This window comes from Arthrobacter sp. GMC3 (assembly GCF_002929305.1).
GTDB lineage: Bacteria > Actinomycetota > Actinomycetes > Actinomycetales > Micrococcaceae > Specibacter.
On sequence record NZ_PJIO01000011.1, the window covers coordinates 1 to 57188 of the forward strand.

General features: G+C 61.8%; 56 protein-coding genes (1 of these 56 running past the window's edge). 27 read left to right on the plus strand and 29 right to left on the minus strand.

What is annotated here, in order from left to right:
* Window positions 1–243 (plus strand): helix-turn-helix domain-containing protein (locus CXQ94_RS16335; protein ID WP_146070333.1); only part of this gene is annotated, 243 nt, incomplete at its 5' end.
* Window positions 244–578: 335 nt separating this feature from the next.
* Here the strand turns inward: CXQ94_RS16335 and CXQ94_RS16340 are convergent.
* A complete protein-coding gene (locus tag CXQ94_RS16340) occupies window positions 579–2237 on the minus strand; it encodes a CdaR family transcriptional regulator (RefSeq protein ID WP_104091652.1) in 1659 nt (552 codons plus the stop codon).
* A gap of 126 nt (window positions 2238–2363) precedes the next feature.
* Between CXQ94_RS16340 and CXQ94_RS16345 the strand changes: the two genes are divergently transcribed.
* The 6 genes from CXQ94_RS16345 (at window position 2364) to CXQ94_RS16370 (ending at window position 7280) form a co-directional block, all read left to right on the plus strand.
* On the plus strand, window positions 2364–3659 hold the full coding sequence (locus CXQ94_RS16345) for an alpha-hydroxy acid oxidase (RefSeq protein ID WP_181034258.1): 1296 nt from the start codon (window positions 2364–2366) through the stop codon (window positions 3657–3659).
* Window positions 3659–4591 carry an ABC transporter substrate-binding protein gene (locus CXQ94_RS16350; RefSeq protein ID WP_104091653.1) on the plus strand — a complete coding sequence of 311 codons (933 nt, stop codon included), beginning with the start codon at window positions 3659–3661 and terminating at the stop codon, window positions 4589–4591. The genes CXQ94_RS16345 and CXQ94_RS16350 overlap by 1 nt, the downstream gene beginning before the upstream one ends.
* Window positions 4592–4603: 12 nt before the next feature.
* Window positions 4604–5530, plus strand: a complete 927-nt coding sequence (locus CXQ94_RS16355; protein ID WP_104091654.1) for an amino acid ABC transporter permease — start codon at window positions 4604–4606, stop codon at window positions 5528–5530.
* A complete protein-coding gene (locus CXQ94_RS16360) occupies window positions 5530–6297 on the plus strand; it encodes an amino acid ABC transporter ATP-binding protein (protein ID WP_104091655.1) in 768 nt (255 codons plus the stop codon). The genes CXQ94_RS16355 and CXQ94_RS16360 overlap by 1 nt, the downstream gene beginning before the upstream one ends.
* Before the next feature lie 10 nt (window positions 6298–6307).
* A complete protein-coding gene (locus tag CXQ94_RS16365) occupies window positions 6308–6688 on the plus strand; it encodes a RidA family protein (RefSeq protein WP_104091656.1) in 381 nt (126 codons plus the stop codon).
* Between the two features lie 97 nt (window positions 6689–6785).
* A complete protein-coding gene (locus tag CXQ94_RS16370; protein WP_181034259.1) occupies window positions 6786–7280 on the plus strand; it encodes an AAA family ATPase in 495 nt (164 codons plus the stop codon).
* A gap of 89 nt (window positions 7281–7369) precedes the next feature.
* Here the strand turns inward: CXQ94_RS16370 and CXQ94_RS16375 are convergent, their stop codons facing one another.
* Window positions 7370–8074, minus strand: coding sequence for a ferritin-like fold-containing protein (locus CXQ94_RS16375; RefSeq protein ID WP_104091658.1), 705 nt, complete (start codon window positions 8072–8074; stop codon window positions 7370–7372).
* Between the two features lie 65 nt (window positions 8075–8139).
* On the opposite strand from CXQ94_RS16375, the gene CXQ94_RS16380 reads away from it, so the two are divergent.
* The 3 genes from CXQ94_RS16380 (at window position 8140) to CXQ94_RS16390 (ending at window position 12518) form a co-directional block, all read left to right on the plus strand.
* The gene (locus CXQ94_RS16380) at window positions 8140–9636 is read left to right on the plus strand and encodes an RNB domain-containing ribonuclease (RefSeq protein ID WP_104091741.1); all 1497 of its coding nucleotides are present in this window, start codon (window positions 8140–8142) and stop codon (window positions 9634–9636) included.
* A 249-nt stretch (window positions 9637–9885) separates the two neighbouring features.
* The gene (locus tag CXQ94_RS16385) at window positions 9886–11619 is read left to right on the plus strand and encodes a DEAD/DEAH box helicase (RefSeq protein ID WP_104091659.1); all 1734 of its coding nucleotides are present in this window, start codon (window positions 9886–9888) and stop codon (window positions 11617–11619) included.
* Between the two features lie 14 nt (window positions 11620–11633).
* A complete protein-coding gene (locus CXQ94_RS16390) occupies window positions 11634–12518 on the plus strand; it encodes a site-specific DNA-methyltransferase (protein ID WP_104091660.1) in 885 nt (294 codons plus the stop codon).
* 96 nt (window positions 12519–12614) lie between these two features.
* Here CXQ94_RS16390 and CXQ94_RS16395 read toward each other — a convergent pair whose 3' ends face one another.
* The gene (locus CXQ94_RS16395) at window positions 12615–13463 is read right to left on the minus strand and encodes a PHP domain-containing protein (RefSeq protein WP_104091661.1); all 849 of its coding nucleotides are present in this window, start codon (window positions 13461–13463) and stop codon (window positions 12615–12617) included.
* Between the two features lie 92 nt (window positions 13464–13555).
* On the opposite strand from CXQ94_RS16395, the gene CXQ94_RS16400 reads away from it, so the two are divergent.
* Complete coding sequence (locus CXQ94_RS16400) at window positions 13556–15130, plus strand: aminopeptidase P family protein (RefSeq protein ID WP_104091662.1); 1575 nt, start codon at window positions 13556–13558, stop codon at window positions 15128–15130.
* Between the two features lie 65 nt (window positions 15131–15195).
* Here CXQ94_RS16400 and CXQ94_RS16405 read toward each other — a convergent pair whose 3' ends face one another.
* From CXQ94_RS16405 to CXQ94_RS16415, 3 genes are all read right to left on the minus strand, one after another.
* Window positions 15196–15519 carry a transcriptional regulator gene (locus CXQ94_RS16405; protein ID WP_104091663.1) on the minus strand — a complete coding sequence of 108 codons (324 nt, stop codon included), beginning with the start codon at window positions 15517–15519 and terminating at the stop codon, window positions 15196–15198.
* Complete coding sequence (locus CXQ94_RS16410) at window positions 15516–15971, minus strand: hypothetical protein (protein WP_104091664.1); 456 nt, start codon at window positions 15969–15971, stop codon at window positions 15516–15518. The genes CXQ94_RS16405 and CXQ94_RS16410 overlap by 4 nt, the downstream gene beginning before the upstream one ends.
* Window positions 15972–16105: 134 nt before the next feature.
* Complete coding sequence (locus CXQ94_RS16415; protein ID WP_181034261.1) at window positions 16106–16945, minus strand: general stress protein; 840 nt, start codon at window positions 16943–16945, stop codon at window positions 16106–16108.
* 177 nt (window positions 16946–17122) lie between these two features.
* Here CXQ94_RS16415 and CXQ94_RS16420 point away from each other — a divergent pair, with 177 nt between their 5' ends.
* Genes CXQ94_RS16420 through CXQ94_RS16430 form a run of 3 tightly spaced genes read left to right on the plus strand, consistent with a single transcriptional unit; the run spans window position 17123 to window position 20127 of the window.
* On the plus strand, window positions 17123–18406 hold the full coding sequence (locus tag CXQ94_RS16420) for a CBS domain-containing protein (RefSeq protein WP_104091665.1): 1284 nt from the start codon (window positions 17123–17125) through the stop codon (window positions 18404–18406).
* A 37-nt stretch (window positions 18407–18443) separates the two neighbouring features.
* The gene (locus CXQ94_RS16425; RefSeq protein WP_104091742.1) at window positions 18444–18989 is read left to right on the plus strand and encodes a DUF1003 domain-containing protein; all 546 of its coding nucleotides are present in this window, start codon (window positions 18444–18446) and stop codon (window positions 18987–18989) included.
* A gap of 10 nt (window positions 18990–18999) precedes the next feature.
* The gene (locus CXQ94_RS16430) at window positions 19000–20127 is read left to right on the plus strand and encodes an Mrp/NBP35 family ATP-binding protein (protein WP_104091666.1); all 1128 of its coding nucleotides are present in this window, start codon (window positions 19000–19002) and stop codon (window positions 20125–20127) included.
* 133 nt (window positions 20128–20260) lie between these two features.
* Here CXQ94_RS16430 and CXQ94_RS16435 read toward each other — a convergent pair whose 3' ends face one another.
* On the minus strand, window positions 20261–20683 hold the full coding sequence (locus CXQ94_RS16435) for a Sec-independent protein translocase TatB (protein ID WP_104091667.1): 423 nt from the start codon (window positions 20681–20683) through the stop codon (window positions 20261–20263).
* Between the two features lie 110 nt (window positions 20684–20793).
* On the minus strand, window positions 20794–21420 hold the full coding sequence (gene sigE, locus CXQ94_RS16440; RefSeq protein ID WP_104091668.1) for an RNA polymerase sigma factor SigE: 627 nt from the start codon (window positions 21418–21420) through the stop codon (window positions 20794–20796).
* A gap of 186 nt (window positions 21421–21606) precedes the next feature.
* Between sigE and CXQ94_RS16445 the strand changes: the two genes are divergently transcribed.
* Window positions 21607–22239 carry an O-methyltransferase gene (locus CXQ94_RS16445; protein ID WP_104091669.1) on the plus strand — a complete coding sequence of 211 codons (633 nt, stop codon included), beginning with the start codon at window positions 21607–21609 and terminating at the stop codon, window positions 22237–22239.
* 85 nt (window positions 22240–22324) lie between these two features.
* Here the strand turns inward: CXQ94_RS16445 and CXQ94_RS16450 are convergent, their stop codons facing one another.
* The 5 genes from CXQ94_RS16450 to CXQ94_RS16470 form a co-directional block, all read right to left on the minus strand.
* Window positions 22325–22492: a DUF3117 domain-containing protein gene (locus tag CXQ94_RS16450; protein WP_104091670.1), complete on the minus strand. Its 168-nt coding sequence runs from the start codon at window positions 22490–22492 to the stop codon at window positions 22325–22327.
* 155 nt (window positions 22493–22647) lie between these two features.
* Window positions 22648–23886 (minus strand): hypothetical protein, encoded by a 1239-nt coding sequence (locus CXQ94_RS16455; protein WP_258067135.1) that lies wholly within the window; start codon window positions 23884–23886, stop codon window positions 22648–22650.
* Window positions 23883–24488, minus strand: a complete 606-nt coding sequence (locus tag CXQ94_RS16460) for a DNA-3-methyladenine glycosylase I (protein ID WP_104091744.1) — start codon at window positions 24486–24488, stop codon at window positions 23883–23885. The genes CXQ94_RS16455 and CXQ94_RS16460 overlap by 4 nt, the downstream gene beginning before the upstream one ends.
* A gap of 2 nt (window positions 24489–24490) precedes the next feature.
* Window positions 24491–24889, minus strand: a complete 399-nt coding sequence (locus CXQ94_RS16465) for a DivIVA domain-containing protein (protein ID WP_258067136.1) — start codon at window positions 24887–24889, stop codon at window positions 24491–24493.
* 48 nt (window positions 24890–24937) lie between these two features.
* Window positions 24938–25708 (minus strand): TIGR00730 family Rossman fold protein, encoded by a 771-nt coding sequence (locus CXQ94_RS16470; protein WP_104091671.1) that lies wholly within the window; start codon window positions 25706–25708, stop codon window positions 24938–24940.
* 121 nt (window positions 25709–25829) lie between these two features.
* Here CXQ94_RS16470 and CXQ94_RS16475 point away from each other — a divergent pair, with 121 nt between their 5' ends.
* From CXQ94_RS16475 to CXQ94_RS16490, 4 genes are all read left to right on the plus strand, one after another.
* Entirely contained in the window at window positions 25830–26585 is a 756-nt protein-coding gene (locus tag CXQ94_RS16475) for an amino acid ABC transporter ATP-binding protein (protein WP_104091672.1), read from the plus strand.
* 139 nt (window positions 26586–26724) lie between these two features.
* A complete protein-coding gene (locus CXQ94_RS16480; protein WP_104091746.1) occupies window positions 26725–27564 on the plus strand; it encodes a glutamate ABC transporter substrate-binding protein in 840 nt (279 codons plus the stop codon).
* 86 nt (window positions 27565–27650) lie between these two features.
* Window positions 27651–28301, plus strand: coding sequence for an amino acid ABC transporter permease (locus CXQ94_RS16485; protein ID WP_104091673.1), 651 nt, complete (start codon window positions 27651–27653; stop codon window positions 28299–28301).
* A complete protein-coding gene (locus CXQ94_RS16490) occupies window positions 28298–29140 on the plus strand; it encodes an amino acid ABC transporter permease (protein ID WP_104091674.1) in 843 nt (280 codons plus the stop codon). The genes CXQ94_RS16485 and CXQ94_RS16490 overlap by 4 nt, the downstream gene beginning before the upstream one ends.
* A gap of 146 nt (window positions 29141–29286) precedes the next feature.
* Here CXQ94_RS16490 and dapE read toward each other — a convergent pair whose 3' ends face one another.
* Entirely contained in the window at window positions 29287–30369 is a 1083-nt protein-coding gene (gene dapE / locus CXQ94_RS16495) for a succinyl-diaminopimelate desuccinylase (RefSeq protein WP_181034267.1), read from the minus strand.
* A 223-nt stretch (window positions 30370–30592) separates the two neighbouring features.
* Here dapE and CXQ94_RS16500 point away from each other — a divergent pair, with 223 nt between their 5' ends.
* From CXQ94_RS16500 to CXQ94_RS16525, 6 genes are all read left to right on the plus strand, one after another.
* The gene (locus CXQ94_RS16500) at window positions 30593–31270 is read left to right on the plus strand and encodes a fasciclin domain-containing protein (protein ID WP_104091675.1); all 678 of its coding nucleotides are present in this window, start codon (window positions 30593–30595) and stop codon (window positions 31268–31270) included.
* Window positions 31271–31352: 82 nt separating this feature from the next.
* On the plus strand, window positions 31353–31934 hold the full coding sequence (gene sigK / locus CXQ94_RS16505) for an ECF RNA polymerase sigma factor SigK (RefSeq protein WP_104091748.1): 582 nt from the start codon (window positions 31353–31355) through the stop codon (window positions 31932–31934).
* Window positions 31934–32731, plus strand: a complete 798-nt coding sequence (locus CXQ94_RS16510; RefSeq protein ID WP_104091676.1) for an anti-sigma factor — start codon at window positions 31934–31936, stop codon at window positions 32729–32731. The genes sigK and CXQ94_RS16510 overlap by 1 nt, the downstream gene beginning before the upstream one ends.
* Window positions 32732–32884: 153 nt before the next feature.
* Window positions 32885–34459, plus strand: coding sequence for a molybdopterin-dependent oxidoreductase (locus tag CXQ94_RS16515; protein WP_104091677.1), 1575 nt, complete (start codon window positions 32885–32887; stop codon window positions 34457–34459).
* A 68-nt stretch (window positions 34460–34527) separates the two neighbouring features.
* A complete protein-coding gene (dapD, locus tag CXQ94_RS16520) occupies window positions 34528–35535 on the plus strand; it encodes a 2,3,4,5-tetrahydropyridine-2,6-dicarboxylate N-succinyltransferase (RefSeq protein WP_104091678.1) in 1008 nt (335 codons plus the stop codon).
* Between the two features lie 35 nt (window positions 35536–35570).
* Window positions 35571–36455 carry a hypothetical protein gene (locus CXQ94_RS16525; protein WP_258067137.1) on the plus strand — a complete coding sequence of 295 codons (885 nt, stop codon included), beginning with the start codon at window positions 35571–35573 and terminating at the stop codon, window positions 36453–36455.
* Here the strand turns inward: CXQ94_RS16525 and CXQ94_RS16530 are convergent.
* The 7 genes from CXQ94_RS16530 to fdxA form a co-directional block, all read right to left on the minus strand.
* Window positions 36452–37063, minus strand: a complete 612-nt coding sequence (locus CXQ94_RS16530) for a hypothetical protein (protein WP_104091679.1) — start codon at window positions 37061–37063, stop codon at window positions 36452–36454. The two genes, CXQ94_RS16525 and CXQ94_RS16530, sit on opposite strands and share 4 nt — an antisense overlap.
* A 53-nt stretch (window positions 37064–37116) precedes the next feature.
* A complete protein-coding gene (locus CXQ94_RS16535) occupies window positions 37117–39414 on the minus strand; it encodes an HNH endonuclease signature motif containing protein (RefSeq protein ID WP_104091680.1) in 2298 nt (765 codons plus the stop codon).
* Between the two features lie 104 nt (window positions 39415–39518).
* Entirely contained in the window at window positions 39519–40139 is a 621-nt protein-coding gene (locus CXQ94_RS16540) for a TetR/AcrR family transcriptional regulator (RefSeq protein WP_104091681.1), read from the minus strand.
* 117 nt (window positions 40140–40256) lie between these two features.
* Window positions 40257–40442 carry a hypothetical protein gene (locus CXQ94_RS16545; RefSeq protein ID WP_104091682.1) on the minus strand — a complete coding sequence of 62 codons (186 nt, stop codon included), beginning with the start codon at window positions 40440–40442 and terminating at the stop codon, window positions 40257–40259.
* A gap of 194 nt (window positions 40443–40636) precedes the next feature.
* Window positions 40637–41920 carry a citrate synthase gene (locus tag CXQ94_RS16550; protein WP_104091683.1) on the minus strand — a complete coding sequence of 428 codons (1284 nt, stop codon included), beginning with the start codon at window positions 41918–41920 and terminating at the stop codon, window positions 40637–40639.
* Between the two features lie 233 nt (window positions 41921–42153).
* Window positions 42154–43287 (minus strand): succinyldiaminopimelate transaminase, encoded by a 1134-nt coding sequence (gene dapC, locus CXQ94_RS16555; protein ID WP_104091750.1) that lies wholly within the window; start codon window positions 43285–43287, stop codon window positions 42154–42156.
* A gap of 30 nt (window positions 43288–43317) precedes the next feature.
* Window positions 43318–43641, minus strand: a complete 324-nt coding sequence (fdxA, locus tag CXQ94_RS16560; protein ID WP_054012064.1) for a ferredoxin — start codon at window positions 43639–43641, stop codon at window positions 43318–43320.
* Between the two features lie 112 nt (window positions 43642–43753).
* Here fdxA and CXQ94_RS16565 point away from each other — a divergent pair, with 112 nt between their 5' ends.
* Both CXQ94_RS16565 and CXQ94_RS16570 read left to right on the plus strand, forming a co-directional pair.
* Complete coding sequence (locus CXQ94_RS16565; protein ID WP_258067138.1) at window positions 43754–43987, plus strand: hypothetical protein; 234 nt, start codon at window positions 43754–43756, stop codon at window positions 43985–43987.
* A 240-nt stretch (window positions 43988–44227) separates the two neighbouring features.
* Window positions 44228–46654, plus strand: a complete 2427-nt coding sequence (locus tag CXQ94_RS16570; protein ID WP_181034262.1) for an immunoglobulin-like domain-containing protein — start codon at window positions 44228–44230, stop codon at window positions 46652–46654.
* 44 nt (window positions 46655–46698) lie between these two features.
* On the opposite strand, the gene CXQ94_RS16575 is transcribed toward CXQ94_RS16570, so the two are convergent.
* The 8 genes from CXQ94_RS16575 to CXQ94_RS16610 all read right to left on the minus strand — a co-directional run.
* On the minus strand, window positions 46699–47103 hold the full coding sequence (locus CXQ94_RS16575) for a hypothetical protein (protein ID WP_104091685.1): 405 nt from the start codon (window positions 47101–47103) through the stop codon (window positions 46699–46701).
* The gene (locus CXQ94_RS16580) at window positions 47100–47981 is read right to left on the minus strand and encodes a PIG-L family deacetylase (RefSeq protein WP_146070334.1); all 882 of its coding nucleotides are present in this window, start codon (window positions 47979–47981) and stop codon (window positions 47100–47102) included. The genes CXQ94_RS16575 and CXQ94_RS16580 overlap by 4 nt, the downstream gene beginning before the upstream one ends.
* Before the next feature lie 128 nt (window positions 47982–48109).
* Entirely contained in the window at window positions 48110–49849 is a 1740-nt protein-coding gene (locus CXQ94_RS16585) for an ABC transporter ATP-binding protein (RefSeq protein WP_104091687.1), read from the minus strand.
* Window positions 49850–49853: 4 nt separating this feature from the next.
* Window positions 49854–50867, minus strand: coding sequence for an ABC transporter permease (locus CXQ94_RS16590; protein WP_104091688.1), 1014 nt, complete (start codon window positions 50865–50867; stop codon window positions 49854–49856).
* Entirely contained in the window at window positions 50860–51786 is a 927-nt protein-coding gene (locus tag CXQ94_RS16595; protein WP_104091689.1) for an ABC transporter permease, read from the minus strand. The genes CXQ94_RS16590 and CXQ94_RS16595 overlap by 8 nt, the downstream gene beginning before the upstream one ends.
* A gap of 217 nt (window positions 51787–52003) precedes the next feature.
* Window positions 52004–53638 (minus strand): ABC transporter substrate-binding protein, encoded by a 1635-nt coding sequence (locus CXQ94_RS16600; protein WP_104091690.1) that lies wholly within the window; start codon window positions 53636–53638, stop codon window positions 52004–52006.
* A gap of 240 nt (window positions 53639–53878) precedes the next feature.
* On the minus strand, window positions 53879–55795 hold the full coding sequence (gene typA, locus CXQ94_RS16605; protein WP_104091691.1) for a translational GTPase TypA: 1917 nt from the start codon (window positions 55793–55795) through the stop codon (window positions 53879–53881).
* Between the two features lie 320 nt (window positions 55796–56115).
* Window positions 56116–57188, minus strand: the 3' portion of a protein-coding gene (locus CXQ94_RS16610) for an ABC transporter substrate-binding protein (RefSeq protein ID WP_104091692.1). 712 nt of this gene lie beyond the right edge of the window; 1073 of the gene's 1785 nt are visible here — the last part of the coding sequence; its start codon lies off the right edge, out of view; its stop codon occupies window positions 56116–56118.

Consider the following 57188-nt stretch of genomic DNA (forward strand, 5'->3'; position numbering starts at 1 on the left):
GAGTTCGAAGCCGACCTCATCAGCATGCGCACCCGCGAAGGAATGAAAGTCGCCAAGGCCAACGGCCGACTCCGGGGGAAACAGCCAAAACTCACCGTGAAACAGGAAGCTCACCTCCTCGAACTGCACGACGCCGGCAAACACACCATGGCCGAAATGGCCAAACTCTTCTCCATCAGCCGATCCACCATCTACCGGGCCGTTGAACGCGGCCAACGCAGCGGCAACGGCGAGAAGCAATAGTTACCCAAGAACGGTCATACAGGAAATTCGTCAAGATTTCGCGCTCAATACTGACCTGCACAAGTACGCGAATAAGCCGGATGGCGCCGAGGAACATCAAACAGACCAAGGCCTGCCAATTGGCAGATCGCGAATCGTTTTCATCTCTTGAGGACGCGACTTTAAGAACCTGACGTGCGCCAATACAGCGTCCCCTATTTAAGGCTACAGATAAGAAGGAGAAGGAAAGCCGCGCGGATCGGTGTCCGGGGCCAGCGGTGCCGCCAGATCCATACCAAACATGCAACCACCGCCTAGAACAAGTATTCGAATTCAAAGCTTAGCACCACCCGCGCTTAGCGGCCGGGCTTTGGCCCCAAATCCATCATGGTAAGCCGCAACCACAACCAGAGGCGCAGCTGCGGATCGTCAAGGTCCACACCAAAGTCCTTGATCAGGCGCGCCAGCCGGTAGCGAACGGTGTTGTTGTGTACATGGAGACTGCCGGCCATGGAGGAGATGCTGCCATTGCTGGCAAAGTATGCCCGCAAGGTGTCCAGGTATTCGCTCTCCTGTTCGGCGTCGTGGCTTTGAATCCTGGCGATGACGTCGTGTTCAGCCATGCCATGTTCGTCAATAAACGCCCCGATTTTCAAAAGATCCAGGGGAATCTTGTGGTCCTCATAGAGCGCCACCGCCGGTGTCGCCTTGCCACTGCGGACCCCAACGGCAGACTGCTGGTTGAGCAGAAATTGCAGCGTTTCCAACGCTTCCGCCCTGGAACCCGGCAGCGACTCCACGGTGGGCGCAACCCCACCCACGGCGGCAATCAGGGGAAAACCGCTGATGGTGTGCGCGTAGGCACCAATTTCGGCAATCACCCTCCTATGGGAAACCCTGGGCGTATTTCCTTCGCAGGGCAGGAGTGCGTAGACAACAGAGTCGATGAGAGCGCAGTGGCTGTTGTTGAACTGCACATTGCAAACAGTTGTAACGAGGTAGAGGAGCTTCTGAATCTCCTGAATCGCTTCCAGGCTCCCGGTTTTGGGCCGGACGATCGAAAAGGCCGCCACAGCCAATCCATGAGCGGCATCAAGGCCCAACTGGGCTGCCGCAAACGACGCGTGGGCCGTGTCGTCCAGTAGTGTCCTGATCAAGTCCCCATTCCGGCGCTCCCCATAGTCAATGGCGGAGCGCGCGTGAAGCATGTGCAATCCCGCCAATGGCGCCATCTTGTCAAGGGCCCGGAGGGCGGCATCACGCATTTCCTCACCTGGATCAATGATCCAGATGGATCCAAGGAGCTCATCCCCCGCCCGAACGGCGAGCGCCAGCCTTGCCATCTCATCGCGAACAGCGGGAATGAGAATGGCGCCCGGGGAGTCATAGGCAGCCTTGAAATCGGGATCGAACGCCGGCGCTTTGGTTTCCTCCAGCGACAAGGTGGTGACCCTGCGAAGTTCGTCAATGGCTTGACCCGGAAGCGTCGAATAGCCAAGCACCCGGCCCAGCGGATCCACGATACTCACTGCACCGTTGGTGATGGCGGCCGCCGCATTGGCGAAGGCGTACAGGTCCCCGAGCCGGACTCCGGAAACAGCATCCGCACCAGCACCCACCACCGACGCCCTGGCCAGGGCCACCAACCGCGTCCAATCGGCACCATCCGGAGCCACCAGCAGAGCCACCCCATGCCGCGCGGCCGTGGCGTGTATCCGTTCCACGGGAACGCCGTGGGCTTTGGTAATGACGGCCGCTGCGCTACCGCTTGATGCCCGCTCCAAGAGGTCTTCAAATTCCACCGAATCGCAGCTGAGCCCGACAGCCAAAATGATGCGATCCTCAACCCCCGCCCATTCGCCAAGGGGGTCGTACATCACGATGTCGGATACCCGGTGAGCGAGCTTGTCGGGGTCGGGACTGGCGACCACAAGATCTGCTTGCATCAGCTGGATGCAATCGGCGAGGCGGACAATGACCGGCTGAACACCAACATTCTTACTCTCGTTCTCCATGCCTGGACGTTATCACAGTAAGACTTGAGAAGTTTTGGAAGAATTCACATGTAGTTCAAAAGAGATCCACGTCACTATTGAGGTAAGGAAGTAAGAAGTTCTCCAGCAGAAGTTAGAAGGCACCGCATGAAATTCAAGGACATCACGGCCCTGGCCTCGATTCAGGGACCGGCCCGCTCGGTGGCAGAACGCCTGGACCGACGTTGCTACAGCGTCGGTGACATGCGGAAGATGGCGGCCAAGCGCCTGCCCAAGAGCATCTTCGACTACATCGAGGGCGGCGGAGAGGACGAGGCGTCCATGCGGCGCAACATCGCCTCCTACGGCGACTGGTCCTTCATGCCGAAGTGGGGTTCGGTGGAAAACCTGAGCCTGGCCACCACCATCTTGGGCGGCCCGTCCTCCATGCCGCTGATGCTCTCCCCCACCGGAGGCACCCGGCTTTTCCACCCGCAGGGTGAGATTGCCGCGGCCCGTGCCGCGCTGGCCGCGGGCGTTCCCTACGGCCTGGCCCACCTGAGCACCACGCCCATGGAACACGTGGCCGAGGCAACCCCCGGCCTGCGCCGCTGGTTCAACCTCGAACCCACCAATGACAAGGTCATGTTGCAGGCAGTCCTGGACCGCGTGTCCAACGCCGGCTACGAAGCCCTCATCGTCAACATCGACTGCCGCGACATCGGGCACCGGGAACGCGACTACCACAACGGCTTCACCGCCCCGCCGTCCATCAAGCCCAAAACGGTCATCGAAGGCGCCCTGCACCCGCGCTGGGCCCTGGGCTTCCTGGCCAATGACGCCATCGCCTTCCCCAACCTCGACGCCGAGGTCCCCGACGGCCCACTGTCCAGCACCCCGGACATGTGGCGAACCCTGCTGGCCGGCGCCTACGAGCCCACCGACTGGAGCGACCTTGAGGAAATCCGCACCCGCTGGAACGGCCCCATCATCCTCAAGGGCTGCGTGAACCCGAAGGACGCCGCCATTGCGGCAAGCATGGGCTTCGACGCCATCCAGGTCAGCAACCACGGCGGGCGCCAGCTGGACCACATGGCCTCCCCCATGGACGTGCTCCCCGACATGGTTGAGGCCCTGGACGGACGCATGGAAATCATTGTCGACGGCGGCATCCGGCGCGGCTCCGACGTCATCAAGGCCCTGGCCCTGGGCGCCGATGCCTGCGCCATTGGCCGACCGTACCTTTACGGCCTCGCCGCCGCCGGTGAGGCCGGTGTGGCCCACGTCCTGAAGATGTTCTCTCAGGAGATGACCCGCACCATGGCTCTGTTGGGCGTCACCTCCATTGCGGAATTGCGCCAGGGTGGCCGTGAGCTGATCCGCCACCACAGCGAATCCTTCGTGCGGCCCCGCCCGACTCAGGCCCAGGCCGAGCTCAACTTCGCAGAATTGGCAGCCCCCTGATGAAGACCCGGATCCTAACAATTACCAAGGCTAAGGCCGGTTTCAAGATTCCGGCGGCCGCGGTCGCTGCGGCCCTCCTCCTTTCCGTGACGGCCTGCGGGGGAACGACGGCGACCAACGGCGTTGCCGAACTGGGCTCTACTGTCCCCACCATGGCCCTGAACAAGGCGGCCGCCGCGGATCTGCCGGAGTCCATCAAGGCCTCCAAGATCCTGATCGTGGCCATCCCCACCAATGAACCGCCCACCCAGTTCTACAAGCCAGGAACCCAGGAGATGACCGGGACCAATCCGGACATCGCCCGCCTGGTGGGGCAGGCGTTGGGTGTCAACGTGGAAATCAAGGTCTCGAACTTCGACTCCATCATCCCCGGCATCGCAGCGGGCCGCTACGACATGACGGTCTCTTCCATGACACCCACCACCCAGCGCATGCAGGTCCTGGACTTTGTTGACTACATGCAAATGGGCAACTCGATCGCCGTCCCCACCGGAAACCCGCTGGGCATCAAAAACCAGGACGACCTCTGCGGCAAGAAGGTTGGCCTGTTGACAGGTTCCTACCAGCTCACCGCCAACGTCCCCGACGCCAACGCGACGTGCGTGAAGGAGGGCAAACCGCAGCTGGCCACCAGCGAGTTCCAGGACACGCGCCAGGCCATCTCCGCGCTCACCAGCGGCCGGCTCGATGCAGTGCTGGCCGACTCCCCCATCATGGACTTTGCCGCCAAGTCCAACCCGACCATCGAGATCTCCTCAAAGTATGAGTTCACCCCCGTCGGGATCGGCATGCCGAAGGATTCGGGACTCATCAAGGCCGTCTCCGCCGTCATGGTCGACATCGTCAAGAGCGATTCCTACAAAGCAGTACTGAAGAAATACGGCCTTGAAAGCAGTGCCATCACCGATCCCCGCGTCAACTTCGCCCAATAGGAGGTGAACACCATGCAGCAGCAACAACCCACAGCGGTCCCCCTCATAGAGACTCCCGCACCCGCATCCGGTGATTCTGTTCCGGTGGTGCCCCTGCGGCATCCGGTCCGAAACGCCATCGCCGTCGTCATCGTCATCCTGGCGGCCAGCGCCGCCTGGAATGTGGCAACAAACCAGCGTTACCACTGGGACGTCGTGGTCTCCTTCTTGTTCTCACCGCAGATCCTCACCGGTGCGGCGCTGACGCTGATGCTCACGGTGGTCTCCATGACCGTCGGCATCGGTCTTGGCACGGTCCTGGCCATCATGCGCCTTTCGACCAACCCGATCCTGCACACCCTCAGCCGGGCCTACATTTGGTTCTTCCGCGGCACCCCGCTGCTGGTCCAGCTGATCTTTTGGTACAACATCGCCGCCCTTTACCCGGTGATCGCCCTGGGACTCCCGTTCGGCGGCCCGTCCCTGGTGATCGGTTCGGCCAACGTACTGATTTCCCCGCTCGGGGCAGCCCTGCTGGGCCTGGCCCTCAATGAGGCCGCGTACATGGCCGAGATCATCCGCAGCGGCATCAACTCCGTGGACAAGGGCCAGTACGACGCCGCCCGGGCCCTGGGCATGAACCGCGCCAAACTGATGACCCGGGTGGTACTGCCCCAAGCCATGCGCGTGGTCCTGCCGCCCACCGGCAACCAGGTCATCTCGATGCTCAAGGGCACGTCCCTGGTCAGCGTGCTGGCCATCTCCGATCTGCTGTACTCGGCCCAGATCATCTACTCCAACAACTACCAGACCATCCCGCTACTCATTGTGGCCAGCCTCTGGTACCTGCTCATGACAACGGTCCTGAGCTACTTCCAAACCAAACTCGAGCGACGCTACGGACGCGGCTTTGACACGGCAACCCGTCGAGTCCTCCGGCCCAAGAGAAGGAAAGCATAATGTCAACGGTGATGGTGGAAGCCCAAGGGGTCCGCAAAAACTACGGTGCCATTGAAATTCTCAAGGGCATCGACATGAGAATCGAACAAGGCACGGTGACCTGCCTGATCGGTCCGTCCGGTTCCGGCAAGACCACGTTCCTGCGCTGCATCAACCACCTGGAAAAGATCAACGCTGGCCGGTTGTATGTGGACCAGCAGCTGGTGGGATACACCGAACGCAACGGCAAGCTGTATGAGAAGAAGGAAAGCCAGACCGCCAAGTCCCGCCTGACGGCCGGCATGGTGTTCCAGCGTTTCAACCTGTTCCCACACATGACGGTCATGGAAAACGTCATTGAGGCACCCGTCCACGTGCTGGGCCGCCCCAAGAAGGACGTCATCGCCGAAGCCCAGGTCCTGTTGGACCGGGTGGGGCTGGGCGATCGCGGCCACTCCTACCCTCAGGACCTCTCCGGTGGCCAGCAGCAGCGCATCGCCATTGCCCGCGCCTTGGCTATGAAGCCCAAGCTGATGCTCTTCGATGAGCCCACTTCCGCACTTGACCCCGAGAACGTGGGCGAAGTACTCGAGGTCATGAAGGATCTGGCTGCCGAAGGCATGACCATGGTGGTTGTCACGCACGAGCTGGCCTTCGCCAAGCAGGTCGCCGACCAGGTGGTCTTCATGGACTTGGGCGTCGTGGTTGAAACTGGCCCGCCCTCCGAGGTCCTGGACGCCCCCCAGCATGAGCGCACCAAGGCGTTCCTGTCCAAAGTTCTTACGTAAAAGGAAAAACATGCTCAAGACGCAAATCATCACCGACAAGGCCCCTGTTCCCGCAGGCCCGTATTCCCAGGCAATCGCCGCCAACGGTTTCCTCTACACGGCCGGCCAGACGCCCCACCATCCCGTCACCGACGACACCGTGGGCGAGACGATCGGCGAGCAGACCAGGCAGGCCATGGAAAACCTGGCGGCCGTTTTGGCCGCACACGGTTTGGACTTCTCCCACGTAGTCAAGGCCACCGTTCACCTGCAGGAGCCCGGCCGGGACTTTGACGGCTTCAACGCCGTCTACAAGGAGTTCGTGAGCACCCCCTACCCGGCACGCACCACAGTGGGCTCATTCCTCGGGGACTTCCTAGTCGAGATCGACGCCGTGGCGGTCATTCCCTAGTCAGAACAAGTTAGTTGCTGCCCTGCATGACGCGTCCTCACGCGCTATGCAGGGCAGAGCTGTTTCCGCCTCAGCGCAGGAGTGCTTGGATGGAGATATGTCCATCCTCATTGTCCTGCGCGGAAATTCCGGTTCGGGAAAGAGCGCCGTGGCGAGGGCGCTCCAACAGGAACTGGATGCTGCCTGGATCGAGCAGGACTACTTTCGCCGGGTGGTCCTCGGGGAAACCGGTAACTATTCGCCGCTGAGCATTGAGCTCATTGAACACGCCGCATCGCTGACGCTGAGCCGTGGGCGCACGGTCATCCTGGACGGCATGTTCAACGCCTCAACGTACAGCGAACCGCTTGTGCGGCTCCGCGACGGGCACCCCGGACCCAGCCTGTTTTACGCCTACGACCTCACACTCGAGGAAACCCTGCTCCGCCACCAAAGCCGCCCGCACAAGGCCGCCGACTTCGGCGAAAAAGAGATGCGCGGCTGGTACCGCGGCTGGAACCCGCTGCTCGGGATTGCGGAGGTGCGGATCCTGGCCACGGAATCCCTTCAGGCAACAGTCCTGCGGGTGCTCGCCGACGTCGGACTTCCCTAGTTCCGGCGCGAGAACGGCGCCAACGCGCACCGACGGCGTATCTTCTCAGGCGTTTGGCGAGTTGACGCCGTTTTCAGGAGGAAAGAAGGCTAGGCGGTGAGGCCCAGCTGGCTCATGCGCCGGGAGTGGCTGCGTGTCAGGGATGAAAGAATCGCCGAAACCTCGGCCTCAGCACTCTCCTGTGTCCCGTCGGGGCTCAGGCCCACCAGGAAACTGTGCTGGGCGCCAATCCTTTGCGCCTGAGCCAGGGCCTCACCCACCAGGCGCCGCCCCCACAGTGCCAGCCGGGAGGAAAGCCGGGGGTCCTCCCCCAGCATGGCCTTCAAGCGTTCCTGCAACAGCGCCCGCTGGTGGTCACTGGTGCGGACCTGCGCAATGATCTCGCGCGTTTCCAGGTCCAAATGTTCACAGATGGCGGCATAGAAGTCCTCCGTGATGGCGTCAACCACATACGCCTTCATCAGGGACTCATGCCAATCCGCCGGCCGCGTACGCTCATGGAACGCATCCACGATCCGCTGGAACGGCAACATGGCCAATTCCGGGTCCATCCCCATTGCTTCCAAACGTGCACAGATGACCTCAAAGTGGCCAAATTCTGCCACCGCCATTTTGCCCACCACGGCACGGTCGCGCAGCGTGGGCGAATAGCGGGCATCGGAGGAAAGCCGCTCAAATGCGGACAACTCCCCATAGGCAATACTGCCCAGCAGGTCAACAACAAACTTGTCATAGCGGGCGCTGAACTCGCCGGCCGAAACTGAATCGTCGGGCTCGGAAGAGGGAATACTCATACGCTCAAGGGTAATGCGTGCCGCGCCGCCCTTGCTCCGTTCAGGGAATCGTTTACGCTGAATCCGTGCCGTACTCTCACATTGGCGTCAGAAGTAGCGCCGCGCAGCAGAAACTCGCCCATGCCCTCGCCGCGCTTAGTGTCGAGTTCAAACTTCCGGGTGACTTTGACGAGCAGGTCCTGGCGGAAGTGGACGCAGTCATCGCCAACCACCAACTCCCTGCACCGGATCTAACCGCTCTACCGTTCATCACCATTGACCCGCCCACCTCCCAGGATCTGGATCAGGCGATGTTCCTGGAACGCGAAGGCACCGGCTATGTGGTTCACTACGCCATCGCCGATGTCCCCTCCTTTGTGCCAGCGGGCGGCCCGTTAGACACCGAAACACGCCGCCGCGGCCAGACCATCTACACCCCCGGAAACCGCATCCCGCTGCACCCCATGCCGCTCAGTGAGGGCGCAGCCAGCCTGTTTGCCAACGATCCCCGCTCGGCCTTTGTCTGGGAAATCCACTTGGACGCCGACGGCGAGCAGACCTCCGCGCGGGTTCGCCGAGCCACAGTCCAAAGCGTTGCCAAGCTGGGGTATGAGCAGGCTCAGCAGATGTACGACGCCGGAAACGCGCCGTCCGCTTTTGCCGAAACGTTGGCGTTGCTGGCTGAGATCGGGACCAAACGGATCTCGCTGGAACGAACACGGGGCGGTGCGAGCCTGAACGTGCCCCAGCAGGAAGTCGAATTCATCGACGGCCACTATGTCCTGGAGTTCCGTCCCGGCCTGCCCATTGAGGACTGGAACGCCCAGATTTCCCTGCTCACCGGGATGGCCGCCGCGCAGGTCATGATCGAGGGCAAGGTGGGCATCCTGCGCACCATGCCTGCCCCCGACCCCGAGGCGGTGGAGGCCTACCGTCTGCAAACCGTGGCGCTCGGCAAGCCCTGGGCACCCGAGATGGCCTACGGCGAATACCTGCGCAGCCTTGACACCGCCGACCCCAAACAGCTGGCCCTGATGCATGCGGCCACCACCTTGTTCCGGGGCGCCGGTTACACCCCCTTTAACGGCACCGTCCCGGCAGAGGTGTTGCAGGCCGCCGTCGCGGCCCCTTATGCCCACGCCACGGCTCCCCTGCGCCGGCTCGTGGACAGATTTGTGCTGACCATTTGCGCCGCCTTGTGTTCCGGGGCCGACGTGCCCGAATGGACTGTGGCCGCGCTTGCCGAACTCCCGGAGATCATGTCAGCCTCCAACCAACTGGCCAGCAAGGTGGACAAGGCCGCCATCGACACTGTCGAGGCAGCGCTCCTGAGCCATCGTGTGGGATCAGAATTCGACGCCGTCGTACTGGCCGGCCCAAAAAGGAACGGGCACTCCTCAAAGTCCGCTGCCCGCAGCTCCATCCAGATCGCCGAACCCGCGGTGAGCGGCTACTGTGAGGGCGATCTGGAGCCCGGCACCGTTGTCCGGGTCAAGTTGATCGCAGCGGACATCGACACACGGACGGTGAAGTTTGTGCCCGCGAGCGTGATTGAACAAGGAAATGTGGGGGTGAGCGGCTAGACTGTGAGGGTAGACATGGATGCCCGGTCGTTGATAGATGTTTTGAATTCAACAAACCCGCCCCTACGCGCGTCTTGATGCTCCTCCCGCACACCGCCTTGTTCTTGGCGGCGGGAGGGCAAGTTTTTGTTAGCCCGCGATCGGCTTCCCCAAGAACGTGCTGTTCACCATGGCTCCGTTTGGCCTTCTCAAAGTGCCCGCGTTGAGCCTAAATGCAGCACCTGTATAGACGAATTGAACGGTAAGCATTTGAGCATTGATACAGATTCCATCCTGCACGCAGAAGACAGCAACGAGGCCATTGAAGTTGACGGATCACTCGTCAGCACAGAGGCACCGCACCACGAAGAGAAGGAAACGTTTGCCAGCTTCGGCGTGCACGCAGACATCGTCTCCTCACTGCACGAGGCCGGCATCACCCACCCCTTCCCGATCCAGGCCATGACGCTGCCCATCGCGTTGGCCGGCCACGACATCATCGGCCAGGCCAAGACCGGAACCGGCAAGACCCTGGGCTTCGGCGTCCCCGCACTGCAGCGCGTCGTCGGCCCCAAAGACGAGGGCTACGAGAAGCTGGCTGTCCCGGGCGCACCCCAGGCCATGGTCATTGTGCCGACCCGCGAACTGGCCGTTCAGGTTGCCAGCGACCTCACCGTTGCCTCCAAGCACCGCGGCGTGCGCATCGCCACCATCTACGGTGGCCGCGCCTACGAGCCACAGGTTGAAGCCTTGCAAAAGGGTGTCGAACTCATTGTCGGCACACCCGGGCGTTTGATCGACCTGTACAAGCAAAAGCACCTGAATCTGAAGAACGTGCGCATCGTGATCCTCGATGAGGCCGATGAAATGCTTGACCTGGGCTTCCTGCCCGATGTTGAAACCCTGATTGCCGGCACCCCTGCCGTTCGCCAGACGTTGCTGTTCTCCGCAACCATGCCCGGCCCGGTGGTGGCCATGGCCCGCCGCTACATGACACAGCCCACCCACATCCGTGCGGCCGACCCCGAGGATGAGGGCCTGACCAAGCGCGACATCCGCCAGCTGATCTACCGTGCCCACAACCTGGACAAGATCGAGGTCCTGGCCCGGATCCTGCAGGCCAAGGGCCGCGGCCGCTCCATCATCTTCACCAAGACCAAGCGCACCGCCGCGAAGGTTGCCGAGGAACTGGTTGACCGCGGCTTTGCAGCGGCCGCCATCCACGGCGACCTCGGCCAGGGTGCCCGCGAGCAGGCACTGCGTGCCTTCCGCAACAACAAGGTTGACGTGCTGGTTGCCACCGACGTTGCCGCCCGCGGCATCGACGTCGACGACGTCACGCACGTGGTCAACTACCAGTGCGTGGAAGACGAGAAAATCTACCTGCACCGCGTAGGTCGTACGGGCCGCGCCGGTAACAAGGGCACGGCCGTCACGTTCGTCGACTGGGATGACATGCCCCGATGGGCGCTCATCAACAAGGCTTTGGGACTCAGCGTTCCCGAGCCGATCGAAACCTACTCCTCCTCCCCGCACCTGTACACGGACCTTGACATCCCCGAGGGCACCAAGGGCCGCCTGCCCCGCAACATGCGCACGCACGCCGGCATTGATGCCGAGGTCATGGAGGACCTGGGCGAGACGGGCAAGCGCAACTCGCCCAAATCCGGTGGCCGTGAAGGCTCCCGCGATGGCAACCGTGGCACCACCCGCGGCGGCAACACCTCCGGCGCCCGCCGTGGCGAGAAGCGTCGCGAGGATTCCGGCAGCGGTTCCACCAGCACTTCCAGCAGCGCCGGTGAGAAGCGCGACGGCGGCAGGTCCCGCCGTCGTCCGTCATCCGCATCCGTTCCTTTCACCCCTGCCGACGGCTCGGCACAAGGTGAGAGCAGTGCCCCGTCTGCAAGCACCGGCGAGGCGTCACCTCGCCAGCGCAGCCGGAGCCGTACCCGCCGCCGCAACGGCGAGGTCGTGGGCAATCAGGAAACCGCGGCCGGCGAATAACAGCCAAAACGCATATGACGACGACTGCATGGCAGCCGGAGGAGACCGGGCCCAACCTGGTGGTTCACGCGGATAATTCCACGTATTTACCCACGCTCCCCGACGGCGCCTTCACGATGATTTACGTGGACCCGCCCTTCAATACGGGGCGGGTGCAGAGTCGTCGGCAAACCACCATGGTGCGCAATGCCGACGGAGAAGGGGACCGGACCGGTTTTGGCGGGCGCAGCTACGACACCATCAAAGGTGCCCTGCACAGCTACGACGACGCCTTCACCGACTACTGGTCGTTCCTGGAGCCGCGTCTACTGGAGGCGTGGCGTTTGCTGGCCGAGGACGGCACCTTGTACCTGCACCTTGACTACCGCGAGGTGCACTACGCCAAGGTCATGCTCGATTCGATCTTCGGCCGAGAGTGCTTCCTGAACGAGATCATTTGGGCTTACGACTACGGCGCGCGGGCCAAGAACCGCTGGCCAACGAAGCACGACAATATTCTGGTGTACGTCAAGAACCCGAAAAAGTACCACTTCGACAATGCCGAGGTGGACAGGGAACCGTACATGGCTCCCGGGCTGGTGACACCCGAGAAGCGTGAACTCGGGAAGCTGCCGACGGACGTTTGGTGGCACACCATCGTCTCCCCCACGGGCAAGGAAAAGACCGGCTACCCCACGCAGAAGCCCGAAGGCCTGCTGCGGCGTGCGGTGACGGCGTCCTCCCGCGAGGGCGACTGGGTGCTGGACTTCTTTGCCGGCTCCGGCACCTTGGGGGCGGTGGCCGCCAAATTGGGCCGCCGCTTTGTCTGCGTTGACCAGAACCCGCAGGCCATCGAGGTCATGGCCGCACGGCTGGGCCACGTGGCCACCGTGGTTGAGCTAGAGACCGACGTCGCCTGACCCTGTCCTGTTATGCGCCACCGTTGGTGCGAGCGATGCGCATGGCAGTGTTATGCGCCTGCCTCACCTCGACGGTGGCGCATAACAGAACCGGTTTTAGGGCAGATACGGTTTCGAGCCGCTCGCTTGGGACACAAGCTGGACCAGCGCCTCAGGCGTGGTGAGGTTCTCCCCCAGCAGGTTCGGTTTTCCCGTCCCGTGATAGTCCGAGGAACCCGTGGTGAACAGCCCCTTGTCATAGGCCAGCTTGCGCAGCCACGCACGGCCCTCGGCTGGATTGTCCCGGTGGTCCACTTCCAAGCCCAGGAGGCCGGCGTCGATCATGTCGTGGAAAGTTTCCGGCGTGGCAATCCGCCCGCGCGCTGATGCCACGGGGTGGGCAAAAACCGGCACACCCCCGGCCGCGCGAACCAGTTCCACCGCCAAGACAGGGTCCGGGGCATAGTGGCTGACAAAGTAGCGTGAGTGCGAGGTGAGTATGTTGGCAAAGGCCTCGTTGCGGTCCGAGACTATCCCCGCCGCCACCAAGGCGTCGGCAATGTGCGGGCGGCCAATGGTGGCTCCGGGCGCCACGTGGGCGCTGACATCATCCCAATTCAGCGGGTAGTCTTCAGCCAGCCGCTCCACCATGCGCTCGGCCCGGGTGAGCCGGGCATCCTTCGCTTTGGTGATTTCCTCCAGTAACTCCGCGTTGAACGGGTCGTGCAGGTAGCAGAGCAGGTGGACGCTGACGCCCCGCGCCGTCTTGCAGGAGATCTCCATCCCGGGAATCAACCCCACGCCGTGATCCCGCGCGGCAACCAGCGCCTCTGCCCAGCCGTCGGTGGAGTCGTGGTCGGTCAGCGCCAGCACGTCCAGCCGCGCAGCCGCGGCTGCAGCCAGCAACGTGGCGGGGGTCTGGGTGCCGTCGGAGACGTTGGAATGTGCATGCAGATCGATCCTCACGCTTCCAGCCTACGTCCGTTCGACCGCCAACACCCGCCTGCGCGAACATCGCCGCGCTTTGTCCCCCGCGGCACCGGTGAGAGACTTAAGGGGTGAACCAGACTGAGCAATCCTCCGCGCACCCCGATCCCGCCAACCAGCAGCCGCTCGAGGAGCGCGTGAACAACCGTTCGCACCGCCCCGACTCGGATGCTTTCCGTGCCTTCATGGCCTCCAGCTGGGCCCCGTCCGCTACCGAGCTTCCCGCCCGGGCCGAGGTGGCCGACCATGCTGCGCGCCGCCGTCGTGCCATCTCCGAACAGTTCAAGGGCGAGCGCCTGGTCATTCCCGCAGGCCCCCTGAAGGTTCGCTCCAACGACTGCGACTACCGATTCCGTCCGCACTCGACCTTCGCCCACCTCACAGGTTTGGGCGTTGACCACGAGCCCGACGCCGTGCTGATCCTCGATCCCACCGATGAGGGTAAGGGCGACGACGGCGGACACCACCGCGCGTCCCTCTACTTCCGCCCGTTGGCCGGCCGGGACACCAAGGAGTTCTACGCCGACTCCCGCAGCGGCGAATTCTGGATTGGCCCGCGCCCCACCCTGGAAGAGTTCAAGGCCCTGCTCGGCCTGGACACCGTGGATATTTCCCAGCTGGAAGTTGGCATCACCAAGAATGTGGGCGAGCCTTCCGTCGGAGGCATTTCCATCCGCCTGGTCCGCAAGGTCGATGAGAACATTGACGCCCTGGTGGACACCGCCCGTTACAACACGGCCAAGAACCCCGACGCCATGGACTTTGAGGCACTTGACGCATTGGACGCCAAGCTGGCCGAGGCCCTTTCGGAGCTGCGCCTGCTCAAGGACGCTTGGGAAGTGGAGCAGATGAAGATCGCCGTGGCCGCCACGGCCGCCGGCTTCGAGGAAATCGTCAAGTCGCTGCCCCGCGCGGTGGCCCACCAGCGCGGTGAGCGTGTTGTGGAGGGCGCATTCTTTGCCCGGGCCCGCGAGGAAGGCAACGAGCTCGGTTACGACACCATCGCTGCCGGCGGCAACAACGCCACCATCTTGCATTGGACCCGCAACACGGGGACGGTCAACGACGGCGAACTGATTCTTGTGGACGCCGGTGTTGAGGCCGACTCCCTGTACACGGCCGACATCACCCGCACCATCCCGGTCAACGGAAGCTACTCTCCGGTGCAGCGCAAGATCTACCAGGCCGTCCTTGACGCCGCCGACGCCGCCTTCGCCGTGGCGGTGCCGGGACGCAAGTTCCGCGATGTCCACAACGCTGCCATGGAGGTGTTGGCCGACCGCTTGGAAGAGTGGGGCATGCTGCCTGTTGCCGCCGCCGCAGCCCTTTCCCCCGCGGGCCAGCAGCACCGCCGCTGGATGCCGCACGGCACCAGCCACCACCTGGGTCTGGACGTGCACGACTGCGCCCAGGCACGCGCCGAACTGTACCTGGACGGCGTCATCACCGAGGGCATGGTCTTCACCATTGAGCCCGGCCTGTACTTCAAGAACGAGGACCTGGCCATCCCGGCCGAGTTCCGCGGCAACGGCGTGCGCATCGAGGACGACATCCTGATCACGGCCAACGGCCCGGTCAACCTCAGCGCGGCACTCCCCCGCACCCCGGACGACGTCGAGGCTTGGATGGCGCGCCTCTCCGGCTAGGTCTTACTTGTGGCGCGGTAGTTGCTGAGGATTCATTATTTCGGCAACTACCGCGCCGCAGCTTTTTAAGGCATCTCCCTCTCAGGCACGACGGCGTTAATTACCTGCGCTTCGATCAGGGCCTTGAGTGCCGCGACGTGTTCGGCGTAGGCCCGGGTTCCCTCCCGTGTGAGCGCCGCCCAGGTCTTCACTCTGCCGCGACCCGTGGGCTTGCTGAGCTTCACGTAGCCGGCCTCTTCGAGCACCTTCAGATGTTTGCTGGCCACGGAATCGGCCACCCCCAGCATGTCCCGGATGGTGCCAAATTCGGCCTGATCCACTGTGCTCAGGAACGCGCAGATTCGCAAGCGGTTCGTGGCGTGAACGACCTCGTTCAGCCCGGGTGTCACGGTTTGCCCCGCAGCTGCGCGCGCAGAGCATTGTCAAAGCGCCTGCCAAAAACGTTCACGGCAACAAAAACGACAATCCCAGCCACCCAGGCTGGCCAATCAAGACCCTTCTCGGCATGAAAATAGTAAGCCGCGCCAGCGCACAGGATCAGGATTAGCACCAAAGGAACCGTCCACCAGCTGGCCTTTCCCGCTTTGAGGCCGTTGACCCACAGGCCAGTTTTCTCCTTGTAGGCCGCCATGAGGAGTCCCAAGCCAAGGAAATACGCCACTGCCACACTGATCATGATCACTGTGCCGCCGGTGGTGTAGGCAACAACAAATACGGCGGCCAGCAACCCCAACACCGGGTGGTACCACCCCGGAGTCACCAGACGGTCTGCTGCATTGGAGCGGGCATCGTCAATGGCGGCCAGGGCTTCGCTCGCATCTGAGAAAGATCGGTTTTCCATAGTGGAAAGTCAATCACTTTCCATGACGGAAAGTCAATACCGCGCCGTCAAACGGAAAATGCCGCCGTCTCCGCAAATTGGCGCAGGTGCATGAGCGTCAATTTGCGGGGACGGCGGCATTTCTGGCCCGTGAACTACTTGTCCGGGTTCTCCACTGCAGCCGGAGTGTTTGGTTCGGCCGGGGCCGCCGGTGCGGGCGGGGTGTCCACGCGGATTCCGTACTGCGGGCGACCATCGGGCAGGTCAGGGAATTCGCCGCGGCGAGGACCGCTCAGGGGAGCCTGCCCGGGGCGGGTGGTGTCGCCGTCGTCCGTCTCCGGTGCGGGCGTAACCACGGGCTGCTGGGCGCCGTAGGGATCATGCCAGCCCTCGGGCCGGTGCGGCGTTTGAGTGGGCGGCTGCTGCCCGTAGTTCTGGCCGTGGCCCTGACCCTGGCTGTGTCCTTGGCCCTGGAAAGGCCGGGGCGCGGTGGAGTTCATGGGCAGCTGGGCCAGAAGCCGGCGGGCCTCCATGGCCACGTCGGGGGTGACGATGACGTCGTAGCTGCTAGCCAAGACCTGGTTGGTGGAGGTGAAGTCGCGCTTGCCGCGCTGGGCAGCGTAGCCAATAATCGCAAAAAGCATCCAAAACGCGGCGCCCATCAAGACGGCGGTGAACACGTTCAGGTAGGCGCCAGCGGCCTGGCTCGCACCATCGAAGAAGGAGAGCATGACGCCAATGAACAAACCGAACCATGCACCTGTCATGGCGCCAGACAGGGCCACACGGGGGTAACTGAGCTTGCCAGTGACCCGCTCAACCATTTTCAGGTCATTGCCAACAATGGAAACGTGCTGGACGGGAAACTTCTCATCAGCTAAGTAGTCAACCGCCTTTTGGGCATCCAAATAGGAGGTGTAAGAACCGATCGTCTCACCCGTGGGGACAGCGCGTGCCTGGTCCATGGGTCGGGTACGTCCAAAAAGGTTTGCCATGCCCCTATTGTTCACCATTTCCCTGCATGTTGGCTGGAGTATCGCTGGCAGTGAAATGGCAAGGGGGTGACCGCTTGGTGACAACGCGGTGACAGGGCCCTGCGCCAGGGGGACAAAACGCGGCTGCGGCCCGGACGAGGTTACGTTAATGTCCGGCGGGGGAAGTAGCCTGTACGTGTGAGTACACAACCGACGCGCATCTTTGTGGCGCGACTTTTAGGCCTGGACGTCTTTGACCCTTTGGGTGACCGTCTGGGTAAGTTGCGTGACGTTGTAGTGCTGGGCAGCGGCCTCACCACCGCCCCGCATGCCGTCGGTATTGTGGTTGAGGTTCCGGGCAAGAAACGCGTATTTGTGCCCATGACGCGACTGACCTCCATGGACCAGTCGCAAATCATCTGCACCGGTTTGGTGAACCTTCGCCGCTTTGAACAGCGTGGCGCCGAGCAGCTGGTGGTGGGCGGCCTCTTTGACCGCAAGGTGACACTGGTGGACGGCTCCGGGTTCGCCGTCATTGAAGACATCGCCATGGATCAGCAGCGCAACGGCGACTGGCTGATCACCAAACTCTTCGTCCGCCGCGGAACCTCCACCTCGCGTCTGCGCGGGCTGCGACGCGGCCACACACTCCTTATTGACTGGGCCGACGCCCACCCGGACGACGACGCCGACCCCCAGGGCGCCACCCACTTCGTGGCCGCCCATGAGGACCTCAAGCCCGCCGACTTTGCCGATGCGCTTCAGGAAATGAGCGACAAACGCCGGGTGGAAGTCGCCAGTGAACTCCAGGATGAGCGGCTTGCTGACATCATGTCCGAGCTCCCTGAGGAGGACCAGGTTCATCTGCTCTCCGCCCTGGACAATGAGCGCGCCGCCGACGTCCTAGAAGAAATGGACCCCGACGACGCCGCCGACCTCCTCGCCGACCTGCCCCAGGCGAAGGCCGAGGAACTGCTGCTGCTGATGGAGCCCGACGAAGCCAAGGATGTGCGTCGCCTCCTCCAATATGCCGAGGGCACGGCCGGCGCCTTGATGACGCCCGTGCCGGTGATCCTGCCACCGGAGGCCACCGTTGCGGAGGCCCTGGCCCACGTGCGCAGCGAGGACCTCTCCCCCGCACTAGCCTCCGCCATCTTCATCTGCCGCCCGCCACTAGAGACCCCCACCGGGCGTTTCCTAGGCGTGGTGCACATACAGCAGCTACTGCGCAGTGCCCCTCCCGAGCAGCTGGGCACCCTGGTGGATAAGAACCTGGAGCCTGTCTCGGACCAGGACGACCTCGCCGTCGTCAGCCACATCATGGCCTCCTACAACCTCAACTCCCTGCCGGTAGTGAGTAAGGAAGGACGGCTGGTGGGCGCGGTGACCGTCGATGACCTCTTGGATCACCTGCTCCCCGAAGACTGGCGGAACCACGAAGACGGGGCACCCCGGCGCAAACTAGGAGGCCGCATTGGCTGAACGGCACCACGCCAAGGGCGGCGGCCTTGATACGCCCATGGAGCTGCGGTCGCGGCTCCTGCCCAACCTGACCAGCGATCCGGACTTTTTTGGCCGATTCGCCGAACGCTTTGCCCGCTACATGGGTACGGCCAACTTCCTGCTGTACATGACGGTCTTTGTGGTGGTCTGGATCGCGATCAACGTGGTGGGGCTCTTTGGCCTGCACTGGGATCCGTACCCGTTCATTCTCCTGAACCTGTTCTTCTCCACTCAGGCCTCCTACGCGGCCCCGCTGATTTTGTTGGCCCAGAACCGCCAGGATGACCGTGACCGGGTGCAGATTGAACAGGATCGTTCCCGCAATGAGCGCAACCTGGCCGACACCGAGTACTTGACCCGCGAGGTTGCCGCCCTGCGGATCACCTTGCGTGAGGTTGCCACCAGGGACTTTGTCCGATCCGAGCTGCGCGGCCTCCTTGAGGACCTGATCGCCATGCAGGACGACGACGCCGAGCCCGCCTCGCGGGACTCCCGCCAGTCACGCTCCCCCGCCACCAGCACCATGAAGACTGTTGCGCCAAAACGCATCACCAACCCCTAAGGCTTGTCCCATGAACGCCCCCACACCAGCATCGTTGAACGCCGCCCTTGCCACGGTCATCGACCCTGAGCTGCGCCGGCCCATCACGGAGCTGGGCATGGTGGAGGCCGTGGAGGCCGATGACGCCGGCCGGGCACGCGCCGTCGTCCGCCTCACGGTGGCTGGCTGCCCCTTACGCGGCACCATCACCAAGGACGTCACCGACGCCCTGCTCAAGCTCGACGGCGTCACCAGCGTCGACGTGGACCTTACGGTCATGACGGCGCAGCAGCGGGCGGAATTGAAGGAGCAGCTCAAGGGCACGGGGCCAGAGCGCGGAATCCCCTTCAATGCAGAGTCGTCCCTCACCCGGGTCTATGCCGTGGCCAGTGGCAAGGGCGGCGTGGGCAAATCATCCGTCACCGTGAACCTGGCGTGCGCACTGGCAGCCAAGGGCTTGCGCGTGGGCATTGTCGACGCGGACATTTACGGATTTTCGGTGCCGGCACTCATGGGCATCACGCAGACACCCACGCGCGTGGATGAGATGATTCTGCCGCCGGTGGCCCACGGGGTGAAGGTCATCTCCATCGGCATGTTTGTCACCGGCAACCAGCCCGTGGCCTGGCGGGGCCCCATGCTGCACCGGGCCTTGGAACAATTTTTGACGGACGTCTACTTCGGCGACCTGGACGTGCTGTTCCTGGATCTGCCCCCCGGCACCGGGGATGTGGCGATTTCCGTGGCCCAGCTATTGCCCAAGGCCGAGATCCTGGTGGTGACCACCCCGCAGGCTGCGGCTGCCGATGTGGCGGAGCGGGCCGGTGCGATTGCCGTGCAGACGGGGCAGAAAGTGGCTGGCGTCATTGAGAACATGTCATTCCTGACGCTCCCCGACGGCACCACCATGGAACTATTTGGCTCCGGGGGCGGGCAAGTTCTTACCCAGCGGCTGAGTCAGACTGTCAACGCACCCGTGGAACTTCTCGGGCAGATCCCTCTGGATGTGGCCTTGCGTGAGGGCGGGGACATTGGAGCGCCCATTGTGCTGGCCAACCCGGCATCCCCGGGTGCTGCGGCACTGCTGGATATCGCCGAGAAACTCGCAGTGCGCCCGCGGGGCTTGGCCGGCATGAGCTTGGGCGTCTCCCCCAAGTAGCCGCCGCACCCTCTCGGCGCTCCAAAAAACGTCACCAGGAATGGGATAGCGTCGGGCAGAAAGCAAGCAAAAGTGATACGGCGTCGGGAAAAAAGCGAGCACAAGTGATACCGCGTCGGTAGGACCGGGCGGTTTAGGTGGCTTCGACGTCGTACGGGGCCAGCTGGCCTTCGGCTAGGCGCTCAATCTCGGGTGCGGCCGGTGCTGGCGTGGTTTCCAGGGCTTTGTCGTCGTTCTTGCCCATCATGGTGGCTATCGCATCACCGGGAGCGGTCTTCAGCGATTTGAGCTTGTCATAGTCTTCGTCGTCGATGAGGGCTTCGCGGATGATGCGGCGTGGATCGTACTGGCGCGGGTCCAGCTTCTTCCAGTCGATGTCATCAATGTCCAGCCCGGACTCTTCCTTGATGGTTTCGCGCGCGCCAGTAGCCATCCGGCGCACCTCGCGGATGAGATTCTTCAACTTCTCCACATAGCCGGGAAGGCGTGTGGGGCCAATCACCATGACTGCCACAATGACAATCACGATCAGCTCAGGGGTATTGATACCAAACACGTTAGGAAGATTACCCTCTCAACACTCAAAGCAACGATTCCGCAGCGGTATCGGTCCAGTTATTGGTCGTCGACTTGCTCTTACATTACGAAACGGATGAAAACCGATGGCTAATGGATGCCAACAATGCGAGGCAGGGAAAGCCTGGGCTTCTTCGCCGGAACCGCTGTACCTGCCCGCACGGGTGACCTGTCCGCCAGCGACTCACGCAGCATGGCCCGCCCACGGTGTATCCGCGAACGTACTGTCCCCAGCTTGATGTTCAAGGTGTGGGCCACTTCGTCGTAGGAGAGCCCTTCCATGTCGCAAAGGACCACGGCGGCGCGAAAGTCCGGCGGCAGGGCCTCCAACGCGGCGGCGATGTCAACGTCGAGGTTGTTGAACTCGAAGGTGCGCTCGGGGCCGGGATCGGATCCGGCCAGCCGGGACTCGGCATCCTCGGACAAGGCATCAAAGCGGATGCGTTGTTTCCGGCGCGCCTGGTCCAGGAACAAGTTGGTGGTGATGCGGTGCAGCCAGCCGTCAAGGGTTCCTGGTTTGAAGTTGTCCAGTGAGCGGAAAGCCCTGACAAACACTTCCTGAGTGAGATCTTCGGCGTCGTACCTGTTGCCTGTCAGACGGTAGGCCAGGCGGAAGACTTTCGCCGAGTGGTTGGTCACCACCTCATCCCATGACGGCACACTCCACACCGGTTCGGAAACTGCGGGGAGAGCGGCGGAGCTGTTGGTAATACTCATGGCTACACCTCATTTCTTCGCAGCGTGCGGGTCTACTGTGCGTAAAAGCCTGCGCATTCGACCTCGGATGGTCTGAACAGTGTGGCAAACAAAGCTGACATTTTGCTGGGGGAAAAAGAAATTCAGCCCACGGCGCAGGCAGTAGGCTAGAGGAAATCACCGCAACAGTTTAGGAACATACCACCCATGAGCGCCGACAAATCCACCAGCTGGTCCTACGCAGAGGGCCTTCCGGTGGAAGATGACGTCCTGCGTCGCGCACGCGAACGCTCCCACGAGCTGGGTTTGTTCCCCGTGAGCCACGGGGTAGCCGCCGCATTGACCGTTCTGGCAGCATCATCCAAGGCGCAGACTGTGGTGGAAGTTGGCACAGGCGCCGGCGTCTCCGGGGTGGCCTTGTTGCGTGGCCTGAGCCCCAGGGCCGTCCTGACGACCATTGATCCCGACGTGGACCATCTCAAGGCCGCCCGTGAGGCTTTCCTTGAGTCGGGCTCCCCCGCCAACCGTATCCGCACCATCTCCGGCCGGGGCCAAGACGTGTTGCCGCGCCTGACCGATGCCGCCTATGACTTGGTGTTCATCGACGCGGACAAGGCCAGCTTCCCCGAATATGTGGATCAGGGCATCCGGTTGCTGAAATCCGGAGGGCTGTTGATCGTCAACGACGCCATGGACAAGGACAGGGTTTCCGATCCTGCCATCCGGGAAGCCAGTACCGTGGTGCTGCGCCGCGTGGGCAAGGCCATCCGGGACAACGAGAACCTGATTTCGGCCATGCTGCCCACCGGTGACGGGCTCCTTCTGGCCGTCAAACGCTAGCCACCCACCAAACGCAACGCAGTTCTTAAACGCCGAACGGGACAGCCTTGGCTGTCCCGTTCGTTACTACGTTGGTGTTGCGAAACTACTCGGTCACGCCGACCAGGCACTCTTTCAGACTGGTCGCCTCAGCGGCGTTCATTTCCACAACAAGTCGTCCGCCGCCTTCTAGTGGTAGTCGCAAGATCAGGCTCCGCCCTTCCTTGGTCACTTCCATTGGACCGTCGCCGGTTCTGGGTTTCATGGCCGCCATCAGGACTTCCCCTTTTCATAGTACGAACCAACATCTTTGATGAGCCTTACTCACCAGCCGGTTCGTGTTGTATCCCTCACAGTCCATTATTCAGTACTTCGGGCACCGGGCGCTAATCGAGGCACTCTCTCGTCATAGAAGAAACCTCGGCAATGTTACGGTGGCCAATCTCCCCCACCGGGCAATTCGGTCCACTGCCACAGCCATGCGACCCACACAAGCTGCAAAACGGTGAACATAATAAGCACTGTCCACCGGTAAGCGCGGGAGCTCGAAATGAAGGCCGCCGCCAGGGCCAGCGGGAAGAACGGCAGCATCATTCGGAACGTGCTGGTCTGCGGGTGCAGCACCGCCAGCAGGTAGAACAGATACATGGCACACCACAGGCGAAGGTCCACGCCAATCTTGCGCACCGATCGGGAGTTCAAGTAAAGAGCGGCCAGCGCCACCAGCAGAAGCGGCAGCAGCGGACCCCACAGTGGACCCACCAACGCGGCACCGGCGTCGAACCAGGGCTTGAAAAGCACCAAGGGACTGCCACGCCAGGCCGTTTCCGTGTCGGTGTAGGCGCTCGCCTCCCCCGTCACGGCCCACGCAATGAGCATCCAGGCGAACGCCATGACGGCGCTGACCACCAGCAGCACTGCCCCGCTAAGCATCTCCCGCCCCGGGAACGGGTCTTGACGACGATGCCACCACCGCAAGATCAGGTGCAGGCCGACGACGGCGGCAAACGGCACCCCTGCGGGCCGTGAAAGGCACAGCAGGATCACCGCGGGCACGGCGAACCAATACTGGCGTTTGATCAGGAAGTACAGTGCGGCAGCTAGGAGCAAAGTGCTCAGTGACTCGGCATAAGGGATCTGCAGAATCACAGAAATCGGGAAAGTGGCAAAGAATGCCACACCCCACATGGCTGTGCCGTGTGGGGCAAATAGCCGGAAGAGTTTGTAGATCACCAGGGCGGCACCGAGTCCGGCAAGTGCTGCCACCGCAGGGGCCAACACCACCCAGCCAAGTCCCGTCAGCGCGTGCAGTCCCTTGACGATTAGCGGAAAGAGCGGATAAAACGCCCAGGCGTTGGTCTGGGCTGTGCCGTTGGCATTTCTGGGGATGGTGGTGGGATAGCCGTCAGTGAAGATCCGCTGGTACCACTCGCTGTCCCAGATATTGATGAAGCTCAGGTAGTCGGGCTGGGCGGCTCCCCACGGGCTGGCGCCCTGGTGCCAGGCAACGCCCATAAGAATCCCCACAGAGACAATGCGGGCGGCCACATAGATCAAGGTGACCTGCAGCCACCAAGACACACCCTTCAAGGGAGTGAGGCCGCGTTGCACCAGCCCATAAAGGCGATCGTTGATAGTGGGGTGCTCCATGGCGGAAGTGCCAATCACGCAATCTCACCCACCGTGGCGCCGGGCATCGAATTCGCCACCCAGCAGCCAGGGAAATGGTCGTTGGCCAGGCCGATTGCCTGCATCATGGCGTAGGCGGTGGTGGGCCCCACAAAGGCGAAGCCCTTCTTCTTCAGTTCCTTGGCCAGAGCCGTGGACTCCGACGTCGACGATGGGATGGGTGCGTGGAGGGGCCTTGGTTCGGCAGGGGCATGGGCGTACACCACGGAGGTCAAGGTGGTGCCTTCGGGAAGCGCCAGGAGTGCCTTGGCGTTGCCGATAGTTGCCTTGATCTTCATCAGGTTCCGGACAATCCCGGCATCGGCCATGAGCCTGTCAATCTCGCTCTGCCCGAACTCTGCCACCACTGCTGGTTCAAAGTTGGCAAAAGCTGCCCGGAAGGCCTCGCGCTTGCGCAAAATGGTGATCCAGCTCAGTCCCGACTGGAAGGCTTCCAGGCTGAGCCGCTCAAAAAGGTCACGTTCACCGGTGACGGGGCGGCCCCACTCCTTGTCGTGATAGCGCTGGTACTGCTCATCCTTGCCCAGGCCAGCCCACGGGCACCGGGCTTTCCCGTCGTCCCCGACAATCACCTCATCCATGTTCATGCGCTCGCCTGAGCGGAGTCTGGTCCGGGGAGTTCAGCATCCTCGGACAGGTCCACAACAACAGGCGCCCCGAGAGCCTCAGGGGCCGCCGCGCCGTCGGACGCCTCTAGAGCCGTAATCCGGGCGTCCTTGGCTGCGAGCTCGTCGCGGAGTCTGTCTAGCGCCTCATCGACTTGGTCCATGCGGTAGCCACGCAGGCCCAGGGAGAACCGCAGCTTATCGACGTCGGCGGGTGCCGGGCGCTCCGGCAACAGCACGGGAGGGAGCCCGGAGACGGGCTCACTGAGCCCGTCTTGGTAGATGGCGGCGCCAGTATCCGGCTTTTTGAGGCCGACCACGTACACGGCCACCGCGGCAGCCAGCATGACTGCTAGGAAGATCAGGAAGTAGCTCACAGTACCAATGGTGCCAGATCAACTCGACGGGTTCGGGTTAATCTTGTCTTAGCCTTGGGCAACCTTCAGGCCAGCTTCCCCCGCCATGACCAGGGCCACAGCTTCCTCCGGGGTGTCGGCCAATTGGATAATGTTCAGATCGCCCGGAGACACTAGGCCTTCGGCCACCATGGTGTCGGTAATCCAGGTCAGTAGCGGCGACCAAAACGCCCGGTCCACCAGCACGATCGGGAACTGGGTCACCTTGCTTGTCTGAACCAACACCATGGCTTCAAACAGTTCATCAAGGGTGCCCAATCCGCCAGGCAGCACCACAAACCCTTGCGCGTACTTCACGAACATGGTTTTGCGGGCAAAGAAGTAGCGGAAGTCAACGCCCAGGCCCACCCACTGGTTCATGCCTTGTTCAAAGGGCAGCTCGATCCCCAGCCCAATGGAAAGCCCACCCGCTTCACTGGCACCACGATTGGCGGCCTCCATGGAGCCAGGCCCGCCGCCGGTAATGACGGCAACCCCGGCCTCCACCAGCAACCTGCCAACATCCATGCCTGTCTGGTAGTGGTGGTTCTCCGGTTTGGTGCGGGCGGAGCCGAAGACGCTGATGGCCGGGCCAATGTCGGAGAGCGCATCAAAGCCCTGGACGAACTCGCTCTGGATGCGCATGACCCGCCACGGATCGGTGTGCGTAAAGTCGCTGCTGGGCGGGGTGTCCAGGAGTCGGGCATCGGCCGTTGATCCCCCGGGCGTGCCTTTTTTCCAACTGCCATAGGGCTGTTTCGTGAGACGACGGGGGGCGTTGGAACCTGTTGGTGCACTCATGGAACTAAGGCTACGTGAAAGCACCGGACTCCGATGCCCGCAATATCTCGTTCCTGTCACGATCCACACCGAATGGCGAAATTGTGTAACTTGGATCACTTTTGTTGGGTAGGTTCAATTTATGACTAATCCCGTACCGTCACCTGTCCTTGTGGAAATGAAGGCCGTCAACAAGCACTATGGCGCCCTCCATGTTCTGCAAGACATCAATTTGCAGGTCGCCAAGGGCGAGGTGGTGGTGGTGATTGGGCCGTCCGGTTCAGGAAAATCAACCCTCTGCCGAACCATCAACAGGCTTGAAACCATTGACGACGGTTCCATCACCATCGAAGGCAAGGAACTTCCCAAGGAAGGGAAGGAACTGGCCAATCTGCGCGCCGACGTCGGCATGGTCTTCCAGTCGTTTAACTTGTTTGCGCACAAAACCATCCTCGAAAACGTGACCCTTGGCCCCATCAAGGTCAAGGGTGTTTCCAAGTCCGACGCCGAGAAGCAGGCTTTAGCGCTTCTGGAACGTGTGGGCGTGGGGCATCAGGCGGCTAAGCTGCCTGCCCAGCTTTCCGGTGGCCAGCAGCAACGCGTCGCAATTGCACGTGCCTTGGCAATGAAGCCAAAGGTGATGCTCTTTGACGAACCCACCAGTGCACTGGATCCGGAAATGATCAATGAAGTTTTGGACGTCATGGTGGAACTCGCCAAGGAAGGCATGACCATGGTGGTGGTCACCCACGAGATGGGCTTTGCCCGCAAGGCTGCGGACAGGGTTGTTTTCATGGCCGATGGCCAGATCGTGGAAGAGTCCACTCCGAACGAGTTCTTCACCAACCCACAAAGCGTCCGTGCCAAAGACTTCCTCTCCAAAATCCTCACCAATTAGTCCCGCACTTTTCCACAAATTTTCCATGTACTTACAAACGGCCCTCACTCGCGCCGTCTTTGAAAGGAACCCCTTGAAGAAATTTCTCAGCCGAAAGAGCCTCGGCTTTGCGGCGATTGTCACTGCAGCAGCTCTTACCATGACCGCCTGCGGCGCCGGCACCGAAAATAGTGCCGATCCTGGCGCCGGCGCCTCCTCCCCTGCTTTTGAAGTAGCCAAGGATGTTGCCCTGACAGGCAGCCCCACCTTTGACAAGATCAAGTCCTCCGGGACCATCCGCATCGGTGTCAAGGAAGATCAGCCCGGTCTGGGCTTCCTTGACGCCGCCACGGGTGTGCGCAGCGGCTTCGACGTCGAGATCGCCAACTGGATGGCGGCGTCCTTGGGTGTTCCCGCGAACAAGATCGAATTCAAGCCCATCCCGTCCGCAAACCGTGAGTCGGCACTTGCCAATGGCGATGTCGACCTCTATGTGGGCACCTATTCCATCACCGACAAGCGCAAGAAGCTTGTCGACTTCGCCGGACCGTACTTCATCACAGGTCAGGGCCTGCTGGTGCAGAAGTCGAATGACACCATCAAGAGCGAGAAGGACTTGGACGGCAAGAAAGTTTGCTCCGCCACGGGTTCAACGCCCTTTCAGAACATCGTAGATAATTTCCCGAAGGCCGACCCGGTGTCGTTCGACATTTACTCCAAGTGTGTCGATCAGCTCAAGACTGGAAGTGTTGATGCGGTGACCACCGATCAGGCCATCCTGCTCGGCTATGCCTCTCAGGACCCCGACAACCTGAAGGTTGTTGGCGAGCCGTTCACGGTGGAGAAGTACGGAATCGGCCTGCCACTGGGTGACACGGCACTGCGTACCTTCCTGAACAAGACTTTGACGGATGGCAACGCCACCTGGACCAAGATCTTCGATTCCACACTGGGTAAGTCCGGTACCAAGGTTGAGCAGCCCAAGGTCGACCAGTACTAACAGTCCCTAACGGGTGGTGTTGCCCCGCTTGACGGGGCAACACCACCCGTTCGCCCTCTCCAATTCACTGAAAGCGACACTGCCTTGTGAATGTACTTATTGACAACCGCGAGGTGTTTCTCTCGGGGTTCAAGAACACCGGAATCTTGTTTGTCTTTTCCGCGTTCTTCGCCCTAATCCTGGGAACCATCGTCGCTGGCATGCGAGTCTCTCCCGCACCGGCCATGCGCGCTGCCGGAACCATTTACGTCAACGCCGTCCGCAACACCCCATTGACCCTTATCCTGGCGTTTTTTGCCTTGGGCTACCCGCGGCTCGGGCTGCCCCACCTCGACTATATGTTTGCCGCCATTGTGGGCCTTTCGCTCTACACGGCAACGTATGTTTCCGAGGCAATCCGCTCCGGCATCAACACCGTCTCCGTCGGCCAGTCCGAGGCCGCACGTGCCATCGGGCTGACGTTCATGCAGACACTGTCCCTGATCGTTTTGCCGCAGGCGTTCCGCTCCGTGGTGCCCCCGCTGTTCAGCGTCTTCATCGCTCTATTGAAGAACACCACGGTAGCTGCCGGCTTTGGCGTGGTGGAGGCCGGTGGCATCCGTGCCACCCTCAGCGACCTCGGCGAACCCCTGCTGCCCGGCCTGCTCTGGGTGGCCTTGATCTTTGTTGTACTGGTGCTGGGCATCCTGACGCCGCTGCAACGCTACCTAGAGAAGAAGTGGAGGGTGGCGCGATGAGCTCAGTACTTTTTGACGTTCCCGGCCCCAAAACCCGCACTCGCAACGTATACCTCAACATCATCACGGTCATAGTGGCGGTCGGCATCATTGCCTTCATCCTGTACAGGTTCTACGAATCCGGCCAGTTCACCGCCAAGAAGTGGGAGATCTTTACCTTCCCGCGCGTCCAGCAAATGTTTCTGACGGTCATCGGTGCCACGCTTAAGGCATTCGCCGTCGCGGCAGTCGGCAGCTTGATTCTGGGCGTTCTGCTCGCTTTTGGCCGTTTGTCGGACAACAAGTGGGTGCGGGTGCCGTGTTACTGGTTCACCGAACTATTCCGCGCAGTGCCGCTGCTGATCCTGATGATGATCATGTACTACGGGCTTCCCTCGGTAGGGGTCAAGGGCATCACACCCTTCCTTGCCGTGGTGGTGGGCCTGATCCTGTACAACGGTTCTGTTTTGGCCGAGGCATTCCGAGCGGGAATCGAGTCCCTGCCCAAGGGCCAGCGTGAAGCCGGGCTGGCCATGGGACTGTCCAAGGGCCAGGTGCTGCGCATCATCTTGCTGCCACAGGCTGTCCGTTCCATGCTTCCGGTCATCATTGCCCAGCTTGTTGTCATCTTGAAGGACACCGCCCTTGGCTTCCTGATCACGTACAACGAGATCATCTACTACGCGAATTATCTTGGCTCGCAGGGCCAGTACGGCTCTCCCGTGGTTCCGGCCTTCATGGTCGCCGCCGTCCTTTACGTGGGCATGTGCCTGATCCTCTCGGGCATAGCCAAGCTGGTGGAATCCAAGATGTCCTCCCGCGTCAAGATCGTCAAGGTCAAGGTAGGCACGGCCGGCTAACCCGCTGGCGGTGCCGTGACCATGACGAGCTAGGCGGTTTCCGGGCCGGCGTTTTTTGTAGGCGACGTAAAGGAGACACCAAAGGCCGCTCGCGGCCGACGTGTCGGATAGTCGCCGGAAAAATGCCGGCCCGGAAACCGCCTCTGCTATGCCAGCCAGCGGGTCAACGCGTCCAGGCAAGCCCGGATATCGGCAGCCGGAACGTGCTCGTTATCGCTGTGAGCCAGCAACGGGTCGCCGGGGCCAAAGTTGACGGCAGGGATGCCCATCTCGGACAGGCGGGCCACATCCGTCCACCCGTACTTGGGCAGCGGTTCCCGGCCAGCCGCGGCCACGAAGGACGCGGCAGCAGGGGCGTTCAGGCCCGGGCGGGCTCCCGCCGAGGAGTCGGTGCACACCATCTCAAAGCCTGCCAATAGCTCACGCACATGGGCCTCTGCCTGATCCGGGGTCTTATCCGGGGCAAAACGGTAGTTGACCTCCACCACGCACAAGTCGGGAATCACGTTCCCTGCCGTGCCGCCATGGATCTTCACGGCGTTCAGGGATTCCCTGTAGTCGAGGCCGTCGACGTTGATGGTGGCGGGTTCGTAGGCGGCAAGCCGGGAGAGGATGGGTGCGGCTGCGTGAATGGCGTTCTGGCCCATCCAGGCCCTAGCCGAGTGCGCTGCCAAGCCGCGGGTGGTGACATCAAAACGGATGGTGCCGTTGCAGCCACCTTCCACCGTGCCGTTGGTCGGTTCGAGCAGAATGCCGAAATCGGCGTCCAAGAGTTCCCGGTTCTCCCTGACCAAGCGCCCCAGTCCGCTCTTGACCGCTGCAACTTCCTCGTGGTCGTAAAAGATGAAGGTGATGTCCTTGCTCGGCTCGGGCACCGTGGCCGCAATGGCGAGCTGAACAGCCACGCCCCCCTTCATGTCCGTGGCACCGCGCCCATAAAGCACCTCACCGTCCCAGGAACTGGGCACCGTGCCTCGCGAACCGGCCACCGTGGGCAGTGGCACGGTGTCCAGGTGGCCGGCCAAAATGATCCGCTCCGCCCGTCCCAGGGACGTCCGGGCCACTATTGAATCCCCGTTGCGGGTGACCTCTAGGTGCGGCAGTGCGCGTAGGGCGTCCTCCACGGCGTCGGCGAGCGCTGCTTCGTTGCCGGAGACGCTCTCAATGTCCATGACAGCCGCCGTCAGCGCGGCCACGTCCTGGGTCAGGTCGAGGCGCTTTCGCTCCACCCCGCCCGTGGTGATGGTGGGTGAAAGGGCGGAGGAGGATTCGTCGTCGTAAGTCACAGGCCCAGTTTACCGGGGCGACCCGTCGGGAAAAAAGTTCTCCCAATCTCATCCAATCCGGGATTGCACTGGCTCCGAAGTACTCCTTGACAGCCCACACCACAACGAATGAAAGCGGTGCGGGAAGCAAGTGGAAGTATCCGCTCTCAAGGTATGGAGAATCATCATGAACACCACCAAGAAGCTTGGAACCCGCAAGAACCTCAGCCTGGGCCTTGGCATCCTCGCCATCGCTGCCATGAGCATGACGGCCTGCAGCGGAGGCACCACCGCATCACCGTCGACCTCCTCGGCACCCATGAGTTCCTCAGCTGCTCCAGCAACCACGGCCCCCATGGCCGGCGCCAGCGACTTGGTGGGGCCAGGCTGTGCAGCCTACGCCGCAGCAGTTCCCAGCGGCGCCGGTTCAGTGGCAGGCATGGCAGCCGATCCGGTAGCCACGGCAGCCTCCAACAACCCGTTGTTGAAGACCCTGACGGCCGCAGTCTCCGGGCAACTGAACCCGAACGTCAACCTGGTTGACACCCTCAACTCCGGCCAGTTCACCGTCTTCGCACCGGTGGATGACGCGTTTGCCAAGATCCCGGCAGCAACCATTGACGGTTTGAAGACAGATTCCGCCACGCTGACCTCGATCCTGACCTACCACGTGGTCCCCGGCCAGCTCTCACCGAGCCAGATCGACGGCACTCACGCAACCGCCGAAGGCGGCACCCTGGATGTGACAGGCAGCGGCGACAACATGATGGTCAACGGAGCCAAGGTGATCTGTGGAGGGGTCAAGACGGCCAACGCAACCGTCTACCTCATCGACACCGTGCTGATGCCGCCGGCCAAGCAGTAATCTCCCGTAACAACGAATCCCAGCAGCAACACGAAGCGTAAGGACAGAGCTCATGAGCGGTGATCGTGACAAGGTAGACACCATGCGTTTACCTTGGTTGCGGGCAGTGAAGCCGCTGGAACCTCCGACTCATGAGGACCTTATCCGCCTCGTCGCCCTCGGCGACGAGGCGGCCTTCGAGGAACTTTACGACGCCGTAGCCCCCAGAGTGTTTGGCTTGGTGCGCCGTGTGGTGCGGGACCCGTCCCAAAGCCAGGAAGTGACACAGGAAGTCTTTGTTGACATCTGGCAGCAGGCGGCACGTTTTGATGCTGACAGGGGGCGGGCGATGTCCTGGATTTTGGTCATCGCCCACCGCCGGGCCGTTGACCGTGTGCGGGCCAGCCAGGCCAGTACTGACCGGGACATGCGCCAAGGAATCAAGGAGTACCAGGAAAGTTACGACGACGTGGCGGACACCGTGGAGACCGCCATGGAGTCGGCGAGGGTCCACAAGGCCATGGAAACGTTGACTGAGCCGCAACGGGAAGCCATCAGCTTGGCCTACTACGGTGGATACACACACCAGGAAGTGGCTGAACTGCTCAAAATCCCGGTGGGTACGGTTAAAACGAGAATACGTGATGGCATGATCAGGCTCAGAGACAGGTTAGGGGTGGCGTGATGGAAAAACAATTGCATTTACTCACCGGGGCTTATGCCCTCAATGCCCTGTCAGATACTGATCGTGCAGAGTTTGAACGATACGCCCTGGGCAACCCCGACGCGTTAGAAGAAGTCCGCGGCCTCAGCGAAACAGCTGCCCTTCTGGCTTTTGCCTCTCCTGCCGAAGTTCCGCCGCCGGAGATGAAAGCCCATGTCATGGCCGCCATCCGCAACACCCGCCAACTGCCAGCCTCCTCAGTTGTCAGGGACATCTCTTCCGGCCGAAAAGCGGCCAGCCGCAGACGCCCCTCCACCCAGGAGCGCAGCCGATGGGTGCCACTAGTCAGCGTTGCCGCGGCTCTGGCTCTCTTTGCCGGAGTGGGTGTAGGTGGTTGGGTGATTGGCCAGAGCTCCTCACAAAGCGATTTGCACCAGCAGCTCTCGGCGGCACAGGCGCAGCAACAGGCCATGCTTGCCATCATGGCTTCCCCTGATGCAAAGATAGCCACCACAGTGGTCCCCACGGGCGGGACGGTCACCGTTGCCTCATCGGCGACTGCCAACCAGGCTGCGGTCATGGTCAAGGACCTGCCTACCCCGCCTGCCGGGAAGACCTACGAGCTGTGGTTCATCTCCGCTGCCGGGGCCGTGCCGGCCGGGCTCATGGGCGATCAAGACCCTGCCGCCCCCAGCATGCAAGTGCTCAAGGGCCCCATGGGCGGGGCCACCCACGTTGGCATCACGGTGGAACCCGAAGGTGGCTCACCCTCACCTACTACAACGCCGATCCTGGTGCAGGCGATCCAGTCGGTCTAAGCGCCAAAAAACTGAACAACAACGGACACTATGGTGGATCCTCCTTGCGAGGGTCCACCATTTCCAATCCGCCCGGTGCCCGGCTCCGAAGTACAGACAAGCATTGCTGCCAGTTCCCTCCGTGCAGCCACCCATTGTTCAAAGGAGTTAGTCATGGCAAACCGCAAAAAAGGCCTGCTGGGAAGGAATTGGCGCTGGGTTCTGCGCGGCGCAGCCACAGGCATCATCGCCGCCGGCATCTTGTTTGCCGTGGCAGAACTACTCGCAGCATTCTTTGCCACCGTGGCCTCCCCGCTGACCTCCGTCGGATCCACCTTCATCGACTTCACCCCGGCATGGATGAAGAACTTTGCCATCGCCACCTTTGGCACCAACGACAAAACCGTCCTGCTGCTCTCACTGGCCGCAGGTGCAATCATCCTCGCGGCCGTCGCAGGAATTGTGGCCAGGAAGAAGTTCATGGCAGGAGCCACCCTGGTGGTGGCATTCGCCGTCGTCATGGGCATCTGCATCATCACCCGCTCAGGCGCTAGCATCGCGGACTTGATTCCGCTTCTGGTAGGCACCGCGGCGGGCTTGGTGGCGCTGAGATACCTGACCCCCGCGGTCAAAATGGAGTCAGCACCGGCATCCGACGCCGTGGTATCCCCCACCCTGCAAAGCCGCCGCACGTTTCTGGTGAGGTCTGCGGTCTTGGCGGGCGCCGCCGTCGTCATTGGAGTCAGCGCCAATATACTTTCCACGGCCCGCAACACGGCCCGACAAGTGAGGGACGCACTGAAACTGCCAGCAGCCAAAAAATTGGCAACACCGCTGCCGGCGGGGGTTCAGGCTCCCGCTGAAGGGGTCACCCCGTTTGTCACACCCAATTCAGACTTCTACCGGATCGACACCGCCCTGATTGTGCCGGAGATCGATCCGAGCCAGTGGAAGCTGCGCGTACACGGCATGGTGGAGGAGGAATTCACCATGACCTTCGACGAACTACTAGCCGCCGACCTCGTGGAAACGTACCTGACCCTGACCTGCGTCTCCAATGTGGTGGGCGGCAATCTGGCAGGTAACGCCAAATGGCTCGGATACCCGCTGCGCGAGGTCATGGCGCGGGCCAAACCCAAGGCCGGAGCCGACATGGTGCTCTCCACGAGCTCGGACGGTTTCAGCGCCTCCACCCCGCTGCCTGTGTTGCAAGACGGGCGAAACGCCTTACTGGCCGTCGGCATGAACGGCGAGCCGCTGCCGCTGGAACACGGATTCCCTGTGCGCATGGTGGTGCCAGGACTATACGGTTTTGTCTCCGCCACCAAGTGGGTGGTGGACCTGGAGGTGACCACCTTTGCCGAGAAGGCAGGCTATTGGACCTCGCGCGGCTGGTCCTCGCACGGCCCCATCAAAACAGCGTCCAGGGTGGAGGTCCCTCGCGCCCTGGGCAGGGTGCCCGCAGGTACGGTGGCCATTGGCGGCAGTGCCTGGGCGCAGCAGCGGGGCGTTTCCAAGGTGGAGATCCAGCTCGACAATGGTCCCTGGCAGCCGGCAACCCTGGCCGCAGAGGCCTCAGTAGACACCTGGCGCCAGTGGTCGTACATCTGGAACGGCGCCCCGGCAGGAACCCACAACGTCAAGGTACGCGCCTACGACACCGATGGCACCTTGCAAATCGAACAGCAGGCCCCACCGGAGCCCGACGGCTCCACCGGCTGGCACTCCATCACCTTCACGGTCACCTGATAGCGGCATCCGTCCCGCACTGCGGATACGCGTTTTCGGGGGCGCGCCCGTGTCGATAGACTTGACGCATGACGCAAACTCCCGCTCCCGACGCCTCCACCACGCCCGCCGACCGGACAGCCCACGGCTTCGGTCTGGCCACCATCGCCGACGGCGGCGCCGTTTTGGATGTTTGGTTCCCGGCCCCGGCCCTCGGCATGGCCGTGGATTCATTGGGCGCCACCCCCGAGGCAGATCCGGAGCTCACTGCCTTGGCCGCAGCCGGTGCCGACGCGGACCGTGGCGTCACCCAGCAGGTGGTCTTCGCCCAGATCAACCTCGATGAGGCCCCCGCCGACGCCGTGGACTCCTACCTGCGCCTGCACCTGCTTTCCCACCGTCTGGCCGCACCGAATTCCCTGAACCTTGACGGCATTTTTGGCCTGCTCACCAACGTTGTCTGGACCAACTTTGGCCCGGCCGCAGTTGCCGGTTTTGAACTCACCCGTGCCAAGCTGCGTCGCCGCGGCCCCGTCACCGTGTTCGCCGTGGACAAGTTCCCGCGCATGGTGGATTACGTGCTGCCCACCGGTGTTCGCATTGGCGACGCCGACCGCGTCCGCCTTGGCGCCCACCTGGCGGAGGGCACCACAGTCATGCACGAAGGCTTCGTAAACTTCAACGCTGGCACCTTGGGAGTTTCCATGGTTGAAGGGCGCATCTCCGCAGGCGTGGTGGTGGGCAACGGCACCGACGTCGGCGGTGGAGCCTCCATCATGGGCACCCTGTCAGGTGGCGGCACCAAGCGCATCACCCTGGGCGAGCGGGTTCTCCTCGGAGCCAACTCCGGTGTGGGCATCAGCGTTGGAGACGACTCCGTGGTAGAGGCCGGGCTCTACGTCACAGCCGGCACCCGGGTGCGCGTTCTTGGCCCGAAGAACGACGACGGCGAGGACACCGCCATTATTGTCAAGGCCAGCGAACTTTCCGAAGTTCCCAACCTGCTCTTCCGCCGCAACTCCAGCACCGGTGAAGTTGAAGTGCTCCCCCGCAAGGGAACCACGGTGGCCCTGAACCATACGCTGCATAGCAACTAGGGACATTTGCTGCACACCAAAAACGGCGGGCACCCTTGAGTGCCCGCCGCGGCCCGGCCTTCATCGCCTGGGTGAGCGTAACCGTCCTCGCCGCGTCCTTGCTGATCGGCGGCGGCGTGTGGATTTCCAACGTCTTCAAGGACGCCCTTGCGCCCCGGCTCAGCGTGGGCTGCCAAGCCACCGTCGGAGACAACAGCTATCGCATGGCCGTGGATCAGACCCAGAATGCCGCACTGATCTCCGCGATCGCACTCACCCGGGGCATGCCGGCGCGGGCAGCGTCCATCGCCTTGGCAACAGCCCTGCAGGAGTCCAAGCTGCGGAACATCGACTACGGGGACATGGATTCCGTGGGCTTGTTCCAGCAACGCCCATCCCAGGATTGGGGTTCGGTGGAGCAAATCATGGATCCGGTATATTCGGCCAACGCCTTCTTCAACGCCCTGGATAAAGTCCCCGGCTATATGGATATGCCTCTGAACGACGCCGCCCAGATCGTCCAGCGCTCGGCCTACCCCCACGCTTATGCTCAGCATGAGGCCCCGGCAAAGGCATTCGCCTCGGCTTTGACCGGGCAATCGCCTGCCGCGTTGAACTGCACCTTGGCCCCCGTCACCGCGATGAGTACCCCTGCGGACTTGGAGTCCGCGGCCCATGCAGTGTTTGGACCCATCCCGTTGACCACAACACCAGCTGAATCTTCGGTCTCCATAGCCGCCCAGGTTGGCGACGCAACGGGCTGGGCGGTGGCGCAATGGGCGGTGGCCAATGCCTCTGCGTTTGGCATCACCTCCGTCAGCTACGACGGCAAAATGTGGGACCGGAACGCCAACGACGCCGCAAGCAACAGAGGCTGGCAACCTTCACCTGACGCAGGGCAGGGCGGTACCGTCAGCCTTGTCATGGCAGCAGGCGCCTAAACCAATAGTTCGATCACCGGCTGGACGTAACTGAGAAAGTTCGTCTGATCCTCGATCAGTTGCTGACTCATGATGAGCGTGTCCGGCTCTATAAACCAGGCACGATGTTCAGTCAGCGGCATTTCGACGATGGTCAGGGTGAAATCTCGGGCGCTGCGCCCCAATTCCATTTCACGGTTCTGCACCAGATCTGCCAGGATCTTGTGCCCACCCAGGGTTTCGCGTTCGGCAGTCATTGCAGCGTAGGAGCGGAATTGCTCGCGTTCCCAATTCAGCGCCGCACCATAGTGCGCCTGCACCACACGTTGAAGTGCTGGCATTCCTGCGATTTCGGGAAATTCAGGCGGGCTGAGCACCGGCTCCCTCTCGGGGTACTGCGCCACCAGCCCACGCCACCAGAATTCCCATTGGTACCGCAGGGCGGCCTCGCCACCCACTTCCGCGGTGAGGTGGGAATGGTCCGCGGACCGGATTTGGGGCGTCACTGGTGCCAGGGCAGGACTGCCCGCCCCTGCCAGACCGGCAACGTCGCGGATGTACAGTGCCATAAGCATGGGTCCACAGGTGTCCATAGTGATACGCCAGCCAGGTCCGCCGGTGTGATGCATAATTTTCGCCTCCAGCAGCCGCTACCAGGGTGCGGCACTCCCTAAGACTCAGATTACTCTTGTCCGGGAGTTCTTGGGCGACGGGTTTCCTCGGGGAGGGATCCTGCGGAGCTGGGATCTGTTCCGAAAGGTGTTCTCTGCGCTCCCCCGCCGGTGGAAAGTCCCTGATCGAGGCGCCTTTTCAACCATTTCGGGTACGCAGGCGCCTGGGCTTCGCGTCGCTGTGGGGGGTGATACTTGCCAGACGGCGAGGTCCAAGCGACCCCACCTTCTGGGGTTGCCACAGGTTTCCAGCCCCGGAGTTTGATGCTGGCCCGGCTTGGGTCCAGGTCCTGCCGAAAACGCCCGTTCCGGTCTTTGTCGTCGCGAAAGTGCTTTAGTGTGTGGTGGCGTTTGCAAAGGGGCTGGATATTTCCCATGATGGTGCCCCCTCCCTGCGAGTAAGGCCTAATGTGGTCTGTTTCGCTATTAATGGACGGGGTGGAGCAGTTGGGGAATGAACAGCTCTCGTTGAGTGCATGCAGCAGGGTTTTCTCGGCCTCGCGGAGTCGATACCTTTCCGGGAGCGGACCCTTCAGAGGATTTCCGGTGACGGGGTCCGTCAGGACACGCAAGAAGGATCCTGCATTGCGTAGGAGTTTGCGGGCAATTTCTTCGGGGATCGGCCCGTGTCCCGTGAGCTGGGCAGGTTCATCGGTGAGGCCCAGCAGGCCCAGAACCGGCACCGTGACGATGATCTGAGCCTCCGGTTCGGGCGGGTCTGTGACTGCGGAACCATTCCGGGTGGCTTCGAGCTGGTCAAGGTAATCCTGGACCGGATCTTCCGGAATTCCGTCGACGATGCCATCCACCAATCCCGATCCATCCGGCCCCAGTCCACCGTTGGCAGAAGAATCCCTAGATGCGGGAAATCTGTCCGGTTCTTCATCTGGATTCCCGTCAGAGCCCCCGGCAGTGGCCCAGTCGTCTTTCCCTTGAGAGCCGTCGGAGGCTTCACCGCCACAACTGTCGGCAGCGTTGCCGTCCGATTGCCTCGGGATATCCGGGCAAACGGTACCCATGACACAAATGTTTTCCGGCGCGGAAGCCCACGCCTCGGCACGGACGTTCGCGGCCTCGTTGAGAGGGCCGATCATTGGGTCCCGCGGCCCATGCGCCCAGTCCGGTAAGACATCGACCAGCCTGAAGCCGTCATAAGTACCAATGTCCGTAGTGTCTCCGGAGGGTGCTTCGCCTGGAGCCCCAGCGTGCGCCGAGACGTCGAATGGGTTGTCGACGACTGTTGCGTCCTTGCCGGGTGGGGGCGCCTGACGGATTCCGCCGGCCTGGTCATCAGCTGCGCCAGGCGTCTGGCGACTCTGACTTTCCGTCCAGCTGCCACCACCGCGGGTCGGATGATGCAGACCCTCGGCTTTGCCGGATCCGGCATTGCCGGGTCCGGTATTTCCGGATCCGGCAAGCGGATGCTTGCCAAGGAGGAGGGCCGCTGCCGTGTTGGCGCGCAGTTGTCCCAGGGTGCGGTGTTCATCTGGTCCTTGCTGGGCGCGGGCCGTGCGGGTGCAGTTGACGAAGACGCCACTGGCTGCCGTGGCCGGGATATGCAGGATCAACCAGGACATGCCGTCCTTGCCGGGCTCAAGGGCAAGGCTACGGGTGCTGATAGCTTGGCGGACCCGTGTGATGAGAGTCTCCGGGTGGGTGCCCTCGCGCATGCGCCGGGATTTGGACGCAAATCCGGATGCCGTGGTGCCGAGTGCTGCGGCGAGCAGGCATTTCTCGAACTCGGCGACATCTGCGGGGTTCATGCTCGGGGTTTCGGCAAGGGTTTGGGTTTCGTTGACGATGATGCACGCGTGTCGCCACGAAAGGATCCCGGCATCAAGATTTGCAAGGGTTTGGGGGTGCAGGCCAACAAGCTCCGTGGAGTAGTGGACGAGTACCTTCGCGGTACCTTCGGCGATACAGAGGGTGGTGGCGATTTCGGCGATCGCAGCGGAGCTGGCCAGATCAGACTGCCAGCCGTCCAAGGCCAGTGCCGCGGCCTCCACGTTGGTGGCTGCCATAAGACGATCGACAACAGCAGCCTTACAGGCGGCCGTGCGGTCTTCCAGACCCTTCAGTGCCGCCAGTGCGGCAAGTGCGGAATCGTGTGCAGCCCGAGCGATGGATACCCGCGAAGGTGGTTCGGGCACTGGAGCCGGATGCGAGGTGTAGTCCGGCAGCCCGTCGAGTGCAGGATTGTTTGGTCCAAAGGATTCAATGGCCGGAAGGTGCAAGGCCGTGATGAGTTCCGCAACATCCTGCGTTGCGGGACAGCCCCCGTTGCCGGGGTCAAACACCGGCTTGCTCATACACAAAGTCTATAGAACATAGGTACTTAAGTATATTATCTATTCGAAAATATATTTTATCTTTATGGGCGCGGCATCTCTTGCTGCCAACCAACAAGGTCCTGCTACGCCAGGAAGGTCTCCAGGTGGCGGCGCAGGGTGTTGCGGCCCTGTTCCGGGGCGGACCAGGCGGGCTGGAGCACCATTCGCAGGCTCAGTCCGTCCAGTACGGCTATAAGGCGCTCGGCCTCATCGACAGGCTCCGGCGAACCGGCAACCAGTCCGCTATCTAGGAGTTGCAACACCACGCGCCCCACCACGGCCCCGGTGGCCCGGTAGTCGTCCTGGGCGGCGCCATGGAGCCCCTGATCGGTGCGGGCTGCCAACATGAATTCCATATGGACCACTGCTTCGCCGCGGCTCTGGTCATCCAACGGCAGCAGCTCTTCCAAAACGGCGGCGCATTTATCCACCAGCTCCGCTGCAGTCGCTGGAAGGGCAGATTGCTCCAGTTCCTCGAGCTTGTCGAGTGCGCGAAGGTGAATCCGCTCGGAATTGACGCGGAAGGCGAACTCCATAAGTTCAGCCTGGTTATCAAAATAGTGCCGCACCGAGCCCAACGCCAGATCCGCCTGCTGGGCCACATTGCGTAGCGAGGCTTGTGTCAGCCCCCGCTCGGCAATTACTTGGAATACGGCGTCGGCAACCAGCTCGCGGCGGTCATTCGCATCAACAATTTTGGGCACATATCTTTTTTAGCACACATGTTTCAGCAATGTTCAATGCCCGACGCCGCGACTCGTGAGATTTGGCGGTTTAGAACGATCTATCCAGCCATAGCTCACAAGTCACGGCCACCACAGCTACTTGCTGGCAGTGGGGTGCTTCTTTTTGTCGAGGTACAGCAGGACCAGCAACACAATCATGATGACAAGGGACCCGATGAAGAACGGCACGAAGACAGTTTTGCCTACGAGCACCAGGATCCCCAGCACCACCACGACGATCGGGAATGCCATGGAGAACGTGTGCAGCAGCAATGTAGACATTTTCATATTTTTACTTTCGTCCCAGCTTGCGAAAAAGAAAAGCGGCGGGTGACTCTCCCAAGGGAAAGCCTCCCGCCGCCGTCGTACTCTAAGTAATCAGACCCGTTGGGCCCACGCTTGCCAGGTCCGGCAGATTGGGCCCACAGCTCCGAGGGACCCGCCACGAGCTTGCGAGTGGCGGGAGGAGCTGGGGACTAGCGCGAGGGGTACATGCGCTCCGGTTCGCCTGTGTACAGCTGACGGGGACGGCCGATCTTGGTAGCCGGGTCCTTCATCATTTCGCGCCACTGGGCAATCCAGCCCGGCAGACGGCCGATGGCAAACAGAACCGTGAACATCTTTTCGGGGAAGCCCATGGCCTTGTAGATCAGGCCCGTGTAGAAGTCTACGTTGGGGTAGAGCTTGCGGGAGATGAAGTATTCGTCGGTCAACGCTACTTCTTCCAGGCGCATGGCGATCTCGAGGAGTTCGTCGTTGCCGCCGAGCTTTTCCAGGATCTCGTGGGCCGTGGCCTTGACGATCTTTGCGCGGGGGTCGTAGTTCTTGTAGACGCGGTGTCCGAAGCCCATGAGCTTCACACCGGCTTCCTTGTTCTTGACCCGCTCAACGAACTTCTCAACCGGCTCGCCGCTGGCCTGGATATCGCGGAGCATGTTCAGTACGGCCTCGTTGGCGCCACCGTGCAGCGGTCCGAAGAGGGCGTTGATGCCGGCGGAGACGGACGCGAACATGTTCGCGTTCGCGGAACCGACCAGACGGACGGTGGAGGTGGAGCAGTTCTGCTCGTGGTCTGCATGCAGGATCAGCAGCAGGTCAAGAGCCTTGACCACTACGGGGTCCATCTCGTACGGCTCGGCCGGCAGGCCGAAGCACAGGCGCAGGAAGTTCTCCACCAGGCCCATGGAATTGTCCGGGTACAGCATGGGCTGCCCGATCGACTTCTTGTGTGCGTAGGCGGCGATGACGGGCATCTTGGCCATGAGGCGGATGGTGGCCATCTCAACCTGCTCGTCGTCGAACGGGTCCAGGGAGTCCTGGTAGAACGTCGACAGGGCCGAAACAGCCGAGGAGAGCACCGGCATGGGGTGCGCGTCGCGCGGGAAGCCGCCGAAGAAGCCCTTGAGGTCCTCGTGCAGCATGGTGTGACGGCGGATGCGCTGGTCAAACTTGTCCAGTTCGGCCGGGGTGGGCAGGTTGCCGTAGATCAAAAGGAAAGACACTTCAAGGAAGCTGGAGTGTTCGGCCAGTTCCTCGATCGGGTATCCGCGGTACCGCAGGATGCCTTCGTCGCCGTCGATGTAGGTGATGGCCGAGGAGGTGGCGGCGGTGTTGACGAAGCCGGGGTCATAGGTGACCGCGCCGGTGGTCTTCAACAGCTTTGACACGTCGTAGCCGGCGTTGCCTTCTACTGCTTCGATGCGCGGGAGTTCAAGTTCTCCGCCGTCGTAGCGCAGTGTTGCGCTCGTGGAATCAGTCATGGAGTCCCCTTCATGAGGTAGCCCTCGAAGGGCTTTGGTTTGATCGGTGCAACTATTACGCCCGCGGGATTCCCGCGCATCGTAAGTGTTATTGACCGGCTCAGTAGTTCTTCGAGTCAGCGTTAAAAGCGCACGATGGCATAGACGTCTACATACGAAACTACCGCTTCACAGTGGTTCAACACTAATCCTGAGGGCAAAATGGTGCCGATGTGCTTGAGATCGCCTTTGTTTTAGCGGCTCAAGCGGGCCACAGCGGCCGCTATCCGCTCATCGGTTCCTGTCAAGGCAACCCGGATGAATCCCTGGCCAGCGTCTCCGTAGAACACCCCGGGGCCCGCAACGATTCCAAGTTCCGCGAGTCTGCCGATGGTGGTCCAGGTGTCCTCCCCTGCGGTGCACCACAGGTAGAGTCCGGCTTCGGAATGATGAATGGTGAGTCCAAAGGATTCCAAGGCTCCCACGAGCAGGGCCCGACGGCGGCGGTACAGGGCCTTTTGGGCGCTGACGTGGGCGTCGTCGCCAAGTGCCACACGCATGGCCTCCTGGACCGGGTGGGGCACGATCATGCCTGCGTGTTTGCGGCTGTTGACCAGGTTCGCCACTATGGCACCGTCTCCGGCCACGAATGCTGCACGGTAGCCGGCCACATTTGACTGCTTGCTCAGGGAGTAGATGGCCAGCAAGTTCTCGTTGCTGCCACCGGTGACACGGGGGTCAAGGACACTCGGGACTGGCTCGCCACCATTCTCGGGGTCCCATTGACCCCACCCCAGCTCGCCATAGCATTCGTCGGAGGCGACCACGGCGCCCACCTCGCGGGCCTGGGCCACCAGTTCGGACAGTTGCTGAACGGAGCGGACAATTCCTGTGGGGTTGCCGGGCGAGTTGACCCAGATGAGCCGCACGCGGGCGCGGGTTTCGGCGTCGAGCTCATCGAGGCTGTCGGCAGCCACGGCCGTGGCCCCGGCAAATACCGCACCCATGTCGTAGGTGGGGTAGGCCACGGTGGGGCGGACTATTACATCGCCAGCGCCCAGTCCCAGCAGCAGGGGCAGCCAGGCCACCAATTCCTTGGATCCGACGGTGGGCATGACGTCGGCAGGGTCAAGACCGGGCACGTTCCGGCGTCGGGCAAACCAATCAACAATCGACTGGCGCAGCGCCAAGGTGCCATGCGTTGTGGGGTACCCGGGAGCGTCTGCTGCAGACTTCAGGGCGTCCTGAATCAGGGCCGGGGTGGGGTCAACCGGGGTGCCGATCGAGAGATTCACCACGCCATCAGGGTGCTTGGCTGCCAAGGCCTGATACGGCGCCATGGCATCCCAAGGGTACTCGGGAAGCTTCAAACCAAACGGGCGGGTCATGTGCTGCGGGGCCTGGCTCATGTGCTGCTTTTAGTCCTGGTTCTGCGGCGGAAGGGCCGCGACGAACGGGTGATCGGTGTGCGTGTTGCCAATCTTGGCAGCTCCTCCTGGGGAGCCCAGCACGTCGAAGAACTCAACGTTGGCCTTGTAGTACTCTGCCCACTCATCAGGAGTGTCATCCTCGTAGTAGATGGCCTCTACCGGGCAAACAGGTTCGCAGGCACCGCAATCAACGCATTCGTCGGGGTGGATGTAGAGCGAGCGTTCGCCTTCGTAGATACAGTCAACAGGGCACTCCTCAACACATGCCTTGTCTTTGACATCCACGCACGGCTGCGCAATTACATACGTCACGAACCCAACCTTCCTCACATTTTGGCTCAAATACCGGCCTTGGGAGCCTGGTACGTTCATTATCCCCCACCACGGGCGCCGTCGCATCCCGCATGAGACTTAGTATGAAGACGTGAGTCACGCACTGGATCTAATTTCCTCCGTCCCCCTAGGCACCCGTGTCGTCATCCGCTACCGGATCGACGGCGGCAGCACCGACGCCCTGGGTGATCTGACGGGCCGGGATTCGTTAAGCTGCACAGTTGCCACCCGGAGCGGTGAGGTCGCAATCAAGTACGACGACGTCCGCCTCGCCAAGGCAGTTCCCCCGCCGCCGGCACCTCGCGAGCGGCGCGTTCAGCCCTAGTTTCAAAGATGAACGGGGCCCCAACTAGCGCCCCCAAGGGTTAACCCGGGCTTGAGGGTTCGTTCACGTACGTTGCCTATGGTTCCTGAAGAGAGCCCCCAGCAGGCACGAACGGCTTACAGGACATAGGCCGGTGCCGGACGCGTGGAAACCCGCAGTAGGCCACAATTGTGGCCCCGTGCTGCGCACACCGCGATGCGAAGGGCTCCGCCATCACTCGTGCCCTCGAAAGGTCTCACCTTGAATCCGTCATCCATCGCGCACCATTCGGTGACCCGCCGCCAATCACTGAAGATCTTCGGCTCCGCAGCCGCCGTCGGCGCGATCATCATGACCGACCCCTTTGGTCCAAGCGCCGCTCAAGCCGCGGCGACCCAGGTGCCGCTGCTGGCCAAGGCGTCGACAATGTGGCGATACTCCGACACCGGAGTTGACCCAAGCCCGGCTCCGGCGACCACCTTGGCCTGGACCGCGGCAGATTACGATGCCAGTGCCTGGAAGTCCGGCAAGGGCGGCTTTGGTGCCAAGAATGGTGCGGCGACCGGCATAGGTGGCGGCTTTGCTGTCACCACATTGCTCAACCACTACAGCGCAGGGCCCGGAACCGACACCGTGCCCACGTATTTCTTCCGCACCACGTTCGAGCTCACCGCCGAACAGCTGGCAACGATCGGCAGTGTGCAGGGATCCGCGGTATACGACGACGGCTTCATCCTCTACATCAACGGCCAACGGGCCGCCGGATTCGAAGACGCCGGACTCGACCCCGCCAAGAACCTGCAGTACGGCGGCGGCAACGGTGCAGATCCCCGACCGGCAGCGTTTACAGTGCCCATTAGCCTGCTCCGGACCGGAACGAACACTGTTGCGGTGGCGCTGTACCAGACCAGTGCCGGCAGCTCAGATATCTACTTTGACCTGCTCTCCCTTGACGCCACCGAGGCCACATCCAAGCCTGCCCAGCTTTCCGACGTCGTGCTGAACATTGGCGCGCAGGCCGGGGAACTGGGGCTCGCCTGGTACACCTCCTCCGCGAGCCCAGAAATGGCCCAGTTGATCAAAGCCGGCGGAGACTTCGGCACGGCAAGCAGTTTTCCTGCCTCCGGCGCACCGTCCACCGACGGCCAGGAATACCGCCATGCAACCCTGCGCGGGCTGGCCCCCAGCACCGGCTACAGCTACCGGGTGGGCAACGAGCAGACGGGCTGGTCCGAAACTTTTTCCTTCACCACCAAGTCCCAGTCCGGGGATTTCAGCTTCCTGGTGGTTGGGGACTCCCAAATCGGTGCATCGGGTAACGCCACCTCGGACGCGCAGGGCTGGGCCACCACCTTGTCCAAGGCCGAAACCCTTCTGCCCGAGAAACACTTCATTCTCTCCGTCGGCGACCAGGTGAACACGGCTAACAACGAAGGCCAGTACGACGGCTTCTTGGCCCCCGCCCAGCTGCGCAGCTATCCGTTGGTCACCAACATCGGCAACCACGACGTCGCCAGCCTGGCCTACCGCCAGCACTTCAACATGCCCAATATTGATGAGACATTTGGCGAAGGAAAAGCGGGGCAATCGGGCGGAAATTACTGGTTCACATATAACGATTCCTTGTTCATATCCTTCAACTCCAACAACCAAAACAACGCCCGGCACTTGGAATATGTGGCCAAGATCGTCGCCGAGCAAGGGCAGGGCAAGAAGTGGATCATCGTGCACTTCCACCACTCGGTGTTTAGCGTCGCCGACCACGCCACAGACTCCGACATCATCGAACGCCGCAGGGTCTTACCTCCCGGGTTCAGTGAGCTGGGCGTGGACCTGGTGCTGATGGGTCACGACCATGTGTACACCCGGTCCTATCTGATGAACGCGCTCACCCCTACCGGCGCCCCCGGGGCCACCGCCGGACCGTTCGCCCGGAGCGTGGCTCAGCCGGCCAGCGGCACCGTTGTGCCACAGAAGGGGGATGTTCTCTACCTGACGGCAAATTCCTCAAGCGGCAGCAAGTACTACGAGATCCAAACCGGCAAGGACTTCTACTGGTCCGACGTGCAGAACCAGGAACACGTGCCAAACATGACAAATGTGCAGGTCACGGATGAGAGCATCACCTTGACCACCTACCGTGTCACCGACCTCAGCGTTGTGGACGTGGTGCGTCTGGAACGTCCCGACACGACTGCGCCCGTTTTGACGGTGTCTGCCTCGACCACCTTCGCTGTCGGCACCGCCTTCGATCCTCGCGCCGGTGTGACAGCCGTGGACAGTCGTGACGGAGACTTGACGGCAGCGATTGTCATCACGGGAACGGCCGATTCTGCGACGGCTGGAACGTACCGGCTCGAGTACAGCGTCAAAGACGCGGCGGGCAACACGGCCTCCGCCATCCGCAGCGTCGTTGTCACTCCCGTATCCAGCCCCAGCGTGTCCCCCGATGTGCCGGTGCCCAGCACGGCGTTCCCGACTTCAGGTGCATCGGGCTCAGGCGGTTCAGGGAGCGGTACGAGCTTGGCTGCAACAGGCTTTGCCTCTGCCGGCTTCGTAGCGACGGCGGTTGCCGCATTGGCAGCGGGAGCCACCATACTGAACCGCAAGGGGCGGCGCTCCCCCGTTGCGGCCGCCACCACTGGCACTCCGGACGGGCAGGAGGGCGCGTCCGCGCCCACCGAATAGCCACCGAAATAGCTTTGGGAGCTGTCTTGTGACGGCTCCCAAAGCTATTTTTTAGCCCGCACCATGGCCGAGACCCACCAAGCCATCAGGGGTGTCACCACGGCCATCCCATACAGCCACACATTGCCTTGGATGTTGCCGGAGATCATGCCAAAACCGCCACGCGGAATCGAGAGCAGCCCGGCACATAGATAACTTGCCGCCCCGCACATCACCACCACCCAGGTGTTGCGGCTCCACAAGCCAACAAAGAGTTCCACCGCCGCCAGTAGTACCAGCGCGGCCAAGGCCCCCACCGGGATCACCATGCCGGACATATGCCAGGCGTGGCTGTGTAGGGAGGTGCCCAGCAGGCCTGCGCCGATGCCCGCACCAATGCCCGCCGCAAAGACCGCCCAACGCCGAGGTGCTGGCAAGTGGGACCGCCAAGATCCTGAAGGCTCGGTCATGCCCTGCCCTCTCCGTAGACCATGGACGGCTCCAACTCCACAAACTCCTCAATCCCCGAAACGTCTTTCCACACATCATCGGAGAGGGCATAGCGTGCACCCTCAACGGTGATCTGGGTTCGGTGGGCCCGCATTGCCGCAATCTTTGCTTCCATATCCCCGGTGACGCTGATGCGCGCCACCCCGGCCTCCAGGGGACGCTCGGGACGGTCACTGACAATGGTGAAAACCCGGGGAACCTGCCAGCCGGGCACCGCCCCCGCCGGATCCATAGCGCGTTTCAACGCGTCCATGGTCAGTTGGTGGGTGCGGACGTGGTCGGGATGTCCATAGCCGCCGTCGGCGGCATAGGTGATGACGGCGTCGGGCTTGACAGCCCGGATGACCTGGGCCGCCAGCGTCGCCAGCTCTGGTAACGGTGTCATGGACAACGAACCATCCAGAACGGTGTCCGCCGCCGTCGCCCGTCCGTCGGGCCCCCATTGCATGCCGGAGTCACGGAATACCGTGGGACCGCTTGCGGGAGTGGCCTGCCCCTGCCCGAGCCACACATGTTCGCGCACGCCCAGGGCGCCCAGGGCCGACGCCAATTCGCGTTCGCGCTCGTCCGCCAGCCCGCTGCCATCTGCAGGTTCATGCGCCCCCTGCGGCCCGGTCGGAACGGCGCCCACTTCAAGGTGCGCCAGTTCCGGCGGGATCACCTCGCCCAGCTCGCCCCGTGTGCACGTCAGGAGAACCACGCGTGCACCGGCCGCGGCATAGGCCGCCATGGTGGCTCCCGTGACAATGGTTTCATCGTCGGGGTGGGCGTGGACAAAAAGTAGTGTTGCGTCCGGGCCCACACCGGGGAGCAAGGAAGAAGTAGTGCTTGTGTCCATGTCCACCAATCTACTCGCTGGCTCCAACGCGCTGGCAATCGCCCGGACACAGCCTTAAAAGGTGAGGGCCGGTCTACCTGGCGCCGAAGCGTCAAGGTAAACCAGCCCAAACCAGTATTCACCAGGGGTTAGACCAGCAGAGTTGCTCCCGGGATGGCTCCCAGCAGGTCCTGCGTGTACTTCTGGCGCGGGTTGCTGAACACCTCATCCGTGGTGGCAGTCTCAACGATCCGGCCCTTTTGCATGACGCACACGTCGTCGGCAATCTGGCGGACCACCGCGAGGTCGTGAGTGATGAACAGGTACGTCAGGCCAAGTTCGGCCTGAAGATCCGTGAGCAGGTTCAACACCTGCGCCTGCACCAGAACATCCAGTGCCGACACCGCCTCGTCGCAAATGATCACGTCCGGGTTCAGGGCCAGGGCACGCGCAATGGCAATGCGCTGACGCTGACCACCGGAGAGCTCATTCGGGAAACGGTGCATGGTGGCGGCAGGCATGGAAACCTGATCCAGCAATTCCCGCACCCGCTTCTCGCGTGACTTCGAATCACCGATCTTGTGGATCTTCAGCGGCTCTTCAATGGTCCGGTAGATATTGAACATGGGGTCCAATGATCCGTACGGGTCCTGGAAGATGGGCTGCACGCGACGACGGAAGTCAAAGAGTGCCTTGCTCTTGAGCGTATTGACCTCGACGCCGTCGAACAGGATGCTGCCCTCGGTCGGGGACAGCAGGCTCAACGCCATCTGAGCCACCGTGGACTTGCCCGAACCGGACTCCCCCACAATGGCCATGGTGGTGCCGCGCTTGACGTTGAAGGAGACGTCATCCACTGCCTTGAAGTCGGTGCCCTTACCCAAGGCTCCGCGGAGCTTGAATACCTTGGTCAGGTTACGAACCTCAATGAGGTTCTCACCCTTGCCAGCAGGCTTGCGCCCCTCTGCAGGGGCGGACGACGGCGCAGGCTCAGCGACGCTGACAGCCTCAGCCGGAGCCTGCGTCACCTTGCTGGACTTCAGCCGGCGAGAGGCCAGGGACGGAGCCGAATTCACCAGTCGCTGCGTGTACGGGTGCTGCGGGTTGCGCAGGATCTCCAGTGCGGGACCCGACTCAACCACCTGCCCCTTGTACATAACCACGACTTTTTCGGCACGCTCGGCAGCAAGGCCGAGGTCGTGGGTGATCAGCAGTACCGCAGTGCCCAGCTCGGTGGTCATCCGGTCCAGGTGGTCAAGGATCTGACGCTGCACCGTCACATCCAGGGCCGACGTCGGCTCATCGGCAATGAGCAACCGCGGACGGCAAGCCAGACCAATGGCGATCAACGCGCGCTGGCGCATACCGCCGGAGAACTCGTGCGGGTACTGCTTGGCACGGTTTGCCGCGTCGGGCAGGCCGGCTTCCGCCAAAACCTCCGCGACGCGCTCCTTGGAGTTGGCGCCGTCGAGCCCGTTAGCCTTCAACGTCTCCTTGACCTGGAAACCGATCTTCCAGACGGGGTTCAGGTTGGACATGGGGTCCTGAGGAACCATGCCGATGGAGTTTCCACGCAGTTCGATGATGCGCTTCTCACTGACGTTGGTGATGTCCTCACCGTCGAAAATGATCTGCCCGCCACTGACGCGTCCGTTGCTGGGCAACAGGCCGATCGCGGCCAGTGCCGTGGTGGACTTGCCCGAACCGGACTCCCCCACAATCGCGACAGTCTCACCGGGCATGATGGTCAGGTGCGCGTTACGCACAGCATTGACCGGCCCGTTCTGGGTACTAAAGGTGATGGCCAGGTCCCGAATTTCAAGAAGCGGCGTATCTGCGTTGCGGGAGGCTGCGGAATTCACAGGCGTTCCTTTTTCATTGATTGACATGCCGTCACCGCTTCCTTGCTTTGGGATCCAGGGCGTCGCGGAGTGCATCACCGAGCATGATGAAGCTCAAAACGGTGATCGACAATGCCAAGGCAGGCCAGAGCAGCACACCGGGATTGTTGCGTACCTGCGGCTGGGCTGCCGAGATGTCATTACCCCAGGACATGACCGAGCCGGGAAGTCCCAGACCCAGGAAGGACAGTGTTGCCTCGGCAACAATGAACGTACCCAGGGAGATGCTGGCAACAACAATGATCGGTGCCAGAGAGTTGGGAATGACGTGCCTGACAAGGGCGCTGAAACGTGAAAGTCCCAACGCCTTGGAGGCGGTGACAAAATCGGCATTGCGGTTTTCCAGCACAGCGCCGCGGGTGATGCGAGCTATCTGTGGCCAGCCAAAGAGCACCAGCGCAACTACCACCGTCCACACGCTTCTGTTGTCACGGAAGGCGGGGAGCTGGTTGATGACGATTGCACCAAGGATCAGCGGCAGGGCGAAGAAGATATCGCCCAAACGTGCCAGGATCGCGTCAAGCCAGCCACCGTAGTAACCGGCCAGGGCACCCATGGTGCCACCAATGACCAACACGCCAATAGTGGTCAACACGCCCACTGTCAGCGAGGCCCGCGTGCCATAGATCATGCGGGAGTAGACATCGCAACCCTGCAGGGTGAAGCCGAGCGGGTGACCCGCACGTGCTCCTTCGGCCGAGTTGGCCAGGTCGCAACTTGTGGGGTCGACGCTGGCGAACCACTGCGGGAATCCAGCCACTACCACCACAAGAACGATCAACAGTGCGGAAATAATAAACAACGGCTGCTTGCGCAGGTTCCGCCAGGCATCGGCCCAGAGGCTTAGCGGCGCTGCCGTGTTATCAACTTTGTCGACGGCGGCCAGAGGGGTGTCCTCCAGCGGTGCCACAAAGTGCTCAATAACCCGGCTGGAGGTTTTGCCTTGACGAGCTGCCGGGGCGACCGGTTGTGCCGGTTCAGTTTCAGGTGTCAGGTTCTCAGACATAACGAATCCTTGGGTCGAGCCATGCGTACAAAAGGTCCACAACGAGGTTGGCCACAACAAAGACAATGACGAGGAGGCTGACAACGGCAACGACCGTGGCGCTCTCACCCTTCAGAATTGCCTGATAGAGGAGGTTGCCAACGCCGGGGACGTTGAAAATACCTTCGGTGACGATGGCACCACCCATGAGGGCGCCCAAGTCGGCACCGAGGAACGTCACTACGGGGATCAAAGAGTTACGCAGAATGTGAACCACCACCACGCGGCGGCGACTCAGGCCCTTGGCCGTGGCCGTACGGACATAGTCGGCATTCATGTTTTCGCTGATGGATGCCCGGGTCAGGCGGATCACGTAGGCCAGGGACACAAGTCCCAAGACCAATGCCGGCAGGATCAGCTCGTTCCACGGTGCGGCACCGCTGACGGTGGGACGTGCCCAGCCCAGCTGGACACCAACCACCAGCTGGAGCACGAAGCCCAGGACGAAGGTGGGGACGGCGATAACGATCAATGAGGCGACCAGGACGGTGCTGTCGAACAGCTTGCCCTTGCGCAGGCCAGCAATGACGCCAAAGAAGACGCCGAAGATGGCTTCAAAAGCCAGGGCCATAATGGCAAGCCGTGCTGTGACGGGGTAGGCGCGGGCAATGACCGCTGACACTTCCTGGCCCGAGAAGGTCTGGCCAAGGTTAAGGGTCACAAGATTTTTCAAGTACAAGCCGTACTGAACCCAGAAGGGCTGGTCCAGGTTGTACTGGGCCCGAAGGGCGGCCTCCACGGCAGGTGCCATGGGCTTGCCTCCGGAAAGCGCGGCAATGGGATCACCGGGAGTTGCAAAGACGAGGAAGTAGACAAGCAGCGTTGCCCCGAAGAAGACGGGAATCAGCTGCAGGAAGCGGCGGAGCGTAAACATAACCATTACGGCACCACCACTCCCCGGGTTCCCAATCGCAAAGCGTTCATGAAATTACCTGTTCTAGTTGACGGTACAGGGCAGCTTTATGCGGATCTCGCCAAAGCTGCTGTACGGAAAGTAACACAAATGTGTGTAAGACGTGCGAAAAAGGGGACCCGGCAGCAAGGCCGGATCCCCCTTTTCATGCCACGTTTCTAAGAACCTTGCCTAAGCAAGAACCTTACTTGGCGGTAATGTCGTAGTACAGCGGAACACCGTTCCAGCCGAACTCCACGGTGTTGACGTTGTTGCTCCAAACACCCTGAACTGCCTGGTACCAGAGCGGGACAACCGGCAGGTCCTTCAGCAGGATCTCCTGTGACTGGTTGAACAGCTTGTTTCCGGCTTCAACGCTGGTTGCTGCCAGGCCCTCACTCAACTTGGAGTCGAACGCGGCGCTGGAGTAGTTACCATCGTTTGAACCTGCTCCAGTGCCGTAGAGCGGCCCGAGGAAGTTGTACAGCGACGGGTAGTCAGCCTGCCAGCCGGCGCGTGAGGCTCCGGTCAGCGCCTTCTTGTTCACCAGGGCGCGCATTTCCTTGAACGAGGAAACCGGGTTCAGCTCAGCCTTGATTCCCAGGTTAGTGGCAATCTGGTTGGCCATGGCCGTGATGTATTCCTTGTTGCCGGCACCATCGATGTTGGAGGTGATGGTGAAGACCTTGTCGGCCGGCCACGGGCTGATGGCGTTAGCCTTCGTCCACAGGTCCTTCGCCTTGGCAGCGTTGAACGTCAGAACATCGTTGCCCGGGATGGAGTCGCTGTAGCCGTCCAGCACGGGTGAGGTGAAGTCCTTGGCGATCTTCTTGTTGCCGTAGAAGATCTTGTCGATGATCTGCTGGCGGTCGATTGCCATGGAGATGGCCTGGCGGCGCATCATTCCGGCTTCGCCCTGGAATTCAGGCAAGTAGCTGGGGATAGTCATAGTGGCGTTACCAGCGTAGGGCTGGTTGACAAAACGGTCCTTGAAGTCCGTCTTGAAGTTCTGCAGGCCGCTCGGGGGAACCTGGTCCAGAACGTCCAGGGTGTCCGACTGAACGCTTGTGTAAGCGGCATCCGGGCTGGAGAAGATGGTGAACGTGACGCCACCGTTCTTGGCCTTGCGCGGTCCGTTGTACTTATCGTTGGGTACCAGTGCGATGGAAACGTCGTGCTTCCAGCCATCGGCTGCCAACTTGTACGGGCCGTTACCGACAGGGTTCTGGCCGAATGCGGCCGGATCCTTGTAAGCGGACTCAGGCAGCGGGTAGAAAGCGGTGTAGCCAAGACGCAGCTGGAAGTCAGACTCCGGCTGTGCCAGCTCTACGGTGAAGGTGTTGTCATCGACAACCTTCAGGCCTTCCATGGTGGTCAGGGTGGAACCCTCTGCGCTGACAGCGTCGTAGCCCTTGATGGACTCGAAGAAGTAGGAGTTCAGCTGCTTGTTCACTGCCGCGGCACCGAAGTTCCAGGCGTCAACAAAATTCTTGGCAGTGACGGGGGTTCCGTCGCTAAAGGTTTCGCCGGACTTGATCTTGATCGTGTAGTTCTGGGAATCCTTGGTTTCAATGGAATCCGCGAGCTCGTTAACGATCTTGCCCTTGGCGTCATAGCTGACCAAACCGGTGAAGATAAGGTCCATGACCTTTCCGCCGCCGACTTCGTTGGTGTTAGCAGGCAACAGGCCGTTTTGCGGTTCCGTGTTGTTTGCGGTGATGACCTTGGTGGTGTCACCCGTTGTGGCGTTGTTGCCGCCGGTGCCACCGCTACATGCGGTGAGGGCCATGGCAACAACAGCTGCCACACCCAATGCTTTGGAAGTGCGTGAGAAACGCATTCCGCCTCCTTGATTCTCTAATGGTTGCGAGCAAGACACCAGTTGTTTATTGGATGCCCGGTTCGTCGTTGAACCTTAGGCGTGTCTCAACTCATACCCGTCTAGGCTACCGGGAAAAAGTTACCTTCGAGTAATCCAGACCACATTGAGCCCAGATCTTTACCGAGATGAAACCTTAAAGAACAGCAGCCCGCCCCAGCGAAAGCTGGGACGGGCTGCTGTTGAGTGCTTTTTAGGCCGTTATGCCTTGGCGCGGGCGCGGAAGGCCTTGGCACGCTCGGAAGCGTCCAGGATGAGCTTACGGATGCGGATCGCCTCCGGGGTAACCTCAACGCACTCGTCTTCGCGAGCGAATTCGAGAGACTCTTCCAGAGTCAGGTTGCGCGGAGGGGTCATGTTCTCGAAGGTGTCCGAGGAAGCTGCACGCATGTTGGTGAGCTGCTTTTCCCTGGTGATGTTTACATCCATGTCATCGGCGCGAGAGTTCTCGCCGACGATCATGCCTTCGTAGACCTCTGAGGTGGGCTGCACGAAGAAGCTCATGCGCTCCTGGAGCTTGATCATGGCGAACGGGGTGACGACGCCGGAGCGGTCAGCCACGATGGAACCGTTGGTCCGGTACTCGATGGGACCGGCCCACGGCTCGTACCCTTCAGCGATGGAGGAAGCAATACCGGCACCGCGGGTGTCGGTCATGAAGCGGGTGCGGAAACCGATCAGGCCACGGGCCGGAACGATGAATTCCATGCGGCACCAGCCGGTGCCGTGGTTGGCCATGTTGACCATGCGGCCCTTGCGGGCTGCCATCAGCTGAGTCACGGAGCCCAAGTATTCCTCGGGCACGTCGATGGTCATGTGTTCCATCGGCTCGTGACGCTTGCCATCAACCATCTTGGTGACAACCTGCGGCTTGCCTACGGTCAGCTCGAAGCCTTCGCGACGCATCTGCTCAACGAGGATCGACAGAGCCAATTCGCCACGGCCCTGTACTTCCCAAGCGTCGGGACGCTCGGTGGGAAGAACCTTCAAGGACACGTTACCGACGAGTTCCTTGTCAAGACGGTCCTTGACCTGGCGGGCTGTGACCTTGTGGCCCTTGACACGGCCGGCCAACGGCGAGGTGTTGATACCGATGGTCATGGAGATGGCCGGCGGGTCAACCGTGATCAGGGGCAGCGGCTGCGGGTCATCGATGTCGGTCAGGGTCTCACCAATGGTGATGTCCTCGATACCGGCAACAGCGACGATCTCGCCGGGGCCTGCAGACTCTGCCGGGACACGGGTCAGTGCCTGGGTGGCCAGCAGTTCGGTGATCTTGACGGGCTTGATGGTGCCGTCGTGACGGGCCCAGGCAACGGTCTGGCCCTTGCGCAGGGTGCCGTTGAAGATACGCAGCAGTGCAAGACGGCCCAGGAACGGGGAAGCGTCCAAGTTGGTGACGTGTGCCTGGAGTACGCCGTCCGGGTTGTACGTCGGGGCCGGGATGTGCTCGATGATGGTCTTGAACAAGGGCTCAAGGTCCTCGTTGTCCGGTGCCGTGCCGTTTTCGGGCTGCACGGTGGAGGCGCGGCCCAACTTGCCGGATGCGTAAACAACCGGAACGTTCAGAACGGCGTCGAGGTCCAAGTCAGGAACTTCGTCAGCCATGTCCGAAGCCAGGCCCAGGAGCAGGTCCATGGACTCGGCAACGACCTCGTCGATGCGAGCATCGGGACGGTCAGTCTTGTTGACAAGAAGGATAACGGGGAGCTTCGCGGCAAGTGCCTTACGGAGCACAAAGCGGGTCTGCGGCAGCGGGCCCTCGGAAGCGTCAACGAGGAGGACGACGCCGTCGACCATGGACAAGCCGCGCTCAACCTCGCCACCGAAGTCAGCGTGGCCGGGGGTGTCGATGACGTTGATGGTCATGACCTGACCATCAGCGGAGGGACCGTTGTAAGCCACAGTGGTGTTCTTGGCCAAAATGGTGATGCCCTTTTCGCGCTCCAGGTCACCGGAGTCCATGACACGCTCTGCAACTACACCGTGTTCGGCAAAGGAGTGCGTCTGCTTGAGCATGGCGTCAACCAGGGTGGTCTTACCGTGGTCAACGTGCGCCACAATGGCGACGTTGCGCAGGTCAGTGCGCGAAGCGGTGTTCAGAGAAGTGTCGTTCATGCGTGAAGACTCGTTTCAGTTGGGCCCGGCTGCAGGCCCGAGGAGGGCAACGGCAGAAAGTCACATTGTTGTCAGTACATAAATGGTGGCCGTGATAATCGGCAGATAACACCATTCTAGACGTAGTGCCAAATACGGCCTAGTCACTTTATCCCATGAGCTGCGTGTTTTTCGCCATGGTTGCCCCGCAACAGGACATGGAAGCCCATTTCATCCCGGAATTTCGGCATTAACGCACGACGGCGGCTGGTGAGTCACGTGATGAACCTCACCTGCCGCCGTCGTTCTTCAACAGCTCACTTTCAAAAACTAGGCACGCACTACTTCACGTACTTCCAATCCGCCACATTCCACCAGACGCCCACACTGACGGGGGAAAACCTGGCCCCGCTCATGTGGGGGCCGGTGGCGCTGAGGCTGATGTGCTCGAACAGCGGAAGCCCGTACCCGGCCTGAATGACAAGCTGGTCGATCTGCATTTTAAGGGCATTTTGCTTGGCATCATCCGGGGTGATGGCCAGTTGTTCGGACAATTGGTCGACCACGCTGTTGGAAAAGTTGTTCAGGTTGGACGCGGCACCAGTCTTGAAGATTTGTGGCACCTGGACAGACCCTGAGGCGTTTGCCTTCCAGCCGAACAGGGCCACATCGTAGGAGCCCGCCTTCAGCGCCGCTTGCCACTGGTCAGCGCCAAGACCCGCATCGGTGACGGCGAATCCAGCCAGTGTGGCCGACGCTGCCACCAAGGTGTACTCCAGCGCGCGGTCCGGATCGTCCTTGTTGTAGAGAATGCGGATGGTCGGTTTTGCCTCGCCCAGCAACTCCTTGGCCTTGTCAATGTTCACCGTGGCGTAGTCGGTGCTGCCGTTGCTGCGCGCCGATTCCTTGTAAGGGGTTTGGATTTCCTGGAAAACAAACGAATCAAGAATCTCAGCCTTTGCCTCCATCGGCTTGACCAGGGCGTTGAGTATTTCCTGGCGCGGCAGGGTTTGCAAGAAGGCGGTGCGGAAGTCCGGATTGTTGAAGACGCCACCAAAGTTGAGGACCGCCTGGTCGAAGCCAAGACTGCTGCCCTGCTGGACTTTGACGTCCTTCAAGGCTGTCAGCGACTTGACCGTGGCGGGCGTTGCGGGCGGCGAAATCACGTCCGCAGTCTTGTCTTTCAGGGCCGTGATTTGGGATTCCGCGTTACCGTCGTAGCGGACGGTCACGGTATCCAGGGTCGGAACGGTACCCCACGTATAGTCGGCATTGCGGGTCAGGACTAGGTCCTTCTCTGCGTTGATGCTCTTGACCAGGTACGGGCCATTCGACAGCGCAAGTGAGGGGTCCGGCATCGACTTCGTGTCAAAACCGGTGTTCCAAAAATCTGCCACCGTTTTCAACGCCGCAT

Excerpts from the sequence above, each read along its gene's own strand:
- CXQ94_RS16340 (WP_104091652.1), bottom strand. The coding sequence starts at position 2,237 with ATGGAGAACGAGAGTAAGAATGTTGGTGTTCAGCCGGTCATTGTCCGC.
- CXQ94_RS16345 (WP_181034258.1), top strand. The coding sequence starts at position 2,364 with ATGAAATTCAAGGACATCACGGCCCTGGCCTCGATTCAGGGACCGGCC.
- CXQ94_RS16350 (WP_104091653.1), top strand. The coding sequence starts at position 3,659 with ATGAAGACCCGGATCCTAACAATTACCAAGGCTAAGGCCGGTTTCAAG.
- CXQ94_RS16355 (WP_104091654.1), top strand. The coding sequence starts at position 4,604 with ATGCAGCAGCAACAACCCACAGCGGTCCCCCTCATAGAGACTCCCGCA.
- CXQ94_RS16360 (WP_104091655.1), top strand. The coding sequence starts at position 5,530 with ATGTCAACGGTGATGGTGGAAGCCCAAGGGGTCCGCAAAAACTACGGT.
- CXQ94_RS16365 (WP_104091656.1), top strand. The coding sequence starts at position 6,308 with ATGCTCAAGACGCAAATCATCACCGACAAGGCCCCTGTTCCCGCAGGC.
- CXQ94_RS16370 (WP_181034259.1), top strand. The coding sequence starts at position 6,786 with ATGTCCATCCTCATTGTCCTGCGCGGAAATTCCGGTTCGGGAAAGAGC.
- CXQ94_RS16375 (WP_104091658.1), bottom strand. The coding sequence starts at position 8,074 with ATGAGTATTCCCTCTTCCGAGCCCGACGATTCAGTTTCGGCCGGCGAG.
- CXQ94_RS16390 (WP_104091660.1), top strand. The coding sequence starts at position 11,634 with ATGACGACGACTGCATGGCAGCCGGAGGAGACCGGGCCCAACCTGGTG.
- CXQ94_RS16410 (WP_104091664.1), bottom strand. The coding sequence starts at position 15,971 with ATGGAAAACCGATCTTTCTCAGATGCGAGCGAAGCCCTGGCCGCCATT.
- CXQ94_RS16415 (WP_181034261.1), bottom strand. The coding sequence starts at position 16,945 with ATGGCAAACCTTTTTGGACGTACCCGACCCATGGACCAGGCACGCGCT.
- CXQ94_RS16425 (WP_104091742.1), top strand. The coding sequence starts at position 18,444 with ATGGAGCTGCGGTCGCGGCTCCTGCCCAACCTGACCAGCGATCCGGAC.
- CXQ94_RS16430 (WP_104091666.1), top strand. The coding sequence starts at position 19,000 with ATGAACGCCCCCACACCAGCATCGTTGAACGCCGCCCTTGCCACGGTC.
- sigE (WP_104091668.1), bottom strand. The coding sequence starts at position 21,420 with ATGAGTATTACCAACAGCTCCGCCGCTCTCCCCGCAGTTTCCGAACCG.
- CXQ94_RS16445 (WP_104091669.1), top strand. The coding sequence starts at position 21,607 with ATGAGCGCCGACAAATCCACCAGCTGGTCCTACGCAGAGGGCCTTCCG.
- CXQ94_RS16450 (WP_104091670.1), bottom strand. The coding sequence starts at position 22,492 with ATGGCGGCCATGAAACCCAGAACCGGCGACGGTCCAATGGAAGTGACC.
- CXQ94_RS16460 (WP_104091744.1), bottom strand. The coding sequence starts at position 24,488 with ATGGATGAGGTGATTGTCGGGGACGACGGGAAAGCCCGGTGCCCGTGG.
- CXQ94_RS16470 (WP_104091671.1), bottom strand. The coding sequence starts at position 25,708 with ATGAGTGCACCAACAGGTTCCAACGCCCCCCGTCGTCTCACGAAACAG.
- CXQ94_RS16475 (WP_104091672.1), top strand. The coding sequence starts at position 25,830 with ATGACTAATCCCGTACCGTCACCTGTCCTTGTGGAAATGAAGGCCGTC.
- CXQ94_RS16480 (WP_104091746.1), top strand. The coding sequence starts at position 26,725 with ATGACCGCCTGCGGCGCCGGCACCGAAAATAGTGCCGATCCTGGCGCC.
- CXQ94_RS16490 (WP_104091674.1), top strand. The coding sequence starts at position 28,298 with ATGAGCTCAGTACTTTTTGACGTTCCCGGCCCCAAAACCCGCACTCGC.
- CXQ94_RS16500 (WP_104091675.1), top strand. The coding sequence starts at position 30,593 with ATGAACACCACCAAGAAGCTTGGAACCCGCAAGAACCTCAGCCTGGGC.
- sigK (WP_104091748.1), top strand. The coding sequence starts at position 31,353 with ATGCGTTTACCTTGGTTGCGGGCAGTGAAGCCGCTGGAACCTCCGACT.
- CXQ94_RS16510 (WP_104091676.1), top strand. The coding sequence starts at position 31,934 with ATGGAAAAACAATTGCATTTACTCACCGGGGCTTATGCCCTCAATGCC.
- CXQ94_RS16515 (WP_104091677.1), top strand. The coding sequence starts at position 32,885 with ATGGCAAACCGCAAAAAAGGCCTGCTGGGAAGGAATTGGCGCTGGGTT.
- dapD (WP_104091678.1), top strand. The coding sequence starts at position 34,528 with ATGACGCAAACTCCCGCTCCCGACGCCTCCACCACGCCCGCCGACCGG.
- CXQ94_RS16530 (WP_104091679.1), bottom strand. The coding sequence starts at position 37,063 with ATGCATCACACCGGCGGACCTGGCTGGCGTATCACTATGGACACCTGT.
- CXQ94_RS16535 (WP_104091680.1), bottom strand. The coding sequence starts at position 39,414 with ATGAGCAAGCCGGTGTTTGACCCCGGCAACGGGGGCTGTCCCGCAACG.
- CXQ94_RS16545 (WP_104091682.1), bottom strand. The coding sequence starts at position 40,442 with ATGTCTACATTGCTGCTGCACACGTTCTCCATGGCATTCCCGATCGTC.
- CXQ94_RS16550 (WP_104091683.1), bottom strand. The coding sequence starts at position 41,920 with ATGACTGATTCCACGAGCGCAACACTGCGCTACGACGGCGGAGAACTT.
- dapC (WP_104091750.1), bottom strand. The coding sequence starts at position 43,287 with ATGACCCGCCCGTTTGGTTTGAAGCTTCCCGAGTACCCTTGGGATGCC.
- CXQ94_RS16575 (WP_104091685.1), bottom strand. The coding sequence starts at position 47,103 with ATGACCGAGCCTTCAGGATCTTGGCGGTCCCACTTGCCAGCACCTCGG.
- CXQ94_RS16580 (WP_146070334.1), bottom strand. The coding sequence starts at position 47,981 with ATGGACACAAGCACTACTTCTTCCTTGCTCCCCGGTGTGGGCCCGGAC.
- CXQ94_RS16585 (WP_104091687.1), bottom strand. The coding sequence starts at position 49,849 with ATGTCAATCAATGAAAAAGGAACGCCTGTGAATTCCGCAGCCTCCCGC.
- CXQ94_RS16590 (WP_104091688.1), bottom strand. The coding sequence starts at position 50,867 with ATGTCTGAGAACCTGACACCTGAAACTGAACCGGCACAACCGGTCGCC.
- CXQ94_RS16595 (WP_104091689.1), bottom strand. The coding sequence starts at position 51,786 with ATGGTTATGTTTACGCTCCGCCGCTTCCTGCAGCTGATTCCCGTCTTC.
- CXQ94_RS16600 (WP_104091690.1), bottom strand. The coding sequence starts at position 53,638 with ATGCGTTTCTCACGCACTTCCAAAGCATTGGGTGTGGCAGCTGTTGTT.
- typA (WP_104091691.1), bottom strand. The coding sequence starts at position 55,795 with ATGAACGACACTTCTCTGAACACCGCTTCGCGCACTGACCTGCGCAAC.